Annotated in this window: 54 protein-coding genes and 1 tRNA gene (1 of these 55 only partly in view); 23 read left to right on the top strand and 32 right to left on the bottom strand. The window is 72.0% G+C overall.

Annotated features, from left to right (window positions below; translation table 11 throughout):
* The first annotated feature begins 180 nt into the window (after positions 1 to 180).
* The 6 genes from ACZ7J0_RS06635 (at position 181) to ACZ7J0_RS06610 (ending at position 4,721) form a co-directional block, all read left to right on the top strand.
* Complete coding sequence (locus ACZ7J0_RS06635) at positions 181 to 612, top strand: DUF3052 domain-containing protein (protein WP_468705501.1); 432 nt, start codon at positions 181 to 183, stop codon at positions 610 to 612.
* 115 nt (positions 613 to 727) lie between these two features.
* Positions 728 to 1,186, top strand: a complete 459-nt coding sequence (locus ACZ7J0_RS06630) for a peroxiredoxin (RefSeq protein ID WP_468705499.1) — start codon at positions 728 to 730, stop codon at positions 1,184 to 1,186.
* 206 nt (positions 1,187 to 1,392) lie between these two features.
* Entirely contained in the window at positions 1,393 to 1,968 is a 576-nt protein-coding gene (locus ACZ7J0_RS06625; RefSeq protein ID WP_468705497.1) for a TerD family protein, read from the top strand.
* 97 nt (positions 1,969 to 2,065) lie between these two features.
* Positions 2,066 to 2,641 carry a TerD family protein gene (locus ACZ7J0_RS06620; RefSeq protein WP_470884629.1) on the top strand — a complete coding sequence of 192 codons (576 nt, stop codon included), beginning with the start codon at positions 2,066 to 2,068 and terminating at the stop codon, positions 2,639 to 2,641.
* A gap of 77 nt (positions 2,642 to 2,718) precedes the next feature.
* Entirely contained in the window at positions 2,719 to 3,867 is a 1,149-nt protein-coding gene (locus ACZ7J0_RS06615) for a DUF475 domain-containing protein (RefSeq protein ID WP_470884628.1), read from the top strand.
* A 119-nt stretch (positions 3,868 to 3,986) separates the two neighbouring features.
* Complete coding sequence (locus ACZ7J0_RS06610) at positions 3,987 to 4,721, top strand: TerD family protein (protein WP_470884626.1); 735 nt, start codon at positions 3,987 to 3,989, stop codon at positions 4,719 to 4,721.
* A gap of 23 nt (positions 4,722 to 4,744) precedes the next feature.
* Here the strand turns inward: ACZ7J0_RS06610 and ACZ7J0_RS06605 are convergent, their stop codons facing one another.
* Positions 4,745 to 5,644 (bottom strand): TerD family protein, encoded by a 900-nt coding sequence (locus ACZ7J0_RS06605; RefSeq protein ID WP_470885159.1) that lies wholly within the window; start codon positions 5,642 to 5,644, stop codon positions 4,745 to 4,747.
* Between the two features lie 199 nt (positions 5,645 to 5,843).
* Here ACZ7J0_RS06605 and ACZ7J0_RS06600 point away from each other — a divergent pair, with 199 nt between their 5' ends.
* Genes ACZ7J0_RS06600 through ACZ7J0_RS06590 form a run of 3 tightly spaced genes read left to right on the top strand, consistent with a single transcriptional unit; the run spans position 5,844 to position 10,653 of the window.
* On the top strand, positions 5,844 to 7,010 hold the full coding sequence (locus ACZ7J0_RS06600; RefSeq protein ID WP_470884625.1) for an HpcH/HpaI aldolase/citrate lyase family protein: 1,167 nt from the start codon (positions 5,844 to 5,846) through the stop codon (positions 7,008 to 7,010).
* A 56-nt stretch (positions 7,011 to 7,066) separates the two neighbouring features.
* Complete coding sequence (locus ACZ7J0_RS06595) at positions 7,067 to 9,787, top strand: phosphoribosyltransferase (RefSeq protein ID WP_470884623.1); 2,721 nt, start codon at positions 7,067 to 7,069, stop codon at positions 9,785 to 9,787.
* Positions 9,784 to 10,653: an HAD family hydrolase gene (locus ACZ7J0_RS06590; protein ID WP_470884621.1), complete on the top strand. Its 870-nt coding sequence runs from the start codon at positions 9,784 to 9,786 to the stop codon at positions 10,651 to 10,653. Before ACZ7J0_RS06595 ends, ACZ7J0_RS06590 begins: the two co-directional genes overlap by 4 nt.
* 174 nt (positions 10,654 to 10,827) lie before the next feature.
* On the opposite strand, the gene ACZ7J0_RS06585 is transcribed toward ACZ7J0_RS06590, so the two are convergent.
* The 4 genes from ACZ7J0_RS06585 to ACZ7J0_RS06570 all read right to left on the bottom strand — a co-directional run bounded on the left by ACZ7J0_RS06585 (position 10,828) and on the right by ACZ7J0_RS06570 (position 14,246).
* A complete protein-coding gene (locus ACZ7J0_RS06585; RefSeq protein WP_470884620.1) occupies positions 10,828 to 11,043 on the bottom strand; it encodes an FmdB family zinc ribbon protein in 216 nt (71 codons plus the stop codon).
* A gap of 22 nt (positions 11,044 to 11,065) precedes the next feature.
* Positions 11,066 to 11,680, bottom strand: a complete 615-nt coding sequence (locus ACZ7J0_RS06580) for a DUF4383 domain-containing protein (protein ID WP_470884619.1) — start codon at positions 11,678 to 11,680, stop codon at positions 11,066 to 11,068.
* Between the two features lie 242 nt (positions 11,681 to 11,922).
* Positions 11,923 to 13,263 (bottom strand): hypothetical protein, encoded by a 1,341-nt coding sequence (locus ACZ7J0_RS06575; protein ID WP_470884618.1) that lies wholly within the window; start codon positions 13,261 to 13,263, stop codon positions 11,923 to 11,925.
* 182 nt (positions 13,264 to 13,445) lie between these two features.
* Positions 13,446 to 14,246, bottom strand: coding sequence for a DUF4097 family beta strand repeat-containing protein (locus tag ACZ7J0_RS06570; protein WP_470884617.1), 801 nt, complete (start codon positions 14,244 to 14,246; stop codon positions 13,446 to 13,448).
* A gap of 170 nt (positions 14,247 to 14,416) precedes the next feature.
* Here ACZ7J0_RS06570 and ACZ7J0_RS06565 point away from each other — a divergent pair.
* Positions 14,417 to 14,491: transfer RNA gene (locus tag ACZ7J0_RS06565), tRNA-Val, on the top strand.
* 577 nt (positions 14,492 to 15,068) lie between these two features.
* On the opposite strand, the gene ACZ7J0_RS06560 is transcribed toward ACZ7J0_RS06565, so the two are convergent.
* Positions 15,069 to 16,400, bottom strand: a complete 1,332-nt coding sequence (locus ACZ7J0_RS06560; RefSeq protein WP_470884616.1) for a DUF1254 domain-containing protein — start codon at positions 16,398 to 16,400, stop codon at positions 15,069 to 15,071.
* 237 nt (positions 16,401 to 16,637) lie between these two features.
* On the opposite strand from ACZ7J0_RS06560, the gene ACZ7J0_RS06555 reads away from it, so the two are divergent.
* Positions 16,638 to 16,886, top strand: a complete 249-nt coding sequence (locus tag ACZ7J0_RS06555) for a DUF2277 domain-containing protein (RefSeq protein ID WP_469118345.1) — start codon at positions 16,638 to 16,640, stop codon at positions 16,884 to 16,886.
* On the opposite strand, the gene ACZ7J0_RS06550 is transcribed toward ACZ7J0_RS06555, so the two are convergent.
* The 5 genes from ACZ7J0_RS06550 to ACZ7J0_RS06530 all read right to left on the bottom strand — a co-directional run bounded on the left by ACZ7J0_RS06550 (position 16,846) and on the right by ACZ7J0_RS06530 (position 22,835).
* The gene (locus tag ACZ7J0_RS06550) at positions 16,846 to 17,460 is read right to left on the bottom strand and encodes a DedA family protein (protein WP_470884615.1); all 615 of its coding nucleotides are present in this window, start codon (positions 17,458 to 17,460) and stop codon (positions 16,846 to 16,848) included. The two genes, ACZ7J0_RS06555 and ACZ7J0_RS06550, sit on opposite strands and share 41 nt — an antisense overlap.
* 115 nt (positions 17,461 to 17,575) lie before the next feature.
* Complete coding sequence (locus tag ACZ7J0_RS06545; RefSeq protein WP_470884614.1) at positions 17,576 to 18,043, bottom strand: DoxX family protein; 468 nt, start codon at positions 18,041 to 18,043, stop codon at positions 17,576 to 17,578.
* Between the two features lie 61 nt (positions 18,044 to 18,104).
* Positions 18,105 to 20,198 (bottom strand): FAD/NAD(P)-binding protein, encoded by a 2,094-nt coding sequence (locus tag ACZ7J0_RS06540; RefSeq protein ID WP_470884613.1) that lies wholly within the window; start codon positions 20,196 to 20,198, stop codon positions 18,105 to 18,107.
* A gap of 93 nt (positions 20,199 to 20,291) precedes the next feature.
* A complete protein-coding gene (locus ACZ7J0_RS06535; protein WP_470884612.1) occupies positions 20,292 to 22,040 on the bottom strand; it encodes an alkaline phosphatase D family protein in 1,749 nt (582 codons plus the stop codon).
* A gap of 150 nt (positions 22,041 to 22,190) precedes the next feature.
* The gene (locus tag ACZ7J0_RS06530) at positions 22,191 to 22,835 is read right to left on the bottom strand and encodes an HNH endonuclease family protein (protein ID WP_470884611.1); all 645 of its coding nucleotides are present in this window, start codon (positions 22,833 to 22,835) and stop codon (positions 22,191 to 22,193) included.
* Between the two features lie 185 nt (positions 22,836 to 23,020).
* Between ACZ7J0_RS06530 and ACZ7J0_RS06525 the strand changes: the two genes are divergently transcribed.
* Together ACZ7J0_RS06525 and ACZ7J0_RS06520 are read left to right on the top strand one after the other, a co-directional pair.
* Complete coding sequence (locus tag ACZ7J0_RS06525) at positions 23,021 to 23,764, top strand: ABC transporter permease (protein WP_470884610.1); 744 nt, start codon at positions 23,021 to 23,023, stop codon at positions 23,762 to 23,764.
* 248 nt (positions 23,765 to 24,012) lie between these two features.
* Entirely contained in the window at positions 24,013 to 24,597 is a 585-nt protein-coding gene (locus ACZ7J0_RS06520) for a TMEM165/GDT1 family protein (RefSeq protein ID WP_470884609.1), read from the top strand.
* Positions 24,598 to 24,666: 69 nt separating this feature from the next.
* Here ACZ7J0_RS06520 and ACZ7J0_RS06515 read toward each other — a convergent pair whose 3' ends face one another.
* Together ACZ7J0_RS06515 and ACZ7J0_RS06510 are read right to left on the bottom strand one after the other, a co-directional pair.
* Positions 24,667 to 25,365 (bottom strand): HAD family hydrolase, encoded by a 699-nt coding sequence (locus tag ACZ7J0_RS06515; protein WP_470884608.1) that lies wholly within the window; start codon positions 25,363 to 25,365, stop codon positions 24,667 to 24,669.
* A gap of 127 nt (positions 25,366 to 25,492) precedes the next feature.
* The gene (locus tag ACZ7J0_RS06510; protein WP_470884607.1) at positions 25,493 to 26,167 is read right to left on the bottom strand and encodes a peptidoglycan-binding domain-containing protein; all 675 of its coding nucleotides are present in this window, start codon (positions 26,165 to 26,167) and stop codon (positions 25,493 to 25,495) included.
* A gap of 651 nt (positions 26,168 to 26,818) precedes the next feature.
* Between ACZ7J0_RS06510 and ACZ7J0_RS06505 the strand changes: the two genes are divergently transcribed.
* Complete coding sequence (locus ACZ7J0_RS06505; RefSeq protein WP_470884606.1) at positions 26,819 to 28,867, top strand: MDR family MFS transporter; 2,049 nt, start codon at positions 26,819 to 26,821, stop codon at positions 28,865 to 28,867.
* Positions 28,868 to 28,966: 99 nt separating this feature from the next.
* Here ACZ7J0_RS06505 and ACZ7J0_RS06500 read toward each other — a convergent pair whose 3' ends face one another.
* The 5 genes from ACZ7J0_RS06500 to ACZ7J0_RS06480 form a co-directional block, all read right to left on the bottom strand.
* On the bottom strand, positions 28,967 to 29,461 hold the full coding sequence (locus ACZ7J0_RS06500; protein WP_470884605.1) for a GNAT family N-acetyltransferase: 495 nt from the start codon (positions 29,459 to 29,461) through the stop codon (positions 28,967 to 28,969).
* Positions 29,458 to 29,808, bottom strand: coding sequence for an antibiotic biosynthesis monooxygenase family protein (locus tag ACZ7J0_RS06495; RefSeq protein WP_470884604.1), 351 nt, complete (start codon positions 29,806 to 29,808; stop codon positions 29,458 to 29,460). The genes ACZ7J0_RS06500 and ACZ7J0_RS06495 overlap by 4 nt, the downstream gene beginning before the upstream one ends.
* Positions 29,809 to 29,825: 17 nt before the next feature.
* The gene (locus tag ACZ7J0_RS06490; protein WP_470884602.1) at positions 29,826 to 30,509 is read right to left on the bottom strand and encodes an O-methyltransferase; all 684 of its coding nucleotides are present in this window, start codon (positions 30,507 to 30,509) and stop codon (positions 29,826 to 29,828) included.
* On the bottom strand, positions 30,506 to 31,594 hold the full coding sequence (locus tag ACZ7J0_RS06485; RefSeq protein ID WP_470885157.1) for a DUF2330 domain-containing protein: 1,089 nt from the start codon (positions 31,592 to 31,594) through the stop codon (positions 30,506 to 30,508). Before ACZ7J0_RS06485 ends, ACZ7J0_RS06490 begins: the two co-directional genes overlap by 4 nt.
* A gap of 155 nt (positions 31,595 to 31,749) precedes the next feature.
* A complete protein-coding gene (locus ACZ7J0_RS06480) occupies positions 31,750 to 32,997 on the bottom strand; it encodes a cytochrome P450 (RefSeq protein WP_470884600.1) in 1,248 nt (415 codons plus the stop codon).
* A gap of 268 nt (positions 32,998 to 33,265) precedes the next feature.
* Between ACZ7J0_RS06480 and ACZ7J0_RS06475 the strand changes: the two genes are divergently transcribed.
* Positions 33,266 to 34,435 (top strand): steroid 3-ketoacyl-CoA thiolase, encoded by a 1,170-nt coding sequence (locus ACZ7J0_RS06475; protein WP_469118330.1) that lies wholly within the window; start codon positions 33,266 to 33,268, stop codon positions 34,433 to 34,435.
* A gap of 108 nt (positions 34,436 to 34,543) precedes the next feature.
* On the opposite strand, the gene ACZ7J0_RS06470 is transcribed toward ACZ7J0_RS06475, so the two are convergent.
* The 7 genes from ACZ7J0_RS06470 to ACZ7J0_RS06440 form a co-directional block, all read right to left on the bottom strand.
* Complete coding sequence (locus ACZ7J0_RS06470; protein ID WP_470884598.1) at positions 34,544 to 34,969, bottom strand: aggregation-promoting factor C-terminal-like domain-containing protein; 426 nt, start codon at positions 34,967 to 34,969, stop codon at positions 34,544 to 34,546.
* A gap of 255 nt (positions 34,970 to 35,224) precedes the next feature.
* Positions 35,225 to 36,061 (bottom strand): ECF transporter S component, encoded by an 837-nt coding sequence (locus ACZ7J0_RS06465; protein WP_470884596.1) that lies wholly within the window; start codon positions 36,059 to 36,061, stop codon positions 35,225 to 35,227.
* Positions 36,058 to 37,866, bottom strand: coding sequence for an ABC transporter ATP-binding protein (locus ACZ7J0_RS06460; protein ID WP_470884594.1), 1,809 nt, complete (start codon positions 37,864 to 37,866; stop codon positions 36,058 to 36,060). Before ACZ7J0_RS06460 ends, ACZ7J0_RS06465 begins: the two co-directional genes overlap by 4 nt.
* Positions 37,863 to 39,050 (bottom strand): energy-coupling factor transporter transmembrane component T, encoded by a 1,188-nt coding sequence (locus tag ACZ7J0_RS06455; protein WP_470884592.1) that lies wholly within the window; start codon positions 39,048 to 39,050, stop codon positions 37,863 to 37,865. Before ACZ7J0_RS06455 ends, ACZ7J0_RS06460 begins: the two co-directional genes overlap by 4 nt.
* Positions 39,047 to 39,772 carry an SCO2322 family protein gene (locus tag ACZ7J0_RS06450; protein WP_470884590.1) on the bottom strand — a complete coding sequence of 242 codons (726 nt, stop codon included), beginning with the start codon at positions 39,770 to 39,772 and terminating at the stop codon, positions 39,047 to 39,049. Before ACZ7J0_RS06450 ends, ACZ7J0_RS06455 begins: the two co-directional genes overlap by 4 nt.
* On the bottom strand, positions 39,769 to 41,130 hold the full coding sequence (locus ACZ7J0_RS06445) for a prenyltransferase/squalene oxidase repeat-containing protein (protein ID WP_470884589.1): 1,362 nt from the start codon (positions 41,128 to 41,130) through the stop codon (positions 39,769 to 39,771). Before ACZ7J0_RS06445 ends, ACZ7J0_RS06450 begins: the two co-directional genes overlap by 4 nt.
* Positions 41,131 to 41,476: 346 nt before the next feature.
* Positions 41,477 to 42,514, bottom strand: coding sequence for an MBL fold metallo-hydrolase (locus ACZ7J0_RS06440; protein ID WP_470884587.1), 1,038 nt, complete (start codon positions 42,512 to 42,514; stop codon positions 41,477 to 41,479).
* Positions 42,515 to 42,953: 439 nt separating this feature from the next.
* Between ACZ7J0_RS06440 and ACZ7J0_RS06435 the strand changes: the two genes are divergently transcribed.
* From ACZ7J0_RS06435 to ACZ7J0_RS06425, 3 genes are all read left to right on the top strand, one after another.
* Positions 42,954 to 43,286 carry a hypothetical protein gene (locus tag ACZ7J0_RS06435; RefSeq protein WP_470884585.1) on the top strand — a complete coding sequence of 111 codons (333 nt, stop codon included), beginning with the start codon at positions 42,954 to 42,956 and terminating at the stop codon, positions 43,284 to 43,286.
* Positions 43,287 to 43,565: 279 nt separating this feature from the next.
* The gene (locus ACZ7J0_RS06430; protein WP_470884583.1) at positions 43,566 to 45,026 is read left to right on the top strand and encodes an aldehyde dehydrogenase; all 1,461 of its coding nucleotides are present in this window, start codon (positions 43,566 to 43,568) and stop codon (positions 45,024 to 45,026) included.
* Positions 45,026 to 45,259, top strand: a complete 234-nt coding sequence (locus ACZ7J0_RS06425; protein ID WP_470884581.1) for a ferredoxin — start codon at positions 45,026 to 45,028, stop codon at positions 45,257 to 45,259. Before ACZ7J0_RS06430 ends, ACZ7J0_RS06425 begins: the two co-directional genes overlap by 1 nt.
* 106 nt (positions 45,260 to 45,365) lie before the next feature.
* Here the strand turns inward: ACZ7J0_RS06425 and ACZ7J0_RS06420 are convergent, their stop codons facing one another.
* Positions 45,366 to 45,977: a TetR family transcriptional regulator gene (locus tag ACZ7J0_RS06420; protein ID WP_468705425.1), complete on the bottom strand. Its 612-nt coding sequence runs from the start codon at positions 45,975 to 45,977 to the stop codon at positions 45,366 to 45,368.
* Between the two features lie 195 nt (positions 45,978 to 46,172).
* Between ACZ7J0_RS06420 and ACZ7J0_RS06415 the strand changes: the two genes are divergently transcribed.
* Genes ACZ7J0_RS06415 through ACZ7J0_RS06405 form a run of 3 tightly spaced genes read left to right on the top strand, consistent with a single transcriptional unit; the run spans position 46,173 to position 49,392 of the window.
* Positions 46,173 to 47,567: a glycosyltransferase family 4 protein gene (locus ACZ7J0_RS06415; protein ID WP_470884579.1), complete on the top strand. Its 1,395-nt coding sequence runs from the start codon at positions 46,173 to 46,175 to the stop codon at positions 47,565 to 47,567.
* The gene (locus ACZ7J0_RS06410; RefSeq protein WP_468705420.1) at positions 47,567 to 48,313 is read left to right on the top strand and encodes a class I SAM-dependent methyltransferase; all 747 of its coding nucleotides are present in this window, start codon (positions 47,567 to 47,569) and stop codon (positions 48,311 to 48,313) included. The genes ACZ7J0_RS06415 and ACZ7J0_RS06410 overlap by 1 nt, the downstream gene beginning before the upstream one ends.
* Positions 48,310 to 49,392, top strand: a complete 1,083-nt coding sequence (locus ACZ7J0_RS06405; RefSeq protein ID WP_470884577.1) for a prenyltransferase/squalene oxidase repeat-containing protein — start codon at positions 48,310 to 48,312, stop codon at positions 49,390 to 49,392. Before ACZ7J0_RS06410 ends, ACZ7J0_RS06405 begins: the two co-directional genes overlap by 4 nt.
* On the opposite strand, the gene ACZ7J0_RS06400 is transcribed toward ACZ7J0_RS06405, so the two are convergent.
* Positions 49,386 to 49,682, bottom strand: coding sequence for a hypothetical protein (locus ACZ7J0_RS06400; RefSeq protein WP_468705416.1), 297 nt, complete (start codon positions 49,680 to 49,682; stop codon positions 49,386 to 49,388). The two genes, ACZ7J0_RS06405 and ACZ7J0_RS06400, sit on opposite strands and share 7 nt — an antisense overlap.
* A gap of 112 nt (positions 49,683 to 49,794) precedes the next feature.
* Between ACZ7J0_RS06400 and ACZ7J0_RS06395 the strand changes: the two genes are divergently transcribed.
* On the top strand, positions 49,795 to 50,334 hold the full coding sequence (locus tag ACZ7J0_RS06395; protein ID WP_470884576.1) for a hypothetical protein: 540 nt from the start codon (positions 49,795 to 49,797) through the stop codon (positions 50,332 to 50,334).
* Positions 50,335 to 50,336: 2 nt separating this feature from the next.
* On the opposite strand, the gene ACZ7J0_RS06390 is transcribed toward ACZ7J0_RS06395, so the two are convergent.
* From ACZ7J0_RS06390 to ACZ7J0_RS06370, 5 genes are all read right to left on the bottom strand, one after another.
* Positions 50,337 to 51,347 carry an LLM class F420-dependent oxidoreductase gene (locus tag ACZ7J0_RS06390; protein ID WP_470884574.1) on the bottom strand — a complete coding sequence of 337 codons (1,011 nt, stop codon included), beginning with the start codon at positions 51,345 to 51,347 and terminating at the stop codon, positions 50,337 to 50,339.
* 107 nt (positions 51,348 to 51,454) lie between these two features.
* On the bottom strand, positions 51,455 to 52,303 hold the full coding sequence (locus ACZ7J0_RS06385; RefSeq protein WP_470884572.1) for a hypothetical protein: 849 nt from the start codon (positions 52,301 to 52,303) through the stop codon (positions 51,455 to 51,457).
* Positions 52,304 to 52,394: 91 nt separating this feature from the next.
* Complete coding sequence (locus ACZ7J0_RS06380; RefSeq protein WP_470884570.1) at positions 52,395 to 53,345, bottom strand: N-acetylmuramoyl-L-alanine amidase; 951 nt, start codon at positions 53,343 to 53,345, stop codon at positions 52,395 to 52,397.
* Between the two features lie 23 nt (positions 53,346 to 53,368).
* Positions 53,369 to 54,028, bottom strand: a complete 660-nt coding sequence (locus tag ACZ7J0_RS06375) for a class I SAM-dependent methyltransferase (protein WP_470884569.1) — start codon at positions 54,026 to 54,028, stop codon at positions 53,369 to 53,371.
* An 82-nt stretch (positions 54,029 to 54,110) separates the two neighbouring features.
* Entirely contained in the window at positions 54,111 to 54,458 is a 348-nt protein-coding gene (locus ACZ7J0_RS06370) for a hypothetical protein (protein ID WP_470884567.1), read from the bottom strand.
* 166 nt (positions 54,459 to 54,624) lie between these two features.
* On the opposite strand from ACZ7J0_RS06370, the gene ACZ7J0_RS06365 reads away from it, so the two are divergent.
* Positions 54,625 to 54,804 carry the 5' end (the start) of an acyl-CoA dehydrogenase gene (locus ACZ7J0_RS06365; RefSeq protein ID WP_470884565.1) on the top strand. Its footprint extends 1,998 nt past the window's final position, so only the first 180 of its 2,178 coding nucleotides appear in the window; the start codon lies at positions 54,625 to 54,627; the stop codon falls past the right edge of the window.

Genomic DNA, 54,804 nt, shown 5'->3' with positions numbered 1-54,804 from the left:
CTCACGGACCGGGCGGGGCGCGCGCCGGAAGTTGCGGCGAGACGGCCCCAAACGTCACCGTTTCGGCGGTCTCGGCGGCCGGGTACTTGCGCGATCCGCCCAGCCCGTGTGGACTACGGCCAACGCCACGCGTACGCGCGCGGCCGCAGCATTTTTCCGAACACGATCAGGAGGCAAGCCGTGAGCGCGACCGCGGACCACGCGGAGGAGCGGACCAACCCGGCCACCAGGCTGGGGTTCGAGCCCGGACAGGTGGTCCAGGAGATCGGCTTCGACGATGACGTCGACCACGAACTCCGTGAAGGTATTGAGGCCATCACCGGCCAGGACCTCGTCGATGAGGAGTACGACGACGTCGCCGACGTCGTGGTGCTCTGGTTCCGCGACGAGGACGGAGACCTCACGGACGCGCTGGTGGACGCCATCGGTCTGATCGAGGACGGTGGAGTCGTCTGGCTGATGACGCCCAAGACGGGCCGTGACGGCTACGTCGAGCCCAGCGACATCAGCGATGCCGCCCAGACCGCGGGTCTCTCCCAGACCAAGAGCGTCAGCGTGGCCAAGGACTGGTCCGGCAGCCGCCTGGTCACTCCCAAGGCCGGCAAGCGCTGAGCCCACCCCTCTAGCCATGAGAGCCCCCGCCGATTTTCGGCGGGGGCTCTGTGCGTGGGGCCGAGTGCGTAGGGTGGACTTCACCAGTTCGGCCCAGCGAAGGGAAGCGTTTGTCATGGCGATCGAGGTCGGCACCAAGGCCCCGGAATTCGAGCTCAAGGACCACCACGGCCGCACCGTGAAGCTCTCGGACTTCCGCGGCGACAAGAACGTGGTGCTCCTCTTCTACCCCTTCGCCTTCACCGGGGTCTGCACCGGCGAGCTGTGCGCGCTCCGGGACGAGCTGCCGAAGTTCGTCAACGACGACACGCAGCTGCTCGCCGTCTCCAACGACTCCATCCACACCCTGCGCATCTTCGCGGAGCAGGAGGGCCTGGAGTACCCGCTCCTGTCCGACTTCTGGAAGCACGGCGAGGCCTCGCGCGCCTACGGCGTCTTCGACGAGGAGAAGGGCTGCGCCGTGCGCGGCACCTTCATCATCGACAAGGAGGGCGTGGTGCGCTGGAGCGTGGTCAATGGTCTGCCGGACGCCCGCGACCTGAACGACTACGTGAAGGCTCTCGACACCCTCTGAGTCCTCCGGGGCCCCGGGTGTCTCCGAGGCTCTGGGCCCTTTGTGCCGGACCGTCCGGCGACCGGTCACGGCCCCTGGCGGCCGACACCTGCGATCGCCGTAGTGAAGTGCCTGTTTCGGACGGGAACCGGTCACTAGGATCCAATCGTTGATCCGATTGCCAACGCACCTGGGGGCGCTGCCCCTGAAAACCAATGGAGGGACTCGTGGGAGTCAGCCTCAGCAAGGGCGGCAACGTCTCGCTGACCAAGGAGGCGCCCGGTCTGACGGACGTCACCGTCGGTCTCGGCTGGGACGTCCGCACCACCACCGGTACGGACTTCGACCTGGACGCCAGCGCCATTCTGGTCAACGCGGAGGGCAAGGTCCGCAACGACCAGGACTTCGTCTTCTTCAACAACCTGAAGAGCGCCGACGGCTCGGTCGAGCACACCGGTGACAACCTCACCGGTGAGGGCGAGGGCGACGACGAGCAGGTCAAGGTGAACCTGGCGGGCGTGCCGGCCGATGTCGCCAAGATCGTCTTCCCGGTGTCGATCTACGACGCCGAGAACCGCCAGCAGTCCTTCGGTCAGGTCCGCAACGCGTTCATCCGCGTGGTGAACCAGGCCGGCGGCGCAGAGATCGCCCGGTACGACCTCTCCGAGGACGCCTCGACCGAGACCGCCATGGTCTTCGGCGAGCTGTACCGCAATGGCGCGGAGTGGAAGTTCCGCGCCGTCGGTCAGGGTTACGCCTCGGGCCTGCGCGGCATCGCGCAGGACTTCGGCGTCAACGTCTGAGTCATCGACAGTTCCGTCCGGCGCCGCACGTCCGTGCGGCGCCGGACGTGCCTCATCAGGCACGTCACGCGCGTTTTCACCGGGGAGGACCATCGTCATGGGCGTCACGCTCGCCAAGGGAGGCAACGTCTCCCTCTCCAAGGCCGCACCCAATCTGACCCAGGTGCTGGTCGGGCTCGGCTGGGATGCACGTTCCACCACCGGCGCCGACTTCGACCTGGACGCCAGCGCCCTGCTGTGCCAGTCCGGCCGGGTCCTGGGCGACGAGTGGTTCATCTTCTACAACAATCTGACGAGTCCCGACGGCTCGGTCGAGCACACCGGTGACAACCTCACGGGCGAGGGCGAGGGCGACGACGAGTCGCTGATCGTGGACCTCACCAAGGTCCCGGCCCACGTCGACAAGATCATCTTCCCTGTCTCGATCCATGAGGCCGACAACCGCGGCCAGACGTTCGGCCAGGTCAGCAACGCCTTCATCCGCGTGGTGAACCAGGCGGACGGCCAGGAGCTCGCCCGCTACGACCTCTCCGAGGACGCCTCGACCGAGACCGCGATGATCTTCGGCGAGCTGTACCGGTACGGAGGCGAGTGGAAGTTCCGTGCGGTCGGACAGGGGTACGCGTCGGGCCTGAGGGGCATCGCTCTAGACTTCGGGGTCAACGTTTCGTAAAGCCGCGTGCGGCGCGGGGGGAGACCCCTCTCCCGGGCTCCGCCTGGGGTGACCCCCATACAAGGATTGGGTAGCCAGTGGTCCTGAAAACCTTCGGCTGGTCGTTCGCCATCACGGCGCTCGGCCTGGCTGCGGCGGCGCTCTACGGGGGGTGGACCGCTTTCGGTATCGTGGCGATCCTCTCCATCCTCGAGATCTCGCTGTCCTTCGACAACGCGGTGGTCAACGCCGGAATCCTGAAGAAGATGAATGCCTTCTGGCAGAAGATCTTCCTCACCGTCGGTGTCCTCATCGCCGTGTTCGGTATGCGACTGGTCTTCCCCGTCGTGATCGTGGCGGTCACCGCCAAGCTCGGTCCCATCGAGGCCGTCGATCTGGCGCTGACCGACGAGAACCAGTACAAGCAGCTCGTCACGGACGCCCACCCGGCCATCGCCGCCTTCGGTGGCATGTTCCTGCTGATGATCTTCCTCGACTTCATCTTCGAGGACCGGGACATCAAGTGGCTCGCCTGGCTGGAGCGTCCGCTGGCCAAGCTCGGCAAGATCGACATGCTGTCGGCCTGCATCGCGCTGATCGCTCTGCTCATCACCTCGATGACCTTCGCCGTCCACGCCCACCAGCACGGCGGCGCGCATGTCGACAAGTCCTCGACCGTCCTGATCTCCGGTATCGCCGGTCTGATCACGTACATGATCGTCGGCGGTCTCTCCGGCTACTTCGAGAACAAGCTGGAGGAGGAGGAAGAGCGCGAGCAGGAGGCCGAGGAAGAGGCCAGGAAGACGGGCAAGAAGGTCTCGGCCGTCCAGCTCGCCGGCAAGGCCGCCTTCTTCATGTTCCTCTACCTCGAAGTCCTCGATGCCTCCTTCTCGTTCGACGGGGTCATCGGCGCCTTCGCCATCACCAGCGACATCGTGCTGATGGCCCTCGGCCTCGGTATCGGCGCCATGTACGTCCGGTCGCTCACGGTCTACCTGGTCCGCCAGGGCACCCTCGACGACTACGTCTACCTGGAGCACGGCGCGCACTACGCGATCGGCGCGCTGGCCGTCATCCTCATGGTCACCATCCAGTACGAGATCCACGAGGTCATCACCGGTCTCGTCGGCGTCGTGCTGATCGGCTGGTCCTTCTGGTCCTCGATCCGCCGCAACAAGCGGCTCGCGGCCGCCGAGGGAAAAGCTGACGCCTCGGACGACAAGGCAGAGGTGTCGTCCGGGGTCTGACACCCTCGGCGATCCGGGGGTGTGACACCCCCGGGGGCGAGGAACGCTTCTGAGCGGGGCGGCCGGTGCACCCGGCCGCCCCGCCGCATATCCGGTCGGCGTCAGTAGGGGTGGGGAGCATGGCCTTCTGGGACAGCTTGTGGCGGGGCAGGGCGGCGCAGTTCGACTCCGGGAGCGCCGCGACCAACTCGATCGACCTGACGAAACGGCGCCCGACGGTGTCGCTCACCAAGCAGGGCGCCGCCACCGGAAACCTCCGGGTCAACCTCTCGTGGCGCATGCGCACCTCGGACATCGAGGGCCGCTCGCGTCAGAGCGGCCTGCTGCGCAACCCGTCCAAGCTCTTCAAGCCCGAGGTCGTCCAGGCGCACACCCAGGGCGTCGTCAACGTGGACCTGGACATCGGCTGCATGTACGAGCTGGCGGACGGCAGCAAGGGCGTCGTACAGCCGCTCGGCGGCTTCTTCGGGAGCCTGAACGACGCGCCCTACGTCAAGCTCAGCGGCGACGACCGGTTCGGTTCACCGTCCGGCGAGACCATCTTCGTCAATCTCGATCACCGCGACGCCATCAAGCGGCTGCTGTTCTTCGTCTATATCTACGACCAGACCCCGGCCTTCGACCGGACGCACGCCACGATGACGCTCTACCCCAGCAACGGCCCGCGGATCGAGATAGAGCTGGACGAGCGGGCGCCCCAGGCCCGCTCCTGCGCCGTGTTCACGGTGGAGAACGTCAAGGGCGAGCTGGTCGTGCGGCGCGAGGTGAAGTTCGTGTACGGCTTCCAGGCGGAGCTGGACCGGCTGTACGGGTGGGGACTCCAGTGGGGGCGCGGCTACAAGAGCAAGCTCTGAGGCCGCGCTTCCCGCCGGCCCGTTCAGGGACGGACGAACTGGGGCCCCATCGGAGGCAGCTTGAAATTCGGGTCCGACGCGGGAGCGGCCGCCGCCGCGGGCTGCGGATAGCCATAGGCGGGCTGCGACGGCGCCGAGGAGGGCTGCGGATAGCCGTACCCCGGGCCCGATCCCTCGGGGGCCGGTGCGGCGGCGTGCGGGTACCCGTAGGTGGGCGGTGTGGCGGGAGCGGGCGGTGCCGTCGGCTGCGGCGGGACGGAGAGCGGAGCCGGAGAGGGCATGTGCGCGGTGGCGGCCTCCGCGGCCGCGGTGGGGCCGCCGGTGGCGGCTCCGGCCGTTCCTCCGGGCGCGGTGGCCTCCGGGGCCTGGGCGGCCTCCGCCGCCTCGTCCACGGAGATTCCGAAGGCCGTCGCCAGCCCGACCAGGCCCGTCGGATAGCCCTGTCCCACCGCGCGGAACTTCCACCCGTCCCCGCGCCGGTACAGCTCGCCGCAGATGATCGCGGTCTCCTCGCCGGTCTCCGGCTTCACGTCGAAGACGGCCAGCGGCTCCCGGTCGGCCGCGCCCGCGTCGTACATCAGGATCCGCAGATCCTGTACGCGGCGGAAGGTGTCGCCGTCCGAGGACGCGGCGATCACCACCTGGTCCACCGACGGATCCAGCGCCGTCAGGTCCGCCTCGACGGTGTCGGTGAGTCCCTCCGGAAGCCGCTTCTTGGACAGCCGCCGGACCAGCCCCGAGGGGTGCCGCGGCTGGTTGTAGAAGACGAAGTCCTCGTCGGACCGCACGCGCCCGTCGGCGCCGAGCAGCAGTGCCGAGGCGTCCACGTCCGGGACGCCGGCCCCGGGGGTCCAGCGCAGCACGGCCCGTACGGCCGCTGCGTCGAGAGGGACGTTGGAGCCCTTCAGCATGGCGTGCGTCATGGCGGTCATCCTGCCTTCCCGTGGACCCACTGGACAACGCGGGGCCCCGACCCCACTCTCTCCCCATGCACGTCACACGGGCGAGAAGCAGACGAGTTACCTGAAATTCATGCACGTGGGGGAACTCCGGACACTCGTCCCTACGTACTATTACCGGCCACATGTTGTCAGGGCCATCACGGCAGTTCGGGGGATCCACATGCGTCATTTCGGGCATATCCCGCCCTCTGCCCGGGCCGGGCTGTTCCATCAGGAGCCCGGGGAATTCGACGCGGGCTCGCCCGCGCGTACGCTGGCCGCCGCCCTCGGCGCCACTCTCTACAGCCCGGCCACCCGGCCGCGGCTCGCCGACGACATCCACAAGCAGGCCGCCCGGGGAGTCGTCTCCATGGTGCTGTGCCTGGAGGACTCCATCAGCGACGGCGAGGTGGAAGCGGCCGAGACCAACCTGATCAGGCAGTTCGCCGACCTCGACGCCCGGGGCGGCGAAGTGCCGCTGCTCTTCGTGCGGGTCCGCGAGCCCCGACAGATCACCGACCTGGTCCGCAGGCTCGGCCCGTCCGCCCGGCTGCTCTGCGGGTTCGTCCTGCCGAAATTCACCGAGGAACGCGGCGTTCCGTTCCTGGAGGCGCTCACGACGGCCGAAAGCGACAGCGGACGGCGGCTTTTCGCCATGCCCGTACTCGAGTCGCCCGAGCTGCTCCACCTGGAAACACGGGCAGAAACCCTCACCGGAATCGCCCGGACCGTAGACAAGTACCGCGACCGGGTCCTCGCCCTGCGGCTCGGCGTCACCGATTTCTGCTCGGCGTACGGCCTGCGCCGCTCGCCCGACATGACCGCGTACGACGTCCAGCTCGTCGCTCATGTCATCGCCGACGTCGTCAACGTCCTCGGCCGCTCCGACGGCACCGGCTTCACCATCACCGGACCCGTCTGGGAGTACTTCCGGCTCCAGGAGCGGATGTTCAAGCCGCAGCTGCGCCGCAGCCCCTTCATGGAGGGACGGGCCGAGGAACTGCGCACCGCGCTGATCGAGCACGACCTCGACGGTCTCCTCCGCGAGATCGAACTCGACCGGGCCAACGGCCTGCTCGGCAAGACCTGCATCCACCCCTCTCACGTCCTGCCCGTGCACGCCCTGTCCGTCGTCAGCCACGAGGAGTTCAGCGACGCGCAGGACATCCTGCGGCCCGAGCGGGGCGGCGGAGGCGTCCTGCGCTCCGCGTACACGAACAAGATGAACGAGGTGAAGCCGCACCGCGCCTGGGCCGAGCGGACCCTCCGGCGCGCCGAGGTCTTCGGCGTCGCGAACGAGGACGTCGGCTTCGTGGAGCTGCTCACGGCCGGACTCGCCGACCGGTGACCCGGCCGGTGACCCGAGAGATGACCCCAGCGATGACCCGAGCGGTGACGCCGGCGATGACCCGAGGAAGAGAGATACGCGACGTGGTGTGGTCCGGAACGTGGGTCGCCGAGCGGCTGAACGTCGAACTGGTCGGCGACGACAGGCTGCGGGACCTGCTGGGCCTGGCCCTGCGCCGCAATCCCAAGCGGGCGCATCTGCTCGTCTCCCAGGTCCTCGGCAAGCATGTGCCGCAGCGCCCCACGGTCGTCTGGCGCTCCGGCTACGACCTGGGCGTCCGCGTCCGTGACCTGCTCGGCCCCGACGCGGCCCGCGCGGTCGTCCTCGGGTACGCGGAAACCGCGACCGGCCTCGGCCACTCGGTCGCCGACGGCGTGGGCGTCGCCCCGTACCTGCACTCCACCCGCCGCCCGGTCGAGGGCGTCGAGCGCGCGGGCGGCTTCGAGGAGTCCCACTCCCACGCCACCTCCCACCTGCTGCTCCCGGAGGACCCGAAACTGCTGGGGAGCGACGGACCGCTCGTCCTCGTCGACGACGAGTTCTCGACGGGCAACACGGTCCTGAACACGATCCGCGCCCTCCACGAGCGCTACCCGCGCGACCGGTACGTGATCGTCGCCCTCGTCGACATGCGCGGCGAGGAGGACCGGGCCCGCCTCGCCGCCTTCGCGAACGAGATCGACGCGCGGGTGGACCTCATAGCACTGGCCTCGGGCACGGTCCGGCTGCCGGAGGACGTACTGGAGCGGGGACGCGAGCTGGTCCGGCAGTACGAGTCGGCAGCCGGGCCCGAGCCGCGTCGGGCGGGCGCGGGTGCCGCGTCGGGCGTGGACGCTCCGAGCACGGACGGGGCCGCGGGACCGCCGGGAGCGCCCCGGAGCGAGCAACTCGCCGGAGGCCTCACCCGCGTCGACCTCGGCTGGCCCGAGGGCGTCCCGGACGGGGGCCGCCACGGCTTCACCCCGGCCCACCGGGCACGCCTCGAAGCCGCCCTGCCCGCCATGGCAGCCCGCGTCACGCGGGCGCTGGGCCTGGGCGGCGGAGGCGACGAGGTGGCGGCGGGAACGAGCGCCGCCACCGAGGCCGGCGGGCGGCCGGGCGGCGCCACCCCCGTGACGGGACCCGGCGCACCCGCGGGGCCGGCCGACGGGCCCACGCCCGCCGCCACCCCCCGCGTCCTCGTCCTCGGCTTCGAGGAGTTGATGTACGCGCCGCTGGCGCTCGGCGTCGCCCTCGAACGCGACGGCGTCGACGTGCGGTACTCCACCACCACCCGCTCGCCCGTCCTCGCCGTCGACGACCCCGGGTACGCCATACGGACCCGGCTCGTCTTCCCCGCCCACGACCGGCCCGCCGACGGACCGGGCGACCGGTACGCGTACAACGTCGCCGGCGGCGGATTCGACGCGGTCGTCGTCGTGGTCGACTCCGCCGCCGACACACCCGAACTGCACGGTTCCGACGGCCTGCTGGCCCAGCTCGCCGCGCACATACCGCGCGTCGCCCTCGCCGTCGTCCCCTCGTACACGCCGGCCCACGTGCCCGCGTCCCCCACCGCGCCGGCCCACGCTCCCACGCACACCCTCACGCCCGCGCACGACACCGACCGCGCACCCGAAAGGGCTTCCATGCCGCGCCTGCCCGAGCCCCTCCGTGGCCCCGCCTTCTCCTCGTACGCCCCCGAGGAGGTCGGCTGGCTGCTCCAGGACCTCTCCGGCGTCGAGCTGGAGGCGCCCACGGAGGAGCGCGAGGAGGCCATACAGAGCGGCGGCGCCCACTACGCCGAGTCGCTGCCCGTCGAGTACCAGCCGAGCCCCGAGTACCAGGAGCTCTTCCACGCCGCGCTGGAGACCTCCGCGGCCCGGATCGCGCGGGCCGTCGGCACGGTCACCGAGACCGTCCTCGCCGAACGGTCCCCGCGGCCCGTCCTCGTCTCGCTCGCCCGAGCCGGGACGCCCGTCGGCATCCTGATGCGCCGCTGGGCCCAGTACCGCCACGGCCTGGACCTGCCGCACTACGCCGTCTCCATCGTGCGCGGCCGGGGCATCGACGCCAACGCGCTGCGCTGGCTCCAGCAGCACCACAACCCCGCCGACGTCGTCTTCGTCGACGGGTGGACCGGCAAGGGCGCCATCACCCGCGAGCTCGCCGACGCGCTGAAGGACTTCGACGGCTTCGACCCCGAGATCGCCGTCCTCGCCGACCCCGGCTCGTGCGTCCGCACCTACGGCACCCGCGAGGACTTCCTCATCCCCTCCGCCTGCCTCAACTCCACCGTCTCCGGCCTGATCTCCCGCACGGTCCTGCGCGCCGACCTCGTCGGACCCGACGACTTCCACGGCGGGAAGTACTACCGCGAGCTCGCCGCCGCCGACCTGTCCGGCCACTTCCTCGACGCGGTCGCCGCCCGCTTCGACGAGGCCACGGACGCGGTCGACGCCGAGGTCAAGGAGCTGCTCTCGGCCGATCGCGCACCCACCTGGGAGGGCTGGGCGGCCGTCGAGCGGATCAGCGAGGAGTACGGCATCCACGACGTGAACCTGGTCAAGCCGGGCGTCGGCGAGACGACCCGGGTGCTGCTGCGGCGCGTCCCCTGGAAGATCCTGGCCCAGCGCGGCGCCGGCGCCGACCTCGACCACGTGCGCCTGCTCGCGCGACAGCGCGGGGTCCCGGTCGAGGAGGTCGACGGACTCCCCTACACCTGCGTGGGGTTGATCCACCCCCAGTACACGCGGGGCGCCACCGGCGCCGACGGCAGGGCGGTGACGGCCAAGTGAGTACCGCCTCCACCGTGCTGGTCGCCAGCGACCTCGACCGCACCCTGATCTACTCCTCCGCCGCCCTCGCACTCGCGATGCCCGACGCTCAGGCGCCCCGGCTGCTCTGCGTCGAGGTGCACGAGAGCAAGCCCCTGTCGTACATGACCGAGGCCGCGGCCGCGCTGCTCGCCGAACTCTCCGCCGACACCGTCTTCGTCCCCACGACGACGCGCACCCGCAAGCAGTACCAGCGCATCCGACTCCCCGGCCGTCCGCCGAAGTTCGCGATCTGCGCCAACGGCGGGCATCTCCTCGTGGACGGCGTCACCGACCACGACTGGCACGCGGGGGTCGTGAAGAGACTGGCCGCCGAGTGCGCGCCGCTCGCGGACGTACGGGCCCGGCTCCTCGCCACGACCGACCCGTCCTGGGTGCGCAAGCACCGGGTGGCCGAGGACGTCTTCACCTATCTCGTCATCGAACGGGAGCTGCTGCCGCCGGAGTGGCTGGACGAGTTCTCGGAGTGGGCCGAGGAGCGCGGCTGGACGGTCTCGCTCCAGGGACGCAAGGTGTACGCCGTGCCGAAGCCGCTGACCAAGAGCGCGGCCATGCGTGAGGTCGCCCACCGCACCGGCGCCACGCTCACCCTCGCCGCCGGGGACTCCCTGCTGGACGCGGACCTGCTGCTCGCCGCCGACCGCTCCTGGCGGCCGGGCCACGGCGAGCTCGCCGACAGCGAGTGGACCGCCCCGCAGCTGGACGTCCTGCCCGAGCGCGGCGTCGCGGCGGGCGAGGAGATCCTGCGCCGCTTCGGCAGGGCGGGCCGGGACCACCGGGCGGGTCCGGCGGTCATCCCGGCGGTGCGCCGGGGCGCCCCGGCCTGAGCCTGGCGGTCATCGCCGTGGTGTGCGCGACCACCGGGCGGGTCCGGCGGTCGTCGTCGCGGTGTGCGGGGCCGCCCGGGTCTGAGCGTGGCGGTCATCGTTGGTGTGCGGGGCCGCCCCGGGGCCTGGGCGCGGCCCTGACCGCCTGGCGGTCCGGGGGCCGCAGGTCTTCCGTTAGCCGCAGCAGCCCCCGCCGCAGCAGCCGCCGCCCCCGCCGCCCGCGCCGGGGGCGGGCCCGGACGCGGTGCCGCCGACCGCGACGGCGGAGAGCAACTTGACGGTGTCGTCGTGTCCGTCGGGGCAGGAGGCGGGGGCGCCGGACTCGGCCATGGGCCGGTTCAGCTCGAACGTGGAGCCACAGGTGCGGCAGCGGAATTCGTAACGAGGCATGGCCCCAGGTTAGCGGCGTTGTCTACCGGGACCGGCTGCTCTCCCGTGCGGTCCTGGCCCGGGCCGCCCGCTCGGCCCGGCGACGCTCGCTGGCGTCCTGTTCCGGGTGACGGGCCCGCCAGTAGGGGTTGTCGTGCGGAAGCGTGCCGCTGACCCGCCCGTACATCCCGAAGAACATAAGCATCAGGCCGACGGCGAAGCTGAAGAGCACGTTCTGGATGTGGAAGGCGAGGAAGTTCAGGCCGGTGTCCAGCAGGGCGAGATTGACGAAGCCGCTGAGGATGAAGGCGATGCCGAGGACCATGTTGAGCGTCGAGGCGAAGTTGCCGCCGATGACCATGCCGACGAAGAGCAGCAGCCCCACGCAGATGGAGAGCACGCTCAGCGCGCCGTTGGTGTTGAGGCCCGCGACCGTGTCGCCGTGGGTGTCGAAGAAGCCGGTCCTGTCGAGGAGTCCGAGGATCCCGAAGGCGAGGAGGACGAGGCCGGTGAGGCCGGCGCCCACGCGGTAGACCCGGCTGAGACGGTGGTCGACGGGGAGGTGTTCGTCGAGGCGCACGTGTCCGGCGCGACGCGGGGCGGCGCGGCGCACGGAGTGGGGGGTGCGGCGGCGGGGGTGGAGAGCAGGGGTGGCCATGGCGGCCTCCTGACACCGGCGGAACGCGGAACGCGGGCACTTCCAGCATCCGCGTGGGCGGGGCCGGGAACAAGTCAGGGGGCTGTGTGAGGCCCGTGGGGCGGGGGCGGGGGCGGAGGCATGGGGCGGAGGCGTGGGCGGAGGCGTGGGGCGGAGGCGTGGGGCGGAGGCGTGGGCGGGGCAGCTCAAGGGGCGCCCGGGGTCGTGGCGCGAGGTGGTTCGTGAGGCGGGGCGGGACCGGCTCAGTGGGTGCCGGCGCCGCGCTCCTCCCGGATGAGCTCGACCACCCGGGCGGCGGCGGCCCGGACGGCCCGGGTCTCGGTGAGGAAGTGCCAGTAGTCGGGGTGGCGGCCCTCGAGACCGGCGACGGCCCGTTCCAGACGGGCCACGGAGTCGTCGAGAGGACGGGCGTGACGCGGATCGGGCGTGTTCCGGCCGGCCATGGCGAGGCGCTGGGCGTCGCGGATGGCGAAGCGGGTGCGGTCGACCTCCTGCTGGGGGTCCTTGGCGACGGCGTTGAGCCGCTGGAGCCGGTCGCCCGCGGCGGAGACGGCCTCGTCGGTGGCGTTGAGCAGGGCGCGCACGGTGGCGAGGAGGGCGGTGGCGTCGGGCCAGCGCTGTTCGTCCCGGGCCTTGGCCGCCTCCTTGAGCTTCTCCTCGGCCTGCCGGACGCTCTCCGCGGCCTGCCCGGGAACGGACTGGAGGTCCTGCCAGCAGGCGGCGGAGAAGCGGCGCCGGAGCTCGCTGAGGACGGGCTCGACGGCATCGGAGCGATTGCCCAGGGCCTGGGCGCGGGTGCGCAGGGAGACCAGACGCTTGTCGATCTCGGCAGCGCGCTCGGGGAGCCGCTCGGCCTCGGCGCGTACGGCTTCGGCGTCGCGCAGGACCTGGTCGGCGCGCCGGAGCGTCTCGGGGACGCCATGCCGGCCCGCGCCTTCGTTGAGCTTGGTGAGCTCGGGACCGAGGGCGGCGAGCCGGGCGGCGAGATCGTCCGCTCTCAGACCCGAGCCCCGCACCGTGTCGAGAGCGGTGCTCGCGTTGCGGAGCGCCTGTCGCGCCCGCTCGACGGCCGGGGCGAGCCGCGCCAGCTGGGTCTCCGCCGTGTCGAGGAGCGGCGCGAGCCCCTGCTCGAACCGGTCCAGCTCCCCCTTGACCCGTACGAGATCGTCCTTGGCCCGCGTCAGCTCCGTACGGGCCCGCACGGCCGTGGACGCGTCGAGATCGTCACGGTCGAGGTCATGGCTGTCGACGGCGGTGATGTAGCGATGACTCACCTCGTCGATCCGGCGCCCCAGCTCGGCGAAGTCGTCCACTGCCCGGCGGGCGCCGGGGGAACTGTCCACAGCCGTGATCGTCTCGATCGAGATGCGCAAGTCACGCTGGGCGGTGTCGAGCTCGTAGAAGGCCGCGGCGGCGTCGTCCTTGGCGGCCTGGGCCTCGGCCCGCTGGCTCTCGCCGCGCCCGCCGAACCACCGACGCGTACCCCCACCGGCGAAGGCGGCCGGCAGTACGGCGAGGGCGATGGGGACGGCGAGGAGCGTCAGCCCGACAACATCTCCGACGCCTTTCCCGAGGCTTGCCACGAGACCCGTCCGGGGGCGCGCCGCGACTCCGGCCCGGACGCCTTTCCCGAGGACAGCTCTGACGGCACTGACGGCACTGCTCGCACTCGCCCTCGCGTGTGTCGCCGCCACATCCCTCTCCCGTGCCGTGTCCACCCTGCCGGTTCATTCTCCCACCAGGTAAGGACGAACACACGGGCCGGTTAGTTCGCGGTTCGCACGGTGACTTCCCCGTTGTGGCTCTGCGCCTTCACCACATGCGCGCTGCTGTCGTCGGTCGGCACGTCGACGGCGACCTCGCCGTTACGGCTGTCGGCGGTGACCGCGTAACGGGTGCTGCCGCGCGGCAGATCGATCGTGACGGCACCGTTGTCGCTGAAGGTCTCCACCCGGTCGGGCACGGCGCTCAGGCCGAGCCGCACCTCTCCGTTGTCGCTGCGCGCCACGACGCTCTTCGCGGTCGACCGCTCCACGGTGACCTGCCCGTTGTCGCTCTCCAGTGTCAGCGGGCCGCCGGCGTTCCGTACCGTCACCTCGCCGTTGTCCGACCGGACGTCCAGCGCGGTGGCGAACCCGTCCGCGGTGACACTGCCGTTGTCGTTCCGCACCACCACGGCGACCCCGCGCGGCACCTTGATCCGGTGCCGGGAGTCACAGTCGGCCGCGAGCCCGTCGCACTCCACGCGCAGCGTCAGCGTCCCGTCCTCCAGCTTCCATGTGGCGTCCGGCCCGCTCCCCATGAACACCCACCCGTCGACCTGCCGCGTCACCTCGACGTCCTTCACATCGGCCGGCACGAGCTCCAGCCCGGAGTTCCCGGCGTCGACGGTGAGCGCCTTCCCCTCGAACGCGAACGTCTTCCTCTCGACGGGCGCGGCGTCCAGATCCCCACTCCCACACCCGGCCACCCCCACCATCCCGACCACGACGGCCACGCCGGCGACGAGTGTGCGGTGACGGGCGCCGGCGCCGGTACGTACGCGATGTGCGGCCACGATGATCATTCCCCCAGGTAGCGCGTTCGAAGACCCCGCCAAGATACGGAGAACCCCACCGCCCCCACGATCCTGCGACCCACCGTCTCGGGGGTGGGGCTATCCCCCGGGCCCCCGCGCCCCGTGTATCGGTTTGCAGGACACACCCGGGGGCCATGTACGCTGTTGCCTCATTCAACGGGTGCGTAGCTCAGGGGTAGAGCGCTGCTCTTACAAAGCAGATGTCGGCGGTTCGAAACCGTCCGCGCCCACCAGCACAGAGGCCTCCCGCCGATCATGGCGGGGGGCCTTTGACATCTACTTCTGACGGCGTTCATGGGCGTCCATGACTGGCGACGCCCCCTGAGCAGCCGATCCATTGCCGGCTGACCGCTTCGCGCTGACGAGGGCTGGATGGGGAACCCGGTCTGATCGGTCAGCTGCCTGCCGCAACAGATGCCTCCGTCCTGCACGCCGCTGCCCTCAGAGGGACACTGAGAGCGTCATTCGATCTTCGCCCGGAGGGATGATGAGCCTTCAGAGAGAAGCCTCAGACGAGTTGAAGCTGGCCTACGAACAGAACCGGGCCGATTTCGCCGAGCTGAACGAGCGGCTGCGGGGCGTCCAGGAGACCGCGCGTGCACGGTTGGCACATGCTGGCCAAGACCCGCCAATCGGGGACTTTCGGTGCCTCCTGTGCGACTGCCCCGGCTATTCTCGCGACCCGGCGATCCCCTCGACCGGCTGCATTTGCAACGACCCGGCCCACTGCCACTACCCATGACCGAGCCCCAGCCCGCGGACCCGCCCTCGCCGGAATGCTTCCTCGGGCCGGAGATCTTCCATCGATTGTCAGGCGCGTCGTTCGATGCCCGGCAAGCGGTAGGCGCCCTCCAGGATCGGGTCCCCCGGGATGTAGAGGCGCAGCACCGGGCGGAAGGCGCCGTTCGGGGTCGGGAGCCAGTTCGCCGTTTCCGTCGGGTGGGACGGTGAGGTGTGTTGGAGGGTGATCGTCAGGGCGCCGTCCGGGTCGGGGATGAGGCCCGGGGTGTGGGAGCCGACGGAGTAGCGGTCGATCGGGTTGGGCACCAGGTAGTAGTCGGGGGAGTCGTACATCGTCAGCGACCAGAAGGCGTCGGCCGGTGGGGGCTGGGAGAAGCGCAGGCGGTAGGAGCGCCCGCCGGTGAGTCGGTGGCCGTGGGTGTCCGTGAAGACCTGGGCGTAGACGGCCTCGTAGCCGTGGTTGCCCCAGAGCGCCGCCCGGGCGGCCGCGGCTCGCAGCAGGTAGGAGGAGGGGCGGTCGGGGGCCTTCCACAGGGAGGAGTCGAGGGTGCCGACGCCGAAGTGGTCCAGGTTGTAGTCGCAGAGGTGAAGGTTCATCTCCCACTCGCCCGGCGGGCGTTCGTCCCCCTCGGGTGGTCTGGCCGCTGCCTCGACGCGCGCCCGGCCGGCCGCGAGGCCCTCCGTCAGGGCCCGTACGAGAGCGGTGCCGGGGGAGACGTACGGCGAAGGGCCCTCCTCGAGGAGCCCGAGGGGCTGGAAGCGTTCCTGGTACTCCTGGTCCGGTGGTGAGGGCGGGAAGTCCGCCATCCAGACGCGGAGTTGTTCGAAGAAGCGGAGGTCGGCGGGGACGTCCGGGTCCGGGAGGGGCAGTTCGCCCGTCGTGGCGCCCGCCGTCAGGGTGAAGCCGGACTGGAGCGCGCGCACCCGTGCCAGGTCCGCCGGGCCGGAGCAGGCGTTGCGGCCGACGATCGACACCACCGCCGTCGGCGCGTCGATCACTCCGCGTACGCCCTCGGGCTCCGCGCCCGACCAGCCAGGCGGCACGATCAACCAGTCGCCCTCGGCGGTCCCCGTCGACCGCGTGCCGATGTAGGCGAAGTTGTTGGTCCAGGCGTCCACCAGCTGGAGGACGTAGTACGCGCCGTCCGTGTCCGGTACGTGCAGCCGGACCGGACCGCTCGACAGGTCGAGCTGGGCCATCGAGTACAGGGTGTCGTTGTTGACGGAGACGAGGTGGTCGCGCGGCCCGGCGAGATCGGTGGCGTGGGCGAAGCGGTTGAACGGGGTGGGCGGGAGCGCTCCGAAGCCCTTGTGCTTGAACGCGTCCACCATCTCCAGGCCGTTGACCAGGGGATATCCGTACACGTACGCCTCGGCCGCCAGGGCGGAGAGCTCGTTCACCGGTCGCTCCCCAGGCTCGGGAACCGGCCGTCGGGTGATACCGCCGTACCGCGCGCCTCGGCGGGCGTCCGATCCGTCATCGCACGGCACCTCCGGTCACGACCCGCGATCATGGGACATCCCGCTCAAACGTCGCACGTACGGGAGCGGGCCGCATCCGATGTCCGCCCGGACGGGCGCCGGGCCCGGGCGTCGCGCCCACCCCCGGATGTCAGTGGTGCGCGCCACACTGGAGGCATGTGCCGAAGCATCAAGACTCTCCGCCCGCCCGCCCTGCCCGAGAAGGCCACCGAGGAGGACTTCCGCGCCGCGGCCCTGCAGTACGTGCGCAAGGTTTCCGGCTTCCGCGCGCCCGCCGCGCACAACAGGGAGGTGTTCGAGCAGGCCGTGGAGGAGATCACCGAAGCGACCCGCAGGCTGCTCGAAGGGATAGAGGTACGAGGCGTCAGGACGCCGCAGCCGGAGCCGCAGCCGGACGCCGCATGAGGTAGGCGGCGAGCGTTCCCGCCAGGAAGAGGGCGAGGACGGAGACCGCCGCGCCGAACCATGTCGCGCCCAGCCACTGGCCGCCGAAGTATCCAAGGCCCACGCTGTAGCCCGCCCAGGCCACGCCCGCCAGCGCGGACCAGGGCAGGAACTCCTTGATCGTGCGGTGGGCCGCGCCCGCGCCCAGGGAGACGACCGAGCGGCCGGCCGGGGCGAAGCGGGCGATCACCACAAGTGCTCCGCCGCCCCGGGCGAGCGCCGCGCCGAGACGTTCCTGCGCGGTGGTGAGACGGCGCGAGCGGGCGATGGCACGGTCCAGGCGGGCTCCGCCGCGCCAGGCCAGCCGGTACGCCACCAGGTCGCCGAGGACCGAGGCGGTGGCCGCGCAGAGGAGGAGGACCAGCAGGGAGGGGGCGTCCTGTGCCACCTCGGCGCCGGCGGCCGCGGCGGTCGCCGCCGTGATCACGAGGACACCGCTCGGCAGCACCGGCAGGAAGACGTCGAGAAGGATCGACAGGGCCACCACGGCATAGATCCATGGGCCTGCGACCAGCGGCCCCACGCTGTCGAGCACCTTGACTCCCCGTGACGCACCGCCTGACAGCAAGAGAGCGTACGCCTGGCGATCTTCCGGGAAGGGAGCAGGGCCCGGAACCGCCACTGCCGGTTCCGGGCCCTCGTGGCGTGGGTTACGCGGCGACCGGGGACTTCCGCTCCTCGCGCAGGTCCTCGGCGTGCTCGTCGGCGTCGCGCGCCCCGAACAGCCGGTCCGCCGCCAGCGCGCCCGGGCCCGTGAAGACCAGCAGCAGGAACGCCCAGCAGAACATGGCGGAGGCCTCGCCGCCGTTCTGCAGCGGGAAGAGGGCCTCGGACTGGTGGACGTAGAAGTACGCGTACGCCATCGAGCCGGACGCGGCGAAGGCCGCGGCACGCGTGCCGATGCCCAGCAGCACCAGGGCGCCGGCGACCAGCTGGATCACCGCCGCGTACCAGCCGGGCCAGGTGCCGGCGGCGATGGTGCCGCCGCCCATCGCGCCGCCGAGGACGCCGAAGAGGGAGGCGGCGCCGTGGCAGGCGAAGAGCAGGCCGACGACGATGCGGAAGAGGCCGAGCGCGTACGGCTGAGCCTGCTGGAGACGGTGGGGCAGGGTGGACATGGGGGGAGGACTCCCTCGGTCGTGGGGACGAAAACCGACGAGGGCGTCAGGTTAGGCGGACCTAATCAATACTTGCAAGTTCAACATTCGCTGCGCGGGTGGATTCCGCCGTATGGCCCGGTTCGGGGGCCGGGCGCCGGAGGGTGACGCGCAGCGCGGCACGGGCGACCGCGTCGGCGTCCGCGAGCATCACCGAGTCGACACCGGGCCGGGCACCGGCCGCCGTGACCCAGTGCACGCCCTCGGTGGGCACTCCCAGTGCGAAACGCCGCAGGTGGGGGCTGCCCTGGTGGTCGATCAGGTGGTACGGGCGCGGGGTGACGTCGAGTCCACCGGTCGGGTACCCGTCGACGGTGTGGGTGCGGCACTGGCCCGCCCTCAGCAGCCGCGCGAGCAGTTCGTCACCGGTACGGGTCAGGTCCGGCTCGGGCAGACGGGCCTCTATGAGGGTGGTGACGGCCACCGTCGAGTCCGGCACATCGGGGGAGTGCGCCAGGAACACCCCGCCCTCCGGCCGCACCTCCAGTCGCGGACCGACCACCTCGAGAACTCCCGCCTCGATCAGGGCGGTCATCTCCTGCGTGCGGCGGCGCGGCGGACCGATGGAGAGGAACGCGTTCAACGGGGTGTACCAGCGGTCCAGTTGGTCGCGCCGGGAGACGCCCGAGAGGCCGGCGTGGTCCACGATCCGGCGCAGCTCGTTGCGGATGTCGCGCAGGACGTCGAGGGCCGCCTTGACCGGCCCCGTGACATTGCCGCGCGCGGCCTCGGTCGCGTCCCGGCGCAGATGGGCCAGCAGGCGGGCGCGATGGTGGGCGGGCGAGTGGAACGTTTCGCCCGCGTAGGGCCGGGAGATCCGGTCCCATGACCAGCGGTCCTTGCCCGGTACGCCGAAGTCGTCCAGTACGGCGGCCTCTTCGGGGCTGCCGTGCGGCGCCTTCAGGAAGCGCCGGCGGAAGTCCGGCGCGCCGCGGAGCCTCGCCTCGTAGAAGACCGTTTCGACCTCTTTGGCCACCAGCGGCCATATCTCCCGCAGGAAGTCCGGCGGATCCCCGGCGTCCGCGCGTTCGCGGAACACCTCGATCACGTCGTCCGTCAGCACCAGGGGCTCGTGGCGCTCCGACGGCCCCTTCTCGTTGTCGCCGCGCGCCTGGTACGGGACACCGCGACGCGATCCCGCGTACAGCCGCGGCTCGCTGCCGGACGGCCGGTAGACCAGCCGCCCGTCCTCCGCTCGCGCGAAGACCCCGCCCCGGCCTGCCGTCAGCAGGGCCATGTGGTCGAAGAAGTTGAGCCCGAGGCCGCGCAGCAGGACCGGTTCGCCCGGTGCGACGACGGAGAGGTCGAGGTCGGCGGGGTTGGCGGGCGGGAAGTGGCGCAGGCCGTGACGCGCGGCGTACTCGGTGAGCCGCGCCTCCGACGGGCCCGGCAGCACCGGGAGGTGGCCCTGCGCGAGGACCACCGCGCCGAGGTCGGAGAGGGTCGTTCCGTCGGAGAGGACGAGCCGCTGGAGTCCCTCGTCTCCGTCCTCCAGGCGTACGGCACGGGCTTGATGCACCTGGACGGTCACCGAGTCCGGCGCACGGCGTACGGTCCGCTCGAACGCCCAGCGCAGATAGCGGCCGTAACAGGCGCGGGTCGGATAGTCGTCGGGACCGAGCCCGCCCTCTGGGCCGACGCCCCGGTCCGGATCGCCCTCTGGGCCGGCGCCCCGGTCCGGATCGCTGTCGGGACCCGCGTTCCGGCCCGGATCGCCCTCGGGGCCGACCTCACCCCCCGGACGGCCGTCGTGTCGGGCGCCATCCTGATGCGCGCCGTTGCCGCGATCGCCCTCGCCCAGGGCCTCGCCCCGGGTTGCCGCCCACTCGTACAGGCTCGGCCCCGGGCGCACCGGCCCTTCGCAGCGCACGCTGTCATCGGTGTACACGGTCACCTGTGACGCCACCGTGTTCATGAGCAGTTCGCCGGACTGGTCGGTACGCCAGACCTGACCGGCGCCCGGCGGTGCCGGGTCGACGACATGGACGGTCAGCCGGGCGTCCGGGGACAGCTCGGGCGCGGAGGCGCAGAGTCTCTCCAGGACCGATGTCCCGCGCGGGCCCGCGCCCACCAGGGCGATGGCGCTGTCGGATACGTGGGGGCGTACATCGGACAAAGCGGTGACTCCCGGGGCATGGGTGCTACTGGAAGCGGAACGTCCGCCTCATCATGCCGTTGGAGCGCCCGGAGTCGAACCCCTGGCGGAGGATCAACCTCCGCTGCGGGATGCCTCACGCGCCCCCGCTTCCCCTTCCGCCTCACTGCCCGGGCCGGTTGCTCCGCCCGTGCCCTCCGTGAGGGCCCGCTCCTCCACCGTGACCAGCCGCGCGCCGGCATCGCCCGCGCGCGTCCCGCCCCGCTCCGCGCGGGCCTGGTCCAGCCGCAGCACCGCCGAACGCCCGCGCAGATCGAGGGACATCAGCTGGTTCGCGAACCAGGGGCCGCCCGTCTTCGCCCAGGTGATCGAGGGTTTGTCCGTCCCGCAGTGCCCGGCCAGCGCGTGCCCGAGCCGTCGTCCGGCCCCGCTCCAGCCGAAGCGGAAGCCGAGCTGGACGGACCGGTGGATGGCGTTGTGCACGGGCGAACAGGTCAGTTGCAGCACGCGTGACACGGGCCCGCCGGACGCCCACTCGGGCTCGGCGACATACGCGTGGTGCACATCGCCCGAGAGCACGCATACCGTCGCCGGGGCGTGCGGGCCGCTGCCCGCCTCCCGGATCAGCTCCGTCAACTCCTCGAAGGAGGACGGGAAGGCCGCCCAGTGCTCCAGGTCCGAACGCCGGCGCAGGTCCTCGGCGAAGCGTGCCCAGCGCGCGCCCCGCTCACCCCGGCAGAGCGCCGCGTTCCAGCCCTCCGCGTCATGGATGAGCGGCGGCAGCAACCAGGGCAGCGAGGTGCCGATCAGGAGATGGTCGTACGTCCCCCGGCCGGCCAGCGCCTGCTCCCGCAGCCAGTCGGCCTCGGCCGGGTTGAGCATCGCGCGGTGGCGTTCGTCCAGTACGCGCGCGCTGCGGGTGTCGACCATCAGCAGCCGGGTCCGGCCGAAGTCCCGCCGGTAACTCCACCGCACCCCGGCCGGATCGTCGTCGGCCCCGGCGGCGAACCGGCGCAGCTGCTCGGTCCCGTCGGGTGTGGCCCGCACCGCCGCGAACAGTTCGTCCGTCTCCAGTTCGGCCGGGGAGAGGTTGCCCAGGTGCTGGTGGACCCAGTACGACATCAGGCCGCTGACCACCCGCTCCCGCCACCACGGGGTGGCCCGCATCTCGGCGACCCAGGAGGCGCTGGTGTTCCAGTCGTCGATGACGTCGTGGTCGTCGAAGATCATGCAGCTGGGGACGGTCGAGAGCAGCCACCGCACCTCGGGGTCCAGCCAGGACTCGTCGTAGAGCCGGGTGTACTCCTCGTAGTCCGCGACCTCCGCGCCCGGTGGTTCGCGCAGATCGCGGCGGGCGGCGAGCCAGCGGCGGGTGGCCTTGGACGTCTGGTCCGCGTACACCTGGTCGCCCAGCAGAAGGAGAACGTCGGGTCCGGGCGCGTCCGGGTCGGCGGCGAGCCTCGCCGCGAGCGTGTCCAGCGCGTCGGGGCCGACCGGGTCCTTCTCGCCGGCGGGCGGCGCGGCCCAGCGGCAGGATCCGAAGGAGACCGAGACTCCGGCGGAGGGCACTTCGGGGGTGCGGATCACGCTCGCCGGGAAGCGGGAGTCGGGCAGCGGCCACACCGCGCGCCCGTCGAGCCGGACTTCGTACGCCGTCGCCGTGCCGGGAGTCAGGCCGGTCACGGTGATCAGCGCGTAGTGGTGGCCCGCTATCTGGAACGTACGGGCCTCACCGCCCGCCCCGTCCGCGCACCGGACCGCCGTGGTGCAGGGCCGGTCGGTCTCGACCCAGATGGTCGCGGTGTCCCCCGTCTCCCAGTCCACGTACCTCAGCAGTGGTCCAAGCCGCAGCCCGGCTGCCATGAGTGCCCCCTCCGTCGCCCCGCACCTACGGTACGGAACGACGGAGGAGACCGGCTGGGTTCCACTGGCGGCGGAGCCGGCGGCCGAGCCGGCGACAGGGCCGACGGGGAAGCCGGCAGCCGGGCCCGCGGGGGTGTCTCGCCGGCGGTGTCAGCAGCCGTTGAGGACGGACTGCAGGGCGCTCTTCTCGGCCGGGTCGACCGTCAGGGCCCAGTACTGCTTCACCTGCACCCACATGCGGGCGTACGTGCAGCGGTACGCGGTGCGCGACGGCATCCACTCCGCCGGGTCGAGGTCGCTCTTGGCCTGGTTGACGTCGTCGGTGACCGCGATGAGCTGCGGGCGGGTCAGGTCGTTGGCGAACTGCTGGCGCTTGGAGGTGGTCCATGAGTTGGCGCCGGAGCGCCAGGCCTCGGCGAGGGCGACGACATGGTCGATGTCGAGGTCGGAGGCGGCCGTCCAGGTGGCGCCGTCGTACTCGGAGTACCAGCTGCCGCTGACGGCGGCACAGTTGGAGTCCTGGACGACGTTCACGCCGTCGCGCTTGAGGACGACCTCGCGGGTGTTGCAGGCTCCGGACTGGGTGCTCCAGTGGGGGAAGAGGTCACGGCTGTAACCGCTGGAGGAACCTTCCGCCCGCACGGTCAGCTGGCCGAGGTACGTACGGGCGGTGGCGGCGCTGATGGGGGTCGGCGGGGACGCCTGGGCGGCCGGGGCGGTGGCCAGCAGGCCGGTTGCGGTGAGTGCGGCGGAGGCGAGGAGCACTGCTATTCGACGCGCGTAGATACCGGACATACGAACTCCCTGGTCGTGGGGGGGCCTTGGCCGTGCGGCCCGGCGGGGTGGCTGGGCGGCTCGGTCATCGTGGCGGCGCGAGGTTTCCGTGAGGGGAGCGCCAGGTAACAGAGTGGCGACATGGGCACGTCACATCAAGGGGTTGACACACCAACAGTTCATCTGCGTCGCCATAGGGTTGGGCCGTGCTGCTGCCCGTGAACGCCACCCTCGGCGCCGTGCTCGCCGTCCTTCTCGCCGCCGGCGCCACCGTGGCCGCCCTCGCTCACCTGGGCCGGGCCCGCGAACTCGTCATCGCGGGGGTGCGCGCCGCCGTCCAGCTGGTGGCCGTCTCCCTGCTCATCGGCTGGGTCGTCCGATCCGTACCGCTGCTGCTCGCGTTCCTGCTGCTGATGTATGCCGTCGCGGTACGGACCGCCGGCCGCCGCATCACCCCCAACGCCACCTGGTGGTGGGCCGCCCTGCCGCTCGCGGCCGGCGTGGTCCCGGTCGTCGCCGCGCTGCTGCTCACCGGGCTCGTCCCGGTCAAGGGCATCGCGCTGATCCCGGTCACCGGCATCCTCATCGGCGGCGCTCTCACCGCCACGGTCCTCGGCGGCAGGCGCGCGCTCGACGAGCTGACCACCCGCCACGGCGAGGTCGAGGCGGGCCTCGCGCTCGGGCTCCTCGACCGGGACGCCCGGCTGGAGATCGCCCGGCCCGCCGCCTCCGACGCGCTGCTGCCCGGCCTCGACCAGACCAGGACCGTGGGTCTCGTCACCCTCCCGGGGGCCTTCGTCGGCATGTTGCTCGCCGGCTCGTCACCGCTGCTCGCCGGGGCGGTGCAGCTGTTCGTCCTGGTCGCGCTGATGGCGGTCCAGGCCGTGGCGGTGGCCGTCGTACTGGAGCTGGTGGCCCGGGGGCGGCTCGACCGGGACGTCCGGCCCTGACCCGCCCGAGCAGGGGTGACGTACCCTGTACGGAGCAGAAGGGGAGTAGCTCTTCGCCGGACCGTCGACATACTGCTGAGCGCGTCTCAGCCGGCGCCCGGAGGCAGGACCCGTCAGGGACCGGCCAGCGAGACCTTCGGCCACAGCATCCATGCCTGTTCTTTCATGGTGCTGTCGTGCCGAAGCGACCCCTGAAACGCTCAGGACTCTCGGCAGGGCGGCGCCCGACCGATTTAGGAATCCATTCCGTGCTGAGCTTCACGATCATGGCGATCACCTTCGGCGTCGTCTTCCTCGCGGAACTCCCCGACAAGACCGCGCTCGCCGGCCTCATGCTGGGCACCCGCTACCGCGCCTCGTACGTCTTCGTCGGTGTCGCCGCCGCCTTCGCCGTCCACGTCGCCCTCGCCATCGCGGCGGGCAGCGTCCTGACCCTCCTGCCGCACCGGCTCGTGCAGGCGGTCGTGGGCGTGTTGTTCCTCGCGGGCGCCGCGATGCTCCTGCTCAAGAGGAACGACGACGAGGACGAGGAGATGAGGACCCCGGCCGACCAGTCCTTCTGGAAGGTGTCCGGCGCGGGCTTCATGCTGATCCTCGTCGCGGAGTTCGGTGACCTCACGCAGATCATGACGGCCAACCTGGCCGCGCGTTACGACAATCCGCTGTCGGTCGGCGTCGGAGCGGTTCTGGCGCTCTGGGCGGTCGCGGGTCTGGGCATCCTGGGCGGGCGCACCCTGATGAAGTACGTACCGCTGCGGCTGATCACCAAGGTCGCGGCGTGCCTGATGGTCGCGCTGGCGGGCTTCAGCCTCTACGAGGCGATTGCGCCGTGACGCGCGGGGCGTGACGTGTGACGTGGTGCGCGCCCCGACCCGTGACGCGTGCGGGGGTGGGGCGTGGCACTACACCGTGACGTGGAGGCGGAACGTGCCGTCGGCCGCCGTCTCCACCCGCAGGGCCGTCAGGTCCGCCACCTGGACGTCCGGGCCGAAGGCCGCCGCGCGGGGGCCGACGCCCACGACGCGCATGCCGGCGGCGCGGCCCGCCTCGATGCCCGCCTGGGAGTCCTCGAAGACCAGGCAGTCCTCGGGGGCGAAGCCCAGCTCGGCCGCGCCCTTCAGAAAGCCCTCCGGGTCCGGCTTGCTGGCGCCGACGCGCTCCGCGGTCACCCTGGTGCGCGGCATCGGCAGTCCGGCGGCGCCCATCCGCGCCTGGGCGAGGGCCTCGTCCGCCGAGGTGACCAGGGCGTGCGGCAGCCCGGCTATCGCGGCGAGGAAGCCGGGGGCCCCGGGCACCGGGACCACGCCGTCGAGGTCGGCGGTCTCCTCGGCGAGCATCACCCGGTTGTCCGCGTAGTTCTCCTCCATCGGGCGCTCCGGCAGGAGGACGGCCATCGTGGCGTAGCCCTGGCGGCCGTGGACCACCTTGAGGGCCTCCTCGGGGTCCAGCCCGTGCCGCTCCGCCCACCGGCGCCAGCAGCGCTCCACCACCGCGTCGGAATTGACGAGCGTGCCGTCCATGTCGAGCAGAAAGGCCTTGGCGGTCAGGACGGCAGGGGCGGCGTCGGGGGCGGGGCTGGCGGCGGAAGGGGTGGCCGGCATCGGCGGGTCTCCAAGGCGCGGGAGCAGGAACAGAGTGGCCCCGCCCGCCGGTCAGGGAATACGGGCGGGGCCACTTTGTTTCTCTACGATACAAAACGAGGGCGCCGGATACCAACCCGGGGGTCGGTCACCTCCCGCGTCTGTCCCCGCCGCCGTCCGTCTCCGCCTCCAGTGCCCGCCGCGTATCGGGTCCGTAGACGCCCTCCGGATCGCCCTCGATGCTCTGGTAGGACTGGTAGACGGCGACGCCCTGCTCGACCTTGTCGTTGTACTTGCCGTTGGCCGGGCCGCTGTACAGACCCAGTTCCGCCAGCCGGTGCTGGAGCTCGACCACCTCCGGGCCGCTGTCACCCCGCTGGAGCGTGCCGTCCGCCACCGGCGTGGCCGGCGGACGCGAGATCACGCCCGTCGCCGACTCCGTACGGGTCGGGGCGGCCGCCGACCGCGCGGACCGTCCGGCCGCCGACGCGGAGGCGCTCGGCGCGGAACGGGTCGGCGGCGCGGAGGCCGACGTCGCGGCCGAGGCGGACGCCGACACCGATGCCGAACGAGTGGCCCGGAGCGACCCGGACGGCGTCGGCGCCTCGGACACCAGGGCGGCGCTCTCGGAGACCGTCGGAAGCACGCGCAGGTTCTCGTCGTCGTCGTTGTCGAACAGGCCCCCCGCGAAGGCCGCCGCGCAGACCGCCGCGACCGCGACTCCGGCCGCCGCGACGACGGCCAGCGGGCCGCGCCGCCGGGGCGCCTCCTCCCGGGAGTCCGGCGTCAGGTCGTGGATCGCGTCGCCGAGGAACAGAGGCATCGTCTCCTCCGCGGGCGCGACGGGAGGCGGACCGCCTGTCCACGCCCCGGCCGGCACGCCGCCGTCCGCGACGGGAGGCGGACCGCCTGTCCACGCCCCGGCCGGTACGCCGCCGTCCGCGACGGGAGGCGGACCGCCTGTCCACGCCCCGGCCGGTACACCGCCGTCCGCGACGGGAGGCGGACCGCCCGTCCACGCCCCGGTCGGCACGCCGCCGGTCCCGACGGGAGGCGGATATCCCGCCCACGCTCCCGCCGATACGCCCTGGGCCCCCGTCGCGCCGTGTGTCGTCGGCAGCCGTACGGTCGACGGGCCGTCACCGTCGGACGCCCGCGTTCCACCCGGAACCGGCGGAGCACCGAAGTTCACGTACGGCCGTATCCGCAGCGGATTGAAGTCCTCCGCCTCCGCCGTCGCGGCGGCCGGGGCGCAGCCGCAGCCGGGCCCCGGCCTGCCGTCCGGGCTCGGCGGCGCGCCGCATGCGGGACAGACGTGTCCGGTCACAGTGTTCCCTCCCCTTGAACTGCGAGCGATTATGCAGCCCCCGCGCTCCGCGCCCCAGGCCGCTCCACCCCTCGGCAGGCCATAACCGCGCATAAACCTCACGATGGAGGGTGAGACGGAGGGTGGAGCGCAGCGAAGGGGATGTTCATGGCCCAGGAAGTACGCACCCCGGCCGCCCATTCGGGGCCCGGCGAGGGGCAGAGTCACCGCACCGTCCTGATCGCCATCGGGGCGCTTCTGCTGGGCATGCTGCTCGCCGCGCTCGACCAGACCATCGTCTCCACCGCGCTGCCGACCATCGTCAGCGAACTCGGCGGCATGGACCATCTGTCGTGGGTGGTCACCGCCTATCTGCTCGCCTCGACCGCCGCGACACCCCTGTGGGGCAAGCTCGGCGACCAGTACGGACGCAAGAAGCTGTTCCAGGCCGCGATCGTCATCTTCCTCATCGGCTCGGCGCTCTGCGGCATCGCCCAGAACATGCCGCAGCTGATCGCCTTCCGCGCGCTCCAGGGCCTGGGCGGCGGCGGTCTCATGGTCCTGTCGATGGCGATCGTCGGCGACATCGTCCCGCCCCGGGAACGCGGCAAGTACCAGGGCCTCTTCGGCGCCGTGTTCGGCGCCACCAGTGTCCTCGGGCCGCTCCTCGGCGGCCTGTTCACCGAACACCTCTCCTGGCGCTGGGTCTTCTACATCAACCTGCCCATCGGAGTCGTCGCGCTCTTCGTCATCGCCGCCGTGCTGCACCTCCCGGCGAAGGGCACCCGGCACACCATCGACTACCTGGGCACCTTCCTCATCGCGTCGGTCGCCACATGCCTGATCCTCGTCGCCTCCCTCGGCGGCACCACCTGGGCCTGGGGTTCGGCGCAGATCATCTCGCTCGCGGTACTCGGAGCCGTACTCCTGGTCTGGTTCGTGTTCGTGGAGCGACGGGCCGCCGAACCCGTACTGCCCCTGAAGCTGTTCCGGATCCGGACCTTCACGCTCGTCTCCGTCATCAGCTTCATCGTCGGCTTCGCGATGTTCGGCGCGATGACCTATCTGCCGACGTTCCTCCAGGTCGTCCAGGGCGTCACCCCGACCATGTCCGGCGTGCACATGCTGCCGATGGTGCTCGGGATGCTGCTCACCTCCACCGCGTCGGGCCAGATCGTCTCCCGCACCGGCCGCTGGAAGGTCTTCCCGATCGCCGGCACCGCCGTCACCGCCCTCGGCCTCGGTCTGCTCGGCGAGTTGAAGGAGACCAGCTCCACCTGGGAGATGAGCACCTACTTCTTCGTCTTCGGCGCCGGACTCGGCCTGGTCATGCAGGTACTCGTGCTGGTCGTGCAGAACGCCGTCTCATACCAGGACCTCGGCGTCGCCACCTCCGGGGCGACGTTCTTCCGGTCCATCGGGGCGTCGTTCGGCGTCGCCATCTTCGGCACCGTCTTCACCAACCGGCTCACCGACAAACTGACCGACGCGCTCGCGGGCCAGGATCTCCCGCCCGGCGTCGGCCCCGACCGGCTCGCCGCCGACCCGCGCTCGATCGCCGCGCTGCCACCCACGCTGCGCCCCTCGGTCCTGCACGCGTACGCGACCTCGATCACCGATGTCTTCGTGTACGCGGCGCCGGTCGTCGTCGTCGCCTTCGCGATCGCCTGGTTCCTCAAGGAGGACAAGCTGCGCGGCTCGGTCACCGCCCCCGACCCCAGCCAGACACTCGCCTCCAACCCGGTCGAACGCTCCTCGTACGACGAGTGCGCGCGGGCCCTGTCGGTACTGGGGTCCCGGGAGGGCCGCAAGGCGATCTACGAGCGGATCACCACGAAGGCCGGACTCGACATGCTGCCCGCCGCCAGCTGGCTGCTGCTGCGGATCAAGCGCCACGGCACGGTCGAGCCCGCCCGGCTGGCCGATGTCACCCCCGTACCGCTGCGTGCGATCACCGAGGCCTCACGGCAGCTCGAGGAGCGGCGCCTGGCCCGGCGGGAGGGGATCCAACTGATGCTCACCGACCAGGGCGTGGAGGTGGCGGCCAAGCTGGCGAAGGCGCGTGAGGAGTCGCTGGCCGAGCTGCTCGGCGACTGGTGGGGGCCGGAGCGGCCGACGGACCTGGTGCAGCTGGTCGAGGAGCTGACGGCGGAACTGGGCGGCTCCGACGACGACCGGCCGCACACCCCGCCGCCGCCCCGCGACCACCACCGCTGAGGACCGCGCGGCTCCTGCCCCGGCGCCTCCGCACGAGCGCGGCTCCCGGCCCCCGGCGCCCCTGAACGGGCGTGGTGCCGGCTCGGGGCCCGGCAGACCCTAGAGCTCCTTGCCGTACCAGATGTCCATGTACGGGCCTCGGCAGTACGCCGGGACCTCCGCGTAGCCATGACGGGTGTACAGCGACCGCGCCTCGATGAGGTCCAGGCGGGTGTTGAGGACCATCCGGCGGGCGCCCAGGCGCCGCGCCGCGTCCTCCAGTCCCCGCATCAGGAGCCCGGAGCCGCCGGAGCCGCGGAAGCGGGGCCGTATGTAGACCCGGGTCAGTTCGGCGCGTTCGGCGTCCAGCATCAGCACACCGCCGCAGGCCACCGGGCCGCCGTCGCGCCGACCGACGAGGAACTGGCCGGTGGGCGGGGTCAATTGGTCGACCCCGTCGTCGGCAAGGCCCTCGTCGATCTCCGCCTCCGTGGCGGGGCGCTTCCAGTAGCGGCCCGCGACCTCGCCGTAGTAGTCGCGTCGCAGCGCGGTGGAGTCGGCGGAGTCGAAGGGCTCGGGCCCCAGGGACCAGCCCCCGGCGCCGCCGGCGATCACTTGGGCGCCGCCTGCTGCACGACCTCGAAGGACCACAGCGTGGACCCCGACGCCGCGGGCTTCGGACGCCCGCCGCCCTCACCCTGCCCGGCTCCCGAGGCCTGTCCGGCGCCGCCGCCCTGGTGCGCCGCCTTCATGGGGCCTTCCATCCACTTCTGGAAGTCCTCCTCGCTGCGCCAGCGCGTGTACACGAGGTACTGGTCGGTCCCCTCGACGGGCCGCAGCAGCTCGAACCACTCGAACCCGTCGGAGCCCTCCACCGCCCCCGCCCGTGCGGCGAACCGCTGCTCCAGCACCTCGCGCTGCTCGTCCGGCACGGTCAGGACATTGATCTTCACGATGCTCATGAGGGCAGGATAGGAGTTCAGGCGACGACCCGGGCGATCAGCAGGCCGTCGTGGCCCTTCACCCCGACCGTCTGGAGCGCCGTCGCGTCCAGGCGCGGTTCGCGCGCGACGAGGTCGAACATCTCCCGTGTACCCCTGACCGACGGGTCCTCGCCGCCCGCGTCGACGACCGCTCCGCCGCGTACGACGTTGTCGACGACGATCACGCTGCCCGGCCGGGTGAGCTTCAGCGACCACTCCACGTACCGCGGGTTGTTGGGCTTGTCGGCGTCGATGAAGACGAGGTCGAAGGGGCCCGCGCTCTCCGTGACGAGCCGGTCCAGGGATTCCAGGGCCGCTCCGGTCCGGACCTCGACGATCGTGTCGAGGCCCGCGCGGGCCAGGTTGGCGCGGGCGACATCGGCGTGGCGCTGGTTGTGCTCGAGGGAGATCAGACGGCCGTCCGGCGGGAGCGCCCGGGCCAGCCAGATCGTGCTGTAACCGCCGAGCGTGCCGATCTCCAGGATCGAGCGCGCGCCCTGGATACGGGCGAGCAGATGCAGCAACTTGCCCTGGTTCGGTGCCACGTTGATGGCCGGAAGCCCGGCCGCGTCGCTCTCGGTGAGCGCCGCGGCCAGGGCGTCGTCGTGCGGGGCGAGGAGACCGGCGAGATAGGCGTCGACGGCGGTCCATCGCTCCTGTGCGGTGTCTTCCTGAGTCATGCCGGCGAACGTACACCGGAGCGCCGGTGTCGCAGCCGCAGCGCCACGGCCGCCCCGCCCACCGCCACCAGGACGCCCGTGACGGTCAGCAGCCAGACCGGGATGTCGTCGCCCACGGTCAGCAGCCGGTCGTGGTAGACGGCCTGTCGGTAGGGGGTGTCGGCCGCCGTCGGCCGCAGCTCGTGGTCACCGTCGATCCGGCCCGGTACCGGGAACCGCTGATCGATGGCGGTCAGGAAGACCGGCTTGCCGCCGGTCAGTTCGGCGAGCGAACCCTTCGTGTCGACCGTCCCGGCGAAGATCACCTCGGGCGGCTCGCCGCCGATGGCCGTGCGCGGCTCCATGCGGTGGTCCGCGAGGACGTACAGACCCAGCGACTGGGGCGTCTTCGCCAGGCGTGACAACCGCATCGGATAGACGAGCCGCTCGCTGGCGAAACGGATCTTCAGCGGATCCAGGGTGCCCCGCAGCACCGTGCCCTTCTCCTTGGGGGCAAGGCGCACGGCGACGTACTCCCACTTCTGCTCGACATACGGCTTCAGCTCGGTGGCGAGCCGGTCGGGCAGCTGGAAGCCGTTGTCTTCCAGCCAGTCGCGCAGGGCGTCCGGGTCGGTCGCGGTGAGGCGGGCGACATCAAAGTCACCGAGCTGTTCCCGGCCGACGACGCCGACCGGCGGCGCGCTCGCGGTGGGCGGCGCGGCGCCCGCGCCGTCCGTGGTCTCGCCGTTGAAGGGCCAGTCGCGACTGCGCGGCCAGAAGTAGTGCCGGGTCTTCTCCTCGGGCTGGGTGAGCCAGGTCAGGTCCTCGAACATGCCGCCGTCGGCCTGCTCGACCGTCGCCCGGGTGGGTACGGGCATGACCCAGGCGGCCCGGGGCGCGTCGCCCACGACGGTGAAGCGCATCACGATCTGTTCCGTACGCCCGTCCCAGTGCACGATGGACGTCTCCCGGTCGACGCCGATCCGGGACATACGGTCGGGGACCATGGCCCCGCAGCCGCAGGCGTACGCCGGGCTGATCAGCGACCCGAGCTGCATCGCGAGCAGCGCGAACAGCAGTGTCAATATTCTTCGTTTCCCCCGCATGAGCATTCAGACGACGGAGGGGAAGATCCGGTTCCGGCCTCTTCGGGAGCCGTCCGGCCACCGGAGTGCCTGTCGGGGAGGCGAGGGCGGGGCGTAGGGGGAGTTGCCCCCGCCTCCCACGTCGTGAGGGCGGATCGCCCTGTCGGGGGTTCCGCTCAGTCGCCCACCCGCACCTGGAGTTCCTTGATGCCGTTGAGCCAGGCCGCGCGCAGCCGGCGCGGGTCGCCGGCGGGCTTCAGGCCGGGCAGGGCGTCGGCGAGGGCGTTGAAGATCAGGTCGATCTCCTGGATGGCGAGGGACTTGCCGAGGCAGAAGTGCGGGCCTCCGCCGCCGAAGCCCAGGTGCGGGTTGGGGTCGCGGGTGATGTCGAAGTCCTCGGGGCGGTCGAAGACGTCGGGGTCGTTGTTGGCCGAGGAGTAGAACAGCCCCACCCGGTCACCCTTCTTGATCTTCTGGCCGCCCAGTTCGGTGTCCTGGGTCGCCGTGCGCTGGAAGGACACCACGGGCGTGGCCCAGCGGACGATCTCCTCGGCGGTGGTGGCGGGCCGCTCGCGCTTGTAGAGCTCCCACTGGTCGGGGTGGGTGAGGAAGGCGTGCATGCCGTGGCTGATGGCGTTACGGGTGGTCTCGTTGCCCGCGACGGCCAGGAGCAGGACGAAGAAGCCGAACTCGTCGGAGGACAGGTTGCCTTCGCCCTCCGCCGCGACGAGCTGGGACACGATGTCCTTGGCGGGGCACTCCTTGCGGGCGGCGGCCATGTTCATCGAGTAGCCGATGAGCTCCATCGCGGCCTCGGCGCCGACCTCTTCGGTGATCGCGTACTCGGGGTCGTCGTACGCGATCATCTTGTTCGACCACTCGAAGATCCGCGACCGGTCCTCCTGGGGGACGCCGATGAGCTCGGCGATGGCCTGGAGGGGCAGTTCGACGGCGATGTTGGTGACGAAGTCGAATCCGCCGGTGCCGTCGGCGCTCTTCTTCGCCTCGGCGACGATCTTGGCGGCGCGCTCGCGCAGGGCGGTTTCCAGGCTCCGAATGGCCCGGGGGGTGAAGCCGCGCTGGACGATCTGGCGCACCCGGGTGTGCTCGGGCGGGTCCATGTTCAGCATGATCAGCTTCTGGACGTCGATCTGGTCGCGGGTGATGTGCTCGTTGAAGCGGATGACCGCCGTGTTCGCGGTGGAGGAGTAGAGCTCCGGGTGGGTGGAGACGTACTTGACGTCCGCGTGGCGCGTGACGGCCCAGTAGCCCTCGTCGTCGAAGCCGGTGATGCCGCGCGGCTGGGCGCACCACCACACCGGCGCGGTCTGCCGCAGCTGGGCGAACTCCGGGAAGGGGACGCGGCTCTGGAGCAGATCGGGATCGGTGAAGTCGAACCCTTCGGGGAGCGCGGGGCAGGGCATCGGCAACTCCATTGTCTGACGGCCCATCAGATAGTGCCGTGAAGGTAGTAACGAGTTCTATAAGTGGCAAGGGGTGCGGGCGGAACTGTTGCGCGCGGGATCCGGTCAGGAGGCGTGCACAACCCTTGCGTACCGGGGGTAGCACTCATAAGACTGCACTCAGAACTAGAACGCGTACTACTTCGGGGGTTCGGGGTCGCTCCCGAAAGGACACAGTCGTCGCCGGGTGCCGGGACACCTGGCCGATGTGCGAGGAGAGGACGAGCTCATGGCCGCGGAACCCGTCATCGTCGAAGCCGTACGCACCCCCATTGGCAGGCGCGGAGGTGCGCTCGCCAATCTTCACCCCGCCTATCTGCTGGGTGAGACCTACCGTGAACTCCTCGGCCGCACCGGCATCCACGCCGACTGCGTCGAACAGATCGTCGGCGGCACCGTCACCCACGCCGGCGAGCAGTCCATGAACCCGGCGCGCAACGCCTGGCTGGCGATGGGCCTGCCGTACGAAACGGCCGCCACCACCGTGGACTGCCAGTGTGGCTCCTCGCAGCAGGCGAGTCACATGGTCGCCAACATGATCTCCGGCGGAGTCATCGACATCGGCATCAGCTGCGGCGTCGAGGCCATGTCCCGCGTACCGCTGGGCAGCGGCTCCAAGCACGGGCCCGGAAAGCCCTGGCCCGACGAGTGGAACGTCGACCTGCCCAACCAGTTCGAGGCGGCCGAGCGCATCGCCCGCCACCGCGGCCTGACCCGTGAACGCGTCGACTCGCTCGGCCTGCTGTCCCAGGAGCGGGCCGCCGTCGCCTGGGCCGAGGAGCGCTTCAAGCGGGAGACCTTCGCGGTGCAGGTGCCCACCACCGAGGAGGAACAGGCGGCCGGGCAGGGCATGTGGCGGCTCGTCGACCGCGACGAGGGGCTCCGGGACACCAGCATGGAGGCCCTGGCCCGGCTCAAGCCCGTCATGCCGACCGCCGTGCACACCGCCGGAAACTCCTCCCAGATCTCCGACGGCGCCGCCGCCATCATGTGGGCGTCCAAGCGGATGGCCCGCGCCCTGAAACTCAAGCCGCGTGCCCGGATCGTCGCCCAGGCCCTGGTCGGATCCGACCCGCACTTCCACCTCGACGGGCCCATCGACGCGACCCGCGCGGTCCTCGGCAAGGCGGGGATGTCCCTGAAGGACATCGATCTGGTCGAGATCAACGAGGCGTTCGCGTCCGTCGTGCTGAGCTGGGCGCAGGTCTTCGACCAGGACCTGGAGAAGGTCAATGTGAACGGGGGCGCGATCGCGCTCGGGCACCCGGTGGGTGCCACGGGGGCGCGGCTCATCACCACCGCCCTGCACGAACTGGAGCGACGGGACAAGGAGTTCGCCCTGATCACCATGTGCGCGGGCGGGGCGCTGGCGACCGGCACGATCATCCAGCGGCTGTAGGCGGCGGCCGGGGCAAGCGGAACGCGAAGGGCCCCGGTGGGCGACCTGGGAGGGTCGCCCACCGGGGCCCCGAAGCGCGTTGGCGGCTGTTCGGCCGGCTCGGCGGGCTCAGTACCAGCCGTGGGACTTCCAGAAGTTCCACGCGCCGTTCGGGCCGCCGTAACGCTCGTTCATGTACTTCAGGCCCCACTTGATCTGGGTGGCCGGGTTGGTCTTCCAGTCCTTGCCCGCCGTAGCCATCTTGGAGCCGGGCAGGGCCTGCACCAGGCCGTAGGCGCCGCTGGACGCGTTGGTGGCGGTGTGCTTCCAGCCGGACTCGTGCTCGACGATCCTGTTGAACGAGTCGAACTGGTCCGCCGGAACGATCTTCCGGGCGATCTCCTGAGGAGTCGCGGCCGAAGCCGGCGCAGTCGTGCCGAGCACCGCTCCCGAAGCACCCAGCAGGACGACTGCGGTGGCGGCGACGGACTTCTGGCGGGTGGAGACACGAGCGACGAGCGAGCGGAACACAGATCGACCTAACGTCGGGGACATGGGACGTCACCAGGCAAGCCGGAACCACACCAGGGGGCGGGGGAGTTGGCTGCCGGCACCACGCTGCGGCGGTGCCCGGCGACTCATCCAGAGAAGCAGGGCGGTTCGGCCGCCGCAATGCCCCCTCTTACTAGCCCCTTTCGCATCCCGGCCCCTCGGACCCCGCGCGGGCGCGATGGCGTTTCCGCAGGTCAGAGCTGGTATTAAACCCCCCGGGCGGCGCCCTTCGCGCCTACTACCGCGCCTAGGGCAGGACTAAGGTCCTGTGGGGCGCCTCACCACGTCGGGACCCTCGAATGTGACCTGGGCCTCGAAGTTGGCTCTCCTCGTGGCCCGTCGAAGGGCCTTCAGGACGGTCCCGCCGATGGTCAGGACCAGCACCACGGTCAGCGCCGCGCGCCCCAGGTCCCAGCCGAGCGAGGTGGCCGCGCAGTACGCCAGGAAGCGCACCAGGTTCTCGTGGACCGGGTCGCCCGGGTGGAAGGAGACACCGCCGCTCATGCCCTGCAGCAGCACCCAGCCCTGCAGATTCATGACCGTGCCGTACGCGAACGCCGCGAGCGCCCCGTACAGCGACAGGAGCAGGAGCTCGGCCCGCCCCCGCAGCCGGTCCGCGCCCGGGAGCAGCCCCGCGCCCATCGCGAACCAGGCCATCGCCAGCATCTGGAACGGCATCCAGGGACCCACACCGCCCGTGAGCAGCGCGGACGCGAACATCGTCACCGCGCCCAGGACGAAGCCGAAGCCCGGCCCGAGTACCCGGCCGCTCAGCACCATCAGGAAGAACATCGGCTCCAGACCCGCCGTGCCCGCGCCCAGGGGCCGCAGCGCCGCTCCCACGGCGGCCAGCACGCCGAGCATGGCCACGGCCTTCGCGTCCATCCCGGAGTCGGTGACGGTCGCCACGACGACCGCGGCGAGCAGCGGGAGCAGCGCGGCGAAGAGCCAGGGCGCGTCGGCGGCGTGCCCCGTGAGCAGGCTGTCACTGTCCGCGAGCAGCGGCCAGCCGAACGCGATCACGCCGATGGCGGTGACCAGCCCCAGGGCCACGGCGGAACGGGGCCCCAGGCGGACGGGGCGTGGCGCGCTCATCGCAGGGCCTTCGCGACCTGGCCGACGGTGAGCCACGGCTGGGGAGCGAGGATCTTCGCCACCTGCGGCGCGAAGGCGGGCGAGGAGACGACGACCTCGGACGTCGGTCCGTCCGCGACGACCTCGCCGTCCGCGAGGATCAGCACCCGGTGCGCCAGCTCGGCGGCCAGCTCCACATCGTGGGTGGCCAGCACGATGCCGTGCCCGGCCGCCGCGAGACCCCGCAGATGGACGACGAGGCGGGCCTTGGCGGCGTAGTCGAGCCCGCGCGTCGGCTCGTCCAGGAGCAGCAGTGGGGGCCGGCCGGTGAGGACGACGGCGAGGGCCAGGGCGAGCCGCTGCCCCTCGGACAGATCCCGGGGGTGCGTGCCGTCCGCCACGCCCGGCAGCAGCTCCGAGACCAGTGCCCGGCAGGTCCCCGGCACGGCCCCCGCGTCGGCGTCGGCGGCCGCGCACTCGGCGGCGACGGTGTCGGCGTACAGCAGGTCCCGCGGTTCCTGCGGTACGAGCCCGACCCGCCGGATCAGCTCGCGCGGCGCGGTCCGGTGCGGAGCGAGGCCGCCGACGGACACCGACCCGGCCCCGGGCTCGACCATGCCGACGAGCGCCCCGAGCAGCGTCGACTTCCCGGCCCCGTTGCGCCCCATCAGCGCGACGGTCTCCCCGGCGCCGACACGGAGAGCGACGCCCCGCAACGCCTCGACGCGGCCCCGGCGCACGCTGAGGCCCCGTACGTCGACGAGGGGGCCCGTCAGGGCGGCGCGCGCCTCCCGCGGTGGCTCGGCCTCCGCGGCTCCGGCACGGCGTCCGAACCATCCCCGGACGACCCGCAGGGCCCGCGGTGCGCCGGAGGCCGCCTCGGCCGGTGCGGCGCCCCGCGGTCCGCCGGTGGCCGCCGGTGCGGTGTCCGGTGTGCCGGCGTCCATCGGGCCCCCGGCGTTCGTCCCCGGGCCGGCCTGCGGGGGCGCCGTCGTCGTGCCCGGAATCCGGTCCGCAAGCCGCTCGCGCAGCTGGGCCGCCCTGCGGCGCGCGTCGCGGACCGAGAGCGGCAGCGGGTCCCAGCCCGCCAGACGGCCCAGGGCGACCACCGGGGGGTGGACGGGGGAGCGGGACATGATGTCGGCGGGGGCGCCCGTCACCGGCGCGGCCCCGGGGGCGGGCAGGAGGACGACGCGGTCCGCGTACTGGACCACGCGCTCCAGGCGGTGCTCGGCCATCAGGATCGTCGTACCGAGGTCGTGGACGAGGCGCTGAAGAATCGCCAGTACGTCCTCCGCCGCCGCCGGGTCCAGCGCGGACGTCGGCTCGTCGAGGACGAGCACCTTCGGGTGCGGGGTGAGGACCGAGCCGATCGCGACGCGCTGGCGCTGGCCGCCGGAGAGCGTGGCGATCGGGCGGTCCCGCAGCTCCGTGAGGCCGAGCAGGTCCAGGGTCTCCTCGACGCGGCGGCGCATGACGTCGGGCGCGAGACCCAGGGACTCCATGCCGTAGGCGAGCTCGTCCTCGACCGTGTCGGTGACGAAGTGCGCCAGCGGGTCCTGCCCCACCGTGCCGACCAGATCCGCCAGGTCGCGCGGCCGATGGGTACGGGTGTCGCGGCCGTCGACCGTCACCCGGCCCCGCAGCGTCCCGCCCGTGAAGTGGGGGACGAGCCCGGACACCGCACCGAGCAGTGTCGACTTGCCGACACCAGAGGGGCCCACCAGCAGCACCAGTTCGCCCTCGGGGACGGTCAGATCGACGTCCGCCAGCGTCGGTACGGCCGCGTCGCCGTACGTCACCGAGACGTTGTCGAACCGGATCACTGCGACTCCTTGGCGGGGGAAGGGACCGTGCCGGCGGATGCCGGGGCGGCCGGCACGGCGGGGGGAAGGGACGGGGTGCGCGGCGGGGCGGGGACAGGGGACACGAACGCCGGGAGCAGACCCACCAGAACGGACAGCGCCGGCCAGAGCGGCAGCCCGGGCGCCGCCAGCGGTACGACACCGGGCCGCAGCGCCCCGGGATCGTACGACGCCGCCCAGATCATCAGCGCGGCCACCGCCACGCCCGACCCGGCGACCAGCCAGGCACGCGCGCCCCACCGGTCGGGCCGGTAGCGCGTACGGGCGGAGCGGCGCCCGCCGAGACGGAGCCCCGCCATCGCCGCGACCAGGCCGGCCAGCAGCAGCGGCAGGCCGTAGCCGGCTCCGGACGACGCGAGCAGCCCGTAGGCGCCGACGCACACACCGAACAGCCCGCCCAGCGTCAGCGCGGTGGTGGTGCGCCGCACCCCAACGGGCACCGGCACCGTACGCCCGTACCCCCGCGCGTCCATCGACGCCGCCACGGCGATCGACCGCTCCAACGCGCCCTCCAGGACCGGCAGTCCGATCTGGAGCACCGCCTTCACCCCGCCGGTGGGGCGGCCCCGCAGCCGCCGGGCCGTCCGCAGCCGCACCACATCGGCGACCATGTGGGGCGCGAAGGTCATGGCGACCACGACCGCGACCCCCGCCTCGTACAACGCGCCCGGCAGCGACTTCAGCAGCCGCGCCGGGTTGGCCAGCGAGTTCGCCGCGCCCACGCAGATGAGCAACGTCGCCAGCTTCGCCCCGTCGTACAGCGCGAACACCAACTGCTCCGCCGTGAACCGGCCGCCGATCCGCACCCCTTGGACCCAGTCGGGCAGGGGCACCTCGGGCAGCGTGAACAGCGGATGCGTGCCCGGGATCGGTGAGCCGAGCACCACGGTGAAGACCAGCCGGATCGCGACGACGAACAGCCCCAGCTTCACGAACGCGCCGTACGACCGCGCCCAGGGCGCGTCCGTCCGCCGGGCCGCCACCACATGACCCGCCACGCCGACGAGCAGCCCGAGCAGCAGGGGGTTGGTCGTCCGCGACGCGGCCGCGGCGAGGCCCAGCGCCCACAGCCACCACGCCCCGGCGTGCAGGGCGTTGGCGCGGGTCGCCTCGGGAGCGCGCAGAGAGCCGGTGCGGGTCGTCATCCGCGGCGTCGGCGGGCCTGCCAGAAGGCCGCTCCGCCGAAGACGAGCACGGCGGCGGCTCCCGCGACGAGCCCGAGCGACGGCCCGCCGCCCTCGGTGCCCCGGGAGTCCCCGGCGTCACCGGGCTCTTGGGCGCCGGTCGCCGGAGCCGGGCCGGAGACGGTCGCGGAGGGGGCCGGGCGCTCACCCGTCACCTGCTCGCCGCATCCCGTCCTCGGAAAGCCGGCGATCGCGCACAGCAGCGCCTCGCCGTTGTACCGCAGCGGCGGGGCGAGCGCCGCCAGCGCCTCGGCGCTCGTCGCGTCCTCACGGACCTGCGCGCAGCCGGTGCGCCGCGCGGGTGGGGTCTCGCCGGCCGGCGCGTCGGACGGTGTGCCGAAGTCGATGACGACGCCGACCCGCTTGCTGCCGTCCCTGGCCGGAGTGGCGGCGCAGATCGTGGCGAAGTCCGGTGCGGTACGGGGCCGTGCCGAGTCCCCGGAGTCCGCGCTGACGGAGAACCGGTACCCGTTGACCTCGCCGTCGGCCGGGCGTGCCGTCGCCGGCCCCTGTGTCGCATAGGCCCAGGCCGAGGAGGCGGGGGCCGACTGCCAGAACGACCAGTACCGGTATCCGGCGGCCTGCGCGGGCCCGGCGCCCAGCATCGTCAGCGCGGCCGCGAGCGCCAGGGCCGGCGCCAGGACCAGAGACAGGGCGGGGGACAGCGACCGGGCACGGATCACAGCTGCTTGCCCTTGCGGCGGCCGCTCAGCAGGAAGCCGATCCCGACGCCGACGACCAGGCCGACACCGACGATCCACCACACGTTGAAGCCGGACTCCTCGTCCTGCGCCGGTGCGACCGGCCCGGTGGCGGTGAGCGGCGCGGGCCCGGTGGCATTGAGCTGCTGGACCAGGTCGACACCGCCGAAGTCCCGGATGTCCGCGCCCATCGTGTTCGCGGCGAAGATCAGCTGGGCGTAGGCGGCCGGACCGTTCTCCTTCGCCCAGGGGGCGGAGTTCTTCTCCAGCCAGGTCAGCGCGGTCAGCGCCTTGCCGCTGTGACCGGCGGCGGCGAGCGCGACCACGGCGTCGGCGGTGTTGCCGAAGTCGGGCAGAGGGGCCGGGTCGGTGGCACCGGGCATCGGGGGAAGGTCGAGGTGGCCGGTCGCGGCGAGCGCGCCGGCGAGGTACGAGGCGCCGTTGCGGGCGGCCCGCTCCGGCGTGGGCTTCGCCGTGTCCTGGCAGCTCGGCTCCTGGTCCGGCTTCACACCACGCGTCTGGAGGCTCTTGCCGAGCCCGGCGAGGGTGGCGGCAGCGGTCGCGTCACCGTTGGCGACGAGCGTGCCGGCCGGGTCCGGCTGGTAGGCGAAGGCGCCCGGGCCGTCCTTGTCGGCGCACGGCTTGGCGAAGGTGAGCAGTGCGTCGTACGGGGTCCTGCCCTCGGCGGACTTCACCCCGCCCGGCTGCTGGCCGATCCCTACCAGCGCGCCGATGACGATCGACGTGGAGTTGGCGTCGCTGGGGCTGCCGGGGTTGTAGCCCCAGCCGCCGTCCTTGTTCTGTATGCCCTTCAGCCAGCCGATACCGGCGGCCACGGCGACGGCGGCGGGGTGGGGCGCGGGGGTGGCCGTGGCGCTCGGCGCGCCGGTCGTGGCCTGAGGTGCCCGGGCGATCCCGTTCAGCGCCTGCACGGCGACGGCCGTCGCGTTGGTGTCCAGCAGGGTGGACGGGTCGCAGGGCTTGGCCGGGTCCGGACGGTAGGACGCGAAGGCGCCGCTGTCGCACTGCTGGTCGAGGAGCCAGGTCAGCGACTGCGGCGCGGGCGTCAGACCGGCCGTCTTCTGTGCCATGAAGGCGAGCGACTGCCGCCAGACACCGTCGTACGTCGGGTCCTTCGTGCCGTAGAGCCCGGCCGGGACGGCGGGCGTCGGCGTCGGGGAGGGCGCCGCGGGCGCGGACGGGGCCGCGGAGGTGGGCGCCGGGGACGGTGAGGCGGGGGAGGGCGCCGCGGACGCGGCGGGGGCGACGGCTCCGGCGGCCACCGTGCACAGCAGTGCGGTGGCGACGAGCGTGGCGGCGCTGCGGCGGACGGTGGTCATGGCGGGGCTGGCCTCTCCTGCGTGGCCGGGCACCGGCACACGGAGGCACCAGGCTCCGGCTCCGTATACCTCGACGGTGCCGCTCACCGGGCGGGTCCCGGGAGCACGAGCCGGTCACGTCCCGTCCGGGGCATTCCGACTCGCCGCCCGGGGCGGCTCACGGTTGCGGGTCAGTGCCGGATTCGCACCGGCTTTCCCCCGTACGGGCATGATGACGACGCGCCCACTGTACCGGCCCGTAGAACAGGCCCCCGGGGGCGGCCGCCCCCCGCCGAGGCCCCCCGCGCGAGCCGTGCCGGGGCCGGGCCGGCGGTCGGCGCGCCGCCGCGTGTCCCGCGCCCGGCCGTCACACCGCCACGTACGTCACCGGCTCGCTCCCCGGCACCGCCTCGGCCCGGCCCAGCTTCACCAGGCGGCGCAGGTGCGCCTCCGCCTCGCTCACCGCGATGTTCCGTGAGCCGTACGGGATCTGCTCCCACGGGCGGTTCCACTCCATGCGGACGGCGAGCTGCCACGGCGTCAGTGGGGTGGCCAGCAGGCCGAGCAGCCCGGTCAGCCGCTCCTCGTGGTGGTCCAGCAGCTCCCGGACCCGTCCTTCCGCGTCCGTGAAGGCGTGCTGGTGCGCCGGCAGGACCTCCGCGACGCCGAGCCGGCCGATCCGCTCCAGGGAGTCGAGGTAGTCGCCGAGGGGATCGGTGACGGTGAGGTCCTCGGGGTCCTCGTACAGGCCGATGTGAGGGGTGATCCCGGGGAGCAGATGGTCGCCGGAGAAGAGCCTCCCGTGGCCGGGCAGCCGGGCCGGGTGCTCCTCCTCCAGGTGCAGGCAGACATGGCCGGGCGTGTGGCCCGGCGTCCAGATGGCGCGCAGCCGCCGTCCGGCCAGGTCGAGGAGCTCCCCGGGGACGATCTCCCGGTCGGGGAGCGCGGAGCGCAGCCCGGGCAGCGTACGCATCCGCCCGGCCGCCCGGGCGGCGAGCAGGGGAGCGGTGTGGTCCTCGGGGGCGCCGACGGTGGCGAGTTTGCGGGCCAGGTAGTCGAGCCAGACGCCGGGCTCGGACGCGCGGGTGCGGCGTACGACGGCGGTGTCGGCGGCGTGCATCGCGATCCAGGCGCCGGACGCCTCGCGCACCTGGCCGGAGAGGCCGTGGTGGTCGGGATGGTGGTGCGTGATGACGACGCCGTGGACGTCGGCCACCGATGTGCCGAGCTCCGCCAGCCCTTCGGTGAGTTCGGCCCACGACCGCGGGTCGTCCCAGCCGGTGTCGATCAGGACCGGTCCTCGGTCGGTGTCTAGGAGATGGACGAGCGTGTGCCCCAGCGGGTTGTCCGGAATGGCGACTTTGATGGACCAGACGCCTCCGCCGTGCACGGTCACCTGTGACATGAGTCCTCGTCTCTCCCGGGCGCTCCCGGGCCGCACGGCCATTGCTCACTATAACGAGAACTGACGTTCCGTCAGAGAGAGCTGCGGTAATCATCCGTGAGCGGCCCCTGACCAGCAATCGGGCCGTAGGCGTTGGTCGTTGTCGGCCGTCCGGGCCCTTCTCGCGCGGCCCACGGACGGCCCGGGACCGCCCTCGCCCCGCGCGGCGAGGCAGGGGCGCTCATCGCCGTCGGGCACCCACGCCCCGCACCGGGCGGCGGCCGCGGCGGAGGCCCGTAACGTCGTTGACGTGGACAAATCACGTCGATAGTTTCCTCGCATGATCACTTCACACATCGCTCGCAAGGCGGGTCTTGTCGCGGCGGCTTGCAGTGCCCTGTTCGCCACATCTGTGGCAGTCGGGCCGTCGGCCTCCGCGGCCACGGCGCCGTGCGGCAGCATGCGTCAGCTCGGAGCCACCGCGTACGCCACGAGCGGCAGCGAAACGGTCGCCTCGGTCAAGCAGTTCTACGGCTGCGGCAAGAACTACGCCTACATATACGTGTGGGAATCCTTCAGGAGCGCCCACCCCAGCGGTGACTGGGACATCTACATCGGCGTCTACCACAGCGGCGGTCAGTCGGAGGGGTATCGCCAGGTCCTCAACACGAGGACGTACGAGCTCTACTCGTACGGCGCCGATTCAGCGGCCTACTGCACCCATGCCCTGGGGGGCGTCATCGGCAACGGCAGCATGCCCGGCGCCTACGCCAGGACCGTAGAGGTCTGTTGAGCGCCGCCTAGGTCCGGATCCGGCCGGCCCCACTGGATCGGCACCGGCGCGAACGGCCCTGCCCCTCGGGCGGGGCCGTTTCGCTGTGCCGCGCAGGCTCGGCGGCAGGTGGCGGTGTTGTGCCCCTGCCGGGAAGGCCCAGGTGGCACCACCGAAGCACCGCCGGCGGCAAAGCGGCTGGTAGGGCCCATTCCGTCCGAAGCATTGCTCCCTATAACTAGAACTGGTATCAGTTCTGAAACAGTGTCAGGAGATCTCCGGGGCGGGAAGGCAGCAGCCATGACCGAGCTTGTGGAACACGGAAAACTGTTCATCGGCGGGGAGTTGACCGATTCGAGCGGCACCGGCGTCATCGAGGTGATCTCCCCGCACACCGAGCAGGTCATCGGACGCGTCCCGCATGCCACCGAGGCCGACGTCGACCGGGCGGTCGCCGCCGCGCGGGCAGCCTTCGACCACGGGCCCTGGCGGCGGATGTCGCTCGACGAGCGGATCGCCGTCGTCACCCGGATCAAGGACGCGATCGCCGTACGGCACGAGGAGATCGCCCGGCTGATCAGCTCGCAGAACGGCTCGCCCTACTCCTGGAGCGTCCTCGCCCAGGCGCTCGGCGCGATGATGGTCTGGGACGCGGCGATCACCGTCGCCCGCGACTTCCCGTACGAGGCAGAGCGCGCCGGCGTCCTCGGGCCCATCCTCGTCCGGCGCGAGCCGGTCGGCGTGGTCGCGGCCGTCGTGCCCTGGAACGTCCCGCAGTTCACCGCCGCCGCCAAGCTGGGGCCCGCGCTCCTCGCCGGGTGCGCGGTGATTCTCAAGCCCTCGCCCGAGTCCCCGCTGGACAGTTACGTCCTCGCCGAGATCGCCCGGGAGGCTGGGCTGCCCGAGGGTGTGCTGTCGGTCCTGCCCGCCGACCGCGAGGTCAGTGAGTACCTGGTCGGTCACCCCGGCGTCGACAAGGTCTCCTTCACGGGTTCCGTCGGCGCGGGCAAGCGGGTCATGGAGGTCGCCTCCCGCAATCTCACCCGCGTCACGCTGGAGCTCGGCGGCAAGTCGGCCGCGGTGATCCTGCCGGACGCCGATCTGGAGGCGGCGGTCGCCGGGATCGTCCCGGCCGCCTGGATGAACAACGGCCAGGCGTGTGTCGCCCAGACCCGGATCCTCGCGCCGCGCGGCCGGTACGACGAGATCGCCGACGCCCTCGCGGCGGCGGCCGGAGCCCTGGCGGTCGGCGACCCGCTGGACCCTGCGACGCAGGTCGGACCCCTGGTCGCCAGGCGCCAGCAGCAGCGCTCCCTCGGTTACATCCGCATCGGCCAGGAGGAAGGCGCGAAGATCCTTTCCGGGGGCGGGCGGCCCACCGGCCTGGACCGTGGCTGGTACGTCGAGCCGACGCTCTTCGGAGGCGTCGACAACGGGATGCGGATCGCCCGCGAGGAGATCTTCGGCCCGGTCATCTGCCTGCTGCCGTACGGCGACGAGGACGAGGCCCTGCGGATCGCGAACGACTCCGACTACGGCCTCAGCGGCAGCGTCTGGACGGGGGACGTGGAGCACGGCATCGACTTCGCCCGGCAGGTCAGGACGGGCACCTTCAACGTCAACACCTTCAGCCTCGACATGCTGGGGCCGTTCGGCGGCTACAAGAGCTCCGGCCTGGGGCGCGAGTTCGGGCCGGAGGGCTTCAGTGAGTACCTGGAGCACAAGATGATCCACCTCCCGGCCGGGCACGGAGGCGCGTGATGGGCGACCGCTGGCACGTCGAGGTCGACCGGAGCGTCTGCATCGGCTCGGGGATGTGTGTGAACCACGCCCCGGACGGCTTCATGCTCGACACGGCCCGGCAGTCGCATCCGCGGCAGGCGGAGTCCGACGCGAACGAGAAGGTGCTGGCCGCGGCGGAGGGCTGCCCGGTCGAGGCGATCATGATCACCCTCCTCGAGTCGGGGGAGCCGGTCTTCCCCCCGGAGGACTAGGCACACCTAGGCCGGGGCAAGAGCCGGGAGGGGCGGGCGCCGGGGCGGGGCTGCGGCTCCGCCCCCGCTCCACCCTCCCGCGTCGCTCTCCCGGCTCACGCCCGACTCACTTTTCCGACGCCGGGTCCGTCAGGTCGATCAGCCGGCACACCGTCTCGATGTCGATCTTCACCTGGGCGATCGACGCCCGTCCGGAGAGCCAGGTGATCAGGGCCGAGTGCCAGGTGTGCTCGATGACCCGGACCGCCGAGAGCTGCTGCGGCGTCGGATGGTCGAGACCCATCGCGTCCAGGATGATCGCCGTGGTCTGACGGGAGACGGTGTCCACCTCGGGGCTGACGCTGCGATCGGCGAAGGTCAGGGCCCGTACCATCGCGTCGGCCAGATGCGGCTCCCGCTGGAGGGCGCGGAACGCCCGCATCAGGGTCTCCGCCACGCGCTCGGCCGGGTCCTCGGCGGCCGGGGGGCGCTTGCGGAGGGTGGTGTGGAGGTGCTGGAGCTGGTCCTGCATGGTGGCGACCAGAAGGTGGATCTTGGACGGGAAGTAGCGGTAGAGCGTGCCCAGGGCGACCCCCGCCGCCTCGGCGACCTCGCGCATCTGCACCGCGTCGAAACCGCCCCGGCTCGCGAGCTGCGCGCTGGCGTGCAGGATGCGCCGGCGACGCGCCTCCTGGCGCTCTGTCAGGGGAGGCGACGCAGGTCTGTCTTCCGCTGTCATGGGTCCCGTTCCGTGGCGTTGGCTCGCGACAGTATGGCCGGGCGTCCGCCGTGGCGCGAATCACCTGATCCGGCTCTTACAGCGGCGCTACCTGCCGGTAGATTCGAAGCTCGTCGAACGACCAAGTCTGAAACTTGTTCTAGATTAGCGCGAGCGGTTACGCTCCCGCGAAACGCAGTGAGAAGGGGGCCGCGAGTGACCGCTGAGGCCATAGAGACGGGCCCCCGTGCCGGTGCCACAGGAGACGGTGACCGTCCCCTGCGCATCGCCCTCCTCACGTACAAGGGAAACCCCTTCTGCGGCGGCCAGGGCGTCTACGTACGGCACCTCTCACGTGAGCTCGCCCGCCTCGGTCACCACGTCGAGGTCATCGGATCGCAGCCCTATCCCGTACTGGACGAGGGCGTCCCGCTCACCGAGCTGGCCAGCCTCGACCTCTACCGGCAGCCCGACCCCTTCCGTACGCCCAAGCGGGACGAGTACCGCGACTGGATCGACGCGCTGGAAGTCGCCACCATGTGGACCGGCGGCTTTCCCGAGCCGCTGACGTTCTCCCTGCGCGCCCGCCGCCATCTCGCCGCCCGCAAGGGCCAGTTCGACGTGGTGCACGACAACCAGACCCTCGGCTACGGCCTGCTGGGCGGCCCGGGCGCGATCGGCGCCCCGCTCGTCACGACCATTCATCACCCCATCACCGTCGACCGGCAGCTGGACCTGGACGCCGCCACCGACTGGAAGCGCCGTGCCTCCGTCCGGCGCTGGTACGCCTTCACCCGGATGCAGAAGCGGGTCGCCCGCCGGCTGCCCTCGGTCCTCACCGTCTCCGGCTCCTCCCGCCAGGAGATCGTGGACCACCTCGGCGTACGGGACGAGCGCGTCCGTGTCGTGCACATCGGCGCCGACACCGACCTGTGGTCGCCCGACCCGTCCGTCGCCGAGGTCCCCGGCAGGATCGTCACCACCTCCAGCGCCGACGTGCCGCTCAAGGGCCTCATCCATCTCGTCGAGGCGCTCGCCAAGCTGCGCACCGAGAACCCGGCCGCCCACCTCGTCGTCGTCGGCAGGCGCGCCGAGGACGGACCGGTCGCCCAGGCCATCGAGCGCTACGGCCTCGAGGACGCCGTCGAGTTCGTCAAGGGCATCTCCGACGCCGAGCTCGTGGACCTCGTTCGGTCCGCGCAGGTCGCCTGCGTGCCATCGCTGTACGAGGGGTTCTCGCTGCCCGCCGCCGAGGCGATGGCCACCGGCACCCCGCTGATCGCCACCACCGGCGGCGCCATCCCGGAGGTCTCCGGGAGCGACGGCGAGACCTGCCTCGCGGTACCGCCCGGCGACGCCGGCGCCCTGGCCGCCGCACTGGGACGGGCCCTGGGCGACGACGCGCTGCGGGCGCGCCTCGGCGCCGCCGGCCGCGCGCGGGTTCTCGCCAACTTCACCTGGGCCCGCGCCGCCCAGGGAACCGCCGAGCTCTACCGCGAGGCGATCGCCGCGCAGTCGCCCGGCGGCGCGGCCGGGGGCCGCTCCGCGGCAAGGATTCCGGGCCGCTCCGCGGCCCCGGGTACGGGTACCCCTATTGGGAGCAATCGCTGATGCTGACCGTCGACTTCACCCGCTTCCCGCTCGCCCCCGGCGACCGTGTGCTCGATCTGGGCTGCGGCGCCGGCCGCCATGCCTTCGAGTGCTACCGGCGGGGCGCCCAGGTCGTGGCCCTCGACCAGAACGGCGAGGAGATCCGCGAGGTCGCCAAGTGGTTCGCGGCGATGAAGGAGGCCGGAGAGGCACCGGCGGGTGCGACCGCCACCGCCATGGAGGGCGACGCGCTCAACCTCCCCTTTCCCGACGAGTCCTTCGACGTCGTGATCATCTCCGAGGTCATGGAGCACATCCCCGACGACAAGGGCGTGCTCGCGGAGATGGTCCGCGTCCTCAAGCCCGGCGGCCGGATCGCCATCACCGTTCCCCGCTACGGCCCCGAGAAGGTCTGCTGGGCCCTCTCCGACGCCTACCACGAGGTCGAGGGCGGGCACATCCGCATCTACAAGGCGGACGAGCTGCTGGGCAAGATCCGCCAGGCCGGACTCAAGCCGTACGGCACCCACCACGCCCACGCGCTGCACTCCCCGTACTGGTGGCTCAAGTGCGCCTTCGGAGTGGACAACGACAAGGCGCTCCCGGTCCGGGCGTACCACAAGCTGCTGGTCTGGGACATCATGAAGAAGCCCCTGGTCACCCGGCTCGCCGAGCAGGCGCTCAACCCGATCGTCGGCAAGAGCTTCGTGGCCTACGCGACCAAGCCGCACCTGCCCGCCGCCGACGCCGCGACGGCCGCCAAGTGACCTCACCGGAGCGTACGGAACACCTCGTCCTGCCCGGGGTCCTCACCGCCGAAGAGGCCGCGCAGACCGTCGCCGGGATCCTCGCCGTCCAGCGCGAGGACGGCGCGATCCCGTGGTTCCGCGGACACCACCTCGACCCGTGGGATCACATCGAGGCGGCCATGGCGCTGGACGTGGCGGGCGAGCACGCCGCCGCCGAACGCGCCTACGACTGGCTGGCCCGGCACCAGAACGGCGACGGCTCCTGGTTCGCCGCGTACCACGACGGCGACCACACCCAGGTCACCGACCGGGGCCGCGAGACCAACTTCTGCGCCTACATCGCCGTCGGCGTCTGGCACCACTACCTGTCCACCGGCGACGACACCTTCCTCGACCGGATGTGGCCGACCGTCTACGCGGCGATCGAGTTCGTCCTGGAACTCCAGCAGCCCGGCGGGCAGATCGGCTGGAAGCGTGAGGACGACGGATCGGCCGTCGAGGACGCGCTGCTGACCGGCAGTTCGTCCATCCACCAGGCGCTGCGCTGCGCCCTCGCGATCGCCGAGGCGCGCGAAGAGCCGCAGCCGGACTGGGAGTTGGCGACGGGTTCGCTGGCTCACGCGATATGCCACCACCCGGAGCGGTTCCTCGACAAGAGCCACTACTCGATGGACTGGTACTACCCGGTCCTCGGCGGCGCCGTCACCGGCGCCGAGGCCACGGCCCGGATCGAGGACCGCTGGAGCGAGTTCGTGGTTCCGGGCCTAGGGGTCCGCTGCGTCCTGCCGAACCCCTGGGTCACCGGCGGCGAGAGCTGCGAACTGGCCCTCGCCCTCTGGGTGATGGGCCAGTCGGACCGGGCGCTCGACATCCTGCAGTCCATCCAGCACCTGCGCGCCGACGACGGCATGTACTGGACGGGGTACGTCTTCGAGGGCAGTCCGGCCGTGTGGCCGGAGGAGCTGACCACCTGGACGGCCGGTTCGCTGCTGCTCGCGGTCGGGGCGCTCGGCGGGGACGAGGCGACGTCGGCGGTGTTCGGCGGGGAGCGACTGCCGAGGGGACTCGAGCCGGACTGCTGCCCCGCGCGTCAGTAGCGGCGCAGACGGCCGGCCGCGGCGTGGCCGACGACGAGGTACACGGCCGCGGCGAGGCCGTAACCCGCCACGACGCGCGCCCAGGCCTCGTCGAAGGTGAACAGGTCGTACGACCAGCCCGCGAGCCAGCGCGCCGTGTTCTGGACGACGTTCACCAGGTCGTTGGCGCGGTTCGCGTCCAGGAGGTACATCAGGATCCACAGGCCGATGATGGCGGCCATGACGTCGGCGAGGACCGAGACGATCGACGCCGCTTGTTTCGTTCCACTGCTGCGATGGCGAGAGAACATATCGAACGGCTTGCCGCTTTCCCCCGGACGAAACCCGTACGGCGTCGCCCGGGTGGCACACGCGGCGGCCCCGGGCGAGGCTGGCGCCAACCGCTCTCCGGGAGGTCCCGCCGTGCTCCGTGCCGCTCCGCCGCGCCGCGTCCTGGTGGCGCTCCTGTTGGCCTGCGCCCTGCTCGTCTCCACCTCCGGCTGCGGCGGTGACGACAGCGCGAGCGGGTCGGCGACGCCCTCCGGCTCGACGGAAGCGCAGCGGTTCGCCAAGACCCGCTTCGTCGCCAACGCGGGACTGGCAGCCGGTGCGACCTATCAGTGGATCGTGAAGCCCTACCGCGCGGGCACCTTCAAGAAGGGCGCGGAGGGCCGGAAGGTGGCCCTGGTCAAGGCCGGCCTCGCGGGCGCCTTCGCGTACAACAGGCTCAAGGCGGCCGTGAACAACGCCAAGGGGGACCCCCTGCTCGCGAAGGCCGTCGCCCCGCTGACGGCGGGCATCGAATCGCTGAAGGGGTTGGGCACCAAGCTCCGCAGGGGCGAGGCGAGCGAGGCGGACGTCGGCTTGTTCGAGAGCGTGATCGGGAACATCAAGGACGCGGGCAGGAGCGCCGGTGCCGAGGTGACGGACAAGGTGCCCACCACCGCCCAACTGCGCGCCTGAGCTCAGTCGTTGAGTTCTGCCAGCACGCGCAGGGTGGCCGGGTCCGGCGCCGTCACCAGTAGATCGGTGACCGGGCCCTTGCGCCAGGCCTCCAGCCGCCGCGCGATCCGCTCGCGCGGGCCGACGAGCGAGATCTCGTCGGCGAAGGCGTCGGGGACGGCGAGGACGGCGTCCTCACGGCGGCCTTCGGCGAAGAGCCGCTGGATGTGCCGTGCCTCGGCCTCGTACCCCATCCTGCCCATCAGGTCGGCGTGGAAGTTGCGGGTCGCGTGACCCATCCCGCCGATGTAGAACCCCAGCATCGCCTTGACCGGCAGCAGTCCGGCGGCGATGTCGTCGCACACCTGGGCGCGGACCATGGGCGCGACCAGGAAGCCTTCCGGCAGACCGGTCAGGGACGCCTCGTACCCGTCGGTCCGGGTCGGCGACCAGTACAGCGGCAGCCAGCCGTCGGCGATGCGGGTGGTCTGCGCGATGTTCTTGGGCCCCTCCGCCCCCAGCAGGATCGGCAGACGGGCGCGCAGGGGGTGGGTGATCGGCTTGAGCGCCTTGCCGAGGCCAGTGCCGTCCTCCCCGGCGTACGGATGCGAGTGGAAGCGTCCGTCGAGCTCGACCGGGCCCTCACGCCGCAGGACTTGGCGGATCACCTCCACGTACTCCCGGGTCGCGGTGAGCGGACTGCGCGGAAAGGGGCGGCCGTACCAGCCCTCCACCACCTGCGGGCCCGAGAGTCCGAGCCCCAGCATCATCCGCCCGCCGGAGAGATGGTCCAGGGTCAGCGCGTGCATGGCGGTGGCGGTCGGGGAACGGGCGGCCATCTGGGCGATGGCCGTGCCCAGTTTGATGCGGGAGGTGTGCGCCGCGATCCAGGTCAGCGTGGTGAAGGCGTCGGAGCCCCAGGCCTCGGCGGTCCACACGGAGTCGTAGCCGAGCCGCTCGGCCTCGCGGGCGAGGTCGAGATGGGCGGGGTTCGGGCCGCGGCCCCAGTAGCCGAGTGCGAGTCCGAGACGCATGGCCGGATCCCTTTCTGACGGTACGTCAGCTAGCGGGGTCCGACTGTACGACAACGGCCCCCCGCCCGGAAGGGTTCCGGGCGAGGGGCCGTCGTGCGACCGGGAGGTCAGCCGCGCTGAATGCCCGTGGTGTCCTGGAGGACGCCGCGCCGGCCGTCCTGCGTCTGGGCCACCAGGCCCGGACCGCGCTGCTCGACCGCGAGGTACCAGGTGCCCGGCGCCAGCTCGGCGATCGGGGCGGGCGAACCGTCCTCCCCGTACAGCGGGCGGGCCACCGGAACCGCGAACCAGAACGGCGCGAAGTCACCGGCCGGAGCGCCGGCGGGCGCACCGCCCTGCGCGGGCTGCGGCTGGGACTGCTGCGCGGCCGGCTCGGGCTGCGGCTGCGGGTGGCCCGGCTGGGCGCCGTAGGGCTGCGGCTGACCCGGCTGACCCGGCTGACCCGGCTGAGCGCCGAAGGGCTGCTGCTGGGCGCCCGGGTAGCCGTAGCCACCGGGGACGCCGGGCTGCGCACCGTACGGCTGCGCGGCCTGCGGGCTCGGGGCGCCCACCAGCGGGGCCTTGAGCGCGGGGACCAGCGGCCCGGCGACAGCGGCGCCGGCGAGCACCAGCGCCGCGATCAGACCGAGGATGAGTCCGGCACCGGCGCCGTTCGACTCGAAGACCCACATGAGGATCGTCCACGCCGAGGCGATGGTGAACACCACGCCGGTCTGTCCCAGGTCGAGTCCGGCCACCTTGCGGCTCTGCGGCAGGCCGTGGGAGAGCACGATCAGGGCCGCGCCCGCGATGCCGAGGAAGAAGCCGCCCCAGCCGAGGGGGGACACCTCCCACGAGTTGACGTTGGCGCAGAAGCTGCCTGAGCAGTCGCTGATGCTGAGGAAGGAGGCGATGAAGAGCAACACCGCTGCTCCGATCACCACGCCATCGCCTCGAGTGAGGGAGCGGATGTTCACGTGAAAAGTCCTTCGTCGGGTCGTCTCGTCGGGGCGGCGCGAATCACGGGGGCGGCCCCCATCGTAAAGAAGAATCTATCGCCTGCGCGGGCTACCCCAGCAGGTAGGTACTGATGCCTTCCGCGATTCCCTGCGCCGCTTTCTGACGCCACGCCGCATTCGTCATCAATGCGGCGTCGTCGGGGTCACGCATGTTGCCGCATTCGATGAACACCTTGGGGACCGTCGACAGGTTGAGTCCGCCGAGATCCTCGCGTGTGTCCAAGCCCGTACGCCCGCCCACGTAGTTGGCGGGCGCGCTCCGGGTCGCGAGGGTGAAGCTGCCGGCGATGCGCTCGCCGAGCGCCCGGGACGGTCCGACGATCCTCGAGGTGTCGGCCGCACCCCCCTTGACCAGGGCGGGAAGGATGACATGGAAGCCATGGTTGCCCACCGCCGAGCCGTCGGCGTGGATGGACACGGCGGCGTCGGCGCGGGCGGCGTTCCCGATCCGGGCACGCTCGTCGACGCAGGGGCCGAAGGGGCGGTCGTGGTCCTGGGTGAGGACCACCGTCGCGCCCTTCCCGCGGAGCAGGGAAACGAGGCGGTGCGACACGTCGAGTGTGAATTCCGCCTCGGTGTAACCGGCGTTGGTCGACGTGCCGGTGGTGTCGCATTCCTTGCGGTTCGTGCCGATATTTACTGACCTGTTGATTTCGCGGGAATGTGCGAAATTTCCAGGGTTGTGACCGGGATCGACCACCACGACCTTCCCCGCGAGGGGCTTCGCCGAGGCTGTGGTGCCCGGGGTGGCCGAGGGGGGTTTGGTGGAGGGCGCGGCCGGTGAGGATCCGGCGGGCGGTGAGGCCGGCGTGGCCGGGGTGGCGGGTGTCGCTCGGGTCGCGGACCCGCTCGGCTCCGGCAACGGCCCTGCCATCGCCTGCCAGACCAGCCGGCCGGCCAGTGTGACCGTGATCACCGCGGCGATCGCGATCGCCGCGATCGCCGGCTTCGAACGGGCCGGTCGGCGGGGGGTGGGGGGCTGTTCCTCGTCGTACGGCACGTCGTGACCCTAGCCGTACGGCGTCAGATTCCCGAGCCGGTACGGCGCAGCACCCGCAGGGAGTCCGTCACCGACACCTCGGTGAACGCGCCGGACCGCAGCGCGCGGAGGTAGACGCGGTACGGGGCCTGGCCGCCGTCCGCCGGGTCGGGGAACACGTCGTGGATGACCAGCAGGCCCCCGTCGGCGACCTTCGGGGCCCAGCCCTCGTAGTCACCGGTCGCGTGTTCGTCGGTGTGGCCGCCGTCGATGAAGACCAGGCCGACCTCGCCGCCCCACACCTTCGCGACCTGCGGGGAGCGGCCGACGACCGCGACGACGTGGTCCTCGAGGCCGGCGTGGTGGAGCGTCCGGCGGAAGGTGGGCAGCGTGTCCATCCGCCCCACCTCCGGGTCGACCACGGTCGGGTCGTGGTACTCCCACCCCGGCTGCTGCTCCTCGCTGCCCCGGTGGTGGTCGACGGTGACCGCGACCGTCCCGGCCTCGCGGGCGGCGTCGGCGAGCAGGATCGTGGACCGCCCGCAGTACGTGCCCACCTCCAGCAGTGGCAGCCCGAGCGCGGACGCGGCCTCGGCGGCGGCCGCGTAGAGGGCGAGTCCCTCGCCCACGGGCATGAACCCCTTGGCGGCCTCGAAGGCGGCGAGCGTCTCCGGCTTGGGCGCGGCGGCAGCGGCGGCGGCCATGAGGTCCTCCTACTGGTCAGTACGTGGAGCGCCATTATGGCGGCACATCGACCCGTGCACAGTCCCGGTCCACGGTGAAAGGTCACAGGTCACTGTGGTCGGCCGCCCATCGGCGTCCGTCGCGGGCCAGTTCGCAGACGTGGGTGGCGAGGACGGCGCCGGGGGCGATCCGCCAGGGGTTCCAGAAGGTGGACTCCTGGCGGAATGCTCGCGGGCCGAGGGGTAGTTCCAGCTGGCCCAGCTCGGTCCCCGCCCGCTGGGCGACACGTAGGACCGTACGGAGCTCCCCGCCCCTGCCCACCGGTGCGCCGGCGCAGGGGCGGGCCTCGCCGCCCCGGGCCGGGGCGCCGGCGTCGGCGGTCGTGACCTGGGCGCTCGCGGCGAGGATGCCCGCGACGCAGAGCAGTGTCGTCGCGCGTGTACGTCTCATGCCCGCACTATGGGCGCGCCGGGCCACGAGGGCGGGGCGCGACGCTCCCCGGGGCCCATGGATCACCCGTCGGACCCCTGGCCGCGCAGGCGGGGTGGTGAGCAAAGAGCGGCCCCTGAGGCATCTGACCTTCCGTCAGATTGAAACGTGTTCTAGTCTGCCGCTCATGGGCATCGGAATCACGCAGGAGCAGCGGGAGTTGGCCCGGTCCGTGCGCGGATGGCTCGGACGGGCCGTGCCTCCCGAAGAAGTGCGCAAACACCTCGACCTACCCGGCTCCGGTGCCGCGCGCCCCGCCTACTGGTCCGCCGCCGCCGAACAAGGCCTGCTCGGCATCCATCTGCCC

Source organism: Streptomyces sp. NPDC038280 (genome assembly GCF_055600045.1).
Note: the sequence above shows the minus strand (reverse complement) of the source record. Positions and strands in the feature narration are given on the sequence as shown.

What these genes read in the sequence shown, in the direction of transcription:
- ACZ7J0_RS06505 (WP_470884606.1), top strand. Translation starts at nt 26,819, where the DNA reads ATGGCCCAGGAAGTACGCACCCCGGCCGCCCATTCGGGGCCCGGCGAG.
- ACZ7J0_RS06390 (WP_470884574.1), bottom strand. Translation starts at nt 51,347, where the DNA reads ATGCGTCTCGGACTCGCACTCGGCTACTGGGGCCGCGGCCCGAACCCC.
- ACZ7J0_RS06620 (WP_470884629.1), top strand. Translation starts at nt 2,066, where the DNA reads ATGGGCGTCACGCTCGCCAAGGGAGGCAACGTCTCCCTCTCCAAGGCC.
- ACZ7J0_RS06595 (WP_470884623.1), top strand. Translation starts at nt 7,067, where the DNA reads ATGACCCGAGGAAGAGAGATACGCGACGTGGTGTGGTCCGGAACGTGG.
- ACZ7J0_RS06545 (WP_470884614.1), bottom strand. Translation starts at nt 18,043, where the DNA reads ATGTCCACCCTGCCCCACCGTCTCCAGCAGGCTCAGCCGTACGCGCTC.
- ACZ7J0_RS06610 (WP_470884626.1), top strand. Translation starts at nt 3,987, where the DNA reads ATGGCCTTCTGGGACAGCTTGTGGCGGGGCAGGGCGGCGCAGTTCGAC.
- ACZ7J0_RS06400 (WP_468705416.1), bottom strand. Translation starts at nt 49,682, where the DNA reads ATGTTCTCTCGCCATCGCAGCAGTGGAACGAAACAAGCGGCGTCGATC.
- ACZ7J0_RS06435 (WP_470884585.1), top strand. Translation starts at nt 42,954, where the DNA reads ATGCGTCAGCTCGGAGCCACCGCGTACGCCACGAGCGGCAGCGAAACG.
- ACZ7J0_RS06600 (WP_470884625.1), top strand. Translation starts at nt 5,844, where the DNA reads ATGCGTCATTTCGGGCATATCCCGCCCTCTGCCCGGGCCGGGCTGTTC.
- ACZ7J0_RS06375 (WP_470884569.1), bottom strand. Translation starts at nt 54,028, where the DNA reads ATGGCCGCCGCCGCTGCCGCCGCGCCCAAGCCGGAGACGCTCGCCGCC.
- ACZ7J0_RS06535 (WP_470884612.1), bottom strand. Translation starts at nt 22,040, where the DNA reads ATGGCAGCCGGGCTGCGGCTTGGACCACTGCTGAGGTACGTGGACTGG.
- ACZ7J0_RS06470 (WP_470884598.1), bottom strand. Translation starts at nt 34,969, where the DNA reads ATGTCCCCGACGTTAGGTCGATCTGTGTTCCGCTCGCTCGTCGCTCGT.
- ACZ7J0_RS06495 (WP_470884604.1), bottom strand. Translation starts at nt 29,808, where the DNA reads ATGAGCATCGTGAAGATCAATGTCCTGACCGTGCCGGACGAGCAGCGC.
- ACZ7J0_RS06445 (WP_470884589.1), bottom strand. Translation starts at nt 41,130, where the DNA reads ATGACCACCGTCCGCCGCAGCGCCGCCACGCTCGTCGCCACCGCACTG.
- ACZ7J0_RS06475 (WP_469118330.1), top strand. Translation starts at nt 33,266, where the DNA reads ATGGCCGCGGAACCCGTCATCGTCGAAGCCGTACGCACCCCCATTGGC.
- ACZ7J0_RS06530 (WP_470884611.1), bottom strand. Translation starts at nt 22,835, where the DNA reads ATGTCCGGTATCTACGCGCGTCGAATAGCAGTGCTCCTCGCCTCCGCC.
- ACZ7J0_RS06420 (WP_468705425.1), bottom strand. Translation starts at nt 45,977, where the DNA reads ATGACAGCGGAAGACAGACCTGCGTCGCCTCCCCTGACAGAGCGCCAG.
- ACZ7J0_RS06585 (WP_470884620.1), bottom strand. Translation starts at nt 11,043, where the DNA reads ATGCCTCGTTACGAATTCCGCTGCCGCACCTGTGGCTCCACGTTCGAG.
- ACZ7J0_RS06430 (WP_470884583.1), top strand. Translation starts at nt 43,566, where the DNA reads ATGACCGAGCTTGTGGAACACGGAAAACTGTTCATCGGCGGGGAGTTG.
- ACZ7J0_RS06605 (WP_470885159.1), bottom strand. Translation starts at nt 5,644, where the DNA reads ATGACGCACGCCATGCTGAAGGGCTCCAACGTCCCTCTCGACGCAGCG.
- ACZ7J0_RS06510 (WP_470884607.1), bottom strand. Translation starts at nt 26,167, where the DNA reads ATGCCTCTGTTCCTCGGCGACGCGATCCACGACCTGACGCCGGACTCC.
- ACZ7J0_RS06630 (WP_468705499.1), top strand. Translation starts at nt 728, where the DNA reads ATGGCGATCGAGGTCGGCACCAAGGCCCCGGAATTCGAGCTCAAGGAC.
- ACZ7J0_RS06480 (WP_470884600.1), bottom strand. Translation starts at nt 32,997, where the DNA reads ATGCCCTGCCCCGCGCTCCCCGAAGGGTTCGACTTCACCGATCCCGAT.
- ACZ7J0_RS06580 (WP_470884619.1), bottom strand. Translation starts at nt 11,680, where the DNA reads ATGGCCACCCCTGCTCTCCACCCCCGCCGCCGCACCCCCCACTCCGTG.
- ACZ7J0_RS06440 (WP_470884587.1), bottom strand. Translation starts at nt 42,514, where the DNA reads ATGTCACAGGTGACCGTGCACGGCGGAGGCGTCTGGTCCATCAAAGTC.
- ACZ7J0_RS06425 (WP_470884581.1), top strand. Translation starts at nt 45,026, where the DNA reads ATGGGCGACCGCTGGCACGTCGAGGTCGACCGGAGCGTCTGCATCGGC.
- ACZ7J0_RS06455 (WP_470884592.1), bottom strand. Translation starts at nt 39,050, where the DNA reads ATGACGACCCGCACCGGCTCTCTGCGCGCTCCCGAGGCGACCCGCGCC.
- ACZ7J0_RS06515 (WP_470884608.1), bottom strand. Translation starts at nt 25,365, where the DNA reads ATGCCGGCCACCCCTTCCGCCGCCAGCCCCGCCCCCGACGCCGCCCCT.
- ACZ7J0_RS06490 (WP_470884602.1), bottom strand. Translation starts at nt 30,509, where the DNA reads ATGACTCAGGAAGACACCGCACAGGAGCGATGGACCGCCGTCGACGCC.
- ACZ7J0_RS06485 (WP_470885157.1), bottom strand. Translation starts at nt 31,594, where the DNA reads ATGCGGGGGAAACGAAGAATATTGACACTGCTGTTCGCGCTGCTCGCG.
- ACZ7J0_RS06555 (WP_469118345.1), top strand. Translation starts at nt 16,638, where the DNA reads ATGTGCCGAAGCATCAAGACTCTCCGCCCGCCCGCCCTGCCCGAGAAG.
- ACZ7J0_RS06465 (WP_470884596.1), bottom strand. Translation starts at nt 36,061, where the DNA reads ATGAGCGCGCCACGCCCCGTCCGCCTGGGGCCCCGTTCCGCCGTGGCC.
- ACZ7J0_RS06370 (WP_470884567.1), bottom strand. Translation starts at nt 54,458, where the DNA reads ATGAGACGTACACGCGCGACGACACTGCTCTGCGTCGCGGGCATCCTC.
- ACZ7J0_RS06570 (WP_470884617.1), bottom strand. Translation starts at nt 14,246, where the DNA reads ATGATCATCGTGGCCGCACATCGCGTACGTACCGGCGCCGGCGCCCGT.
- ACZ7J0_RS06410 (WP_468705420.1), top strand. Translation starts at nt 47,567, where the DNA reads ATGCTGACCGTCGACTTCACCCGCTTCCCGCTCGCCCCCGGCGACCGT.